Source organism: Pectinatus frisingensis (genome assembly GCF_015732285.1).
Classification (GTDB): domain Bacteria; phylum Bacillota; class Negativicutes; order Selenomonadales; family Selenomonadaceae; genus Pectinatus; species Pectinatus frisingensis.
Genome location: NZ_WIQU01000031.1, coordinates 1 through 43,147, shown reverse-complemented (window position 1 = coordinate 43,147; position 43,147 = coordinate 1). Strand labels below are relative to the sequence as shown.

Genomic DNA, 43,147 nt, shown 5'->3' with positions numbered 1-43,147 from the left:
TTATAACCGTTGCGGGCGTTCTTGCTGTCGGAGCGTTCCGATTTGCTATAGCCCAGGTGTTCATCCATTTCAGACACCATCATCTCCTTGATGGTGCCGCCAAGCAGATCCTTCAGGGCATCTTGGATGTCATTTGGTTTTTCGATGTTATACTCTTGGAAGAGCTGCTGGATAATAGCCCGCTTTCCATCGGTCATTTCAACCTTGTGAATCTCTTTCCGCTGTTTTGCTATAATAAAAAGGTCTCCTATGATTAGATTGTACCATAGAAGACCTTATGACTTCGAGTGAAAGTTTGTTTACAGAGATTTTTTCATAGGCTCAAAAGAATGGCTCGAAGGCGTCACTCTTAATTATATAGATATGCAGTTACTTAATCCGGAATTAGTTCCACTGCTTACGAAAGAAATAAAAAATAGATTAAGCTCAGTGTCTACATCATATAAAACCGAAAAAATGTCCATAGAACAACAGCATAACGAAATAACCGGCAAAATAAACCACTTATTGGATTTCGCAGAAGATGGAGATCTAATAAAAGCAAGACTAATAGAAAATAAAAATCGACTCATAAATTTAGAAAAACGTATGGCAGAATTAAAAAATACTAATAACTTTGTGCCAACAGAAGAGCAGGTAGCCAAGTTAATAGAATCCTATATTCAAAAGGGCAAGAAACCTGAAAACATCAGAAATCTCATAGAAACATTCGTAGAACGAATAACTGTATCAAAAGAGTATCTTATTATTAAGTTGCGTTTTGCTTATGAATGGTGGAGACGAGGAGAATCGAACTCCTGTCCGAAAACATTGCTGCATAAGTTTCTCCGAGTGCATTTTGTGTTCATGTTTTAGATAATAAAACTACACAAACAAACTCTTATCATCCTATCTCGATAAAATTCCCCAATATCCTCCGAGAATTGAATATCAAGTATCCCGCTGTTTGCCTCTTTTTATTTCACGCGGGAAAAGAAATAAAAGAGGTTAGCATTAAGCTGCTAAAGCGTAATCTTCGTTAGCTTTTATATTTAAATAAAAGTTTTCACCTTGCTGACGGGTTGATGACCCCCCGACTCGCTTCTTATGCAACAGCTGCCCCCGTCGAAACCTTTACGTCCCCATGGTGCATCTGTATCTCCATTAGAATAACAGTAATCAGCGGTTATGTCAAATTAATATCTATTTTAGTTATCATATGCATTACTTTTGCACCTATACTTTTATCTTTTAATTATTTTAAAGGATTTACTTTTTCGTTAATTCGTTCTTGTTAGGGCTGTTTTGTTTCAATATCTACTAAACGTTTTGCTAAATTTGCTCATGCGTGGCTTGCTTTGTTGCTATATGATATAATTTTTATGATTTCATCTGACTACTGTCTACGCCTATTTTTTATTATCTGCTGTTGTATTAGTTACAGGTGGAACATAATGTGGACAAATATATAATACCTCGTTCATACAACAATAATATGACTCTATTTGAGGCAAGATAAAAACGTTGAAAGACTCAAGTGTTACAAACATGATTGATCATTAGACCCTAAAGCCGAAAGACACGGGGAAGGTGGTTGCGTCTACTCTAAACAGTACACCGTTTCCGCGTCCTTTGATTAATGTTAAATTGTATAAATTTACTGTTCTAACTGCTCATATACAATCTTCGCAGTTTCGGCAACCAGAGAATCCTCTATTTTGGCATTCTCCCTATAATGTGTGGTAAGTATTGCAAGAATGATGGGTTTACGTCCTGGCGGCGTAATAATTGCAACATCATTTCTTGTTCCATAACCACCACTGCCACTCTTATCTGCAACGCTCCATTCTTTTGGCAGGCCTGCTCGAATCAATGTATCTGTAACTTTATTGCCGGACATCCAGTTAAGAAGAAGCCCTTTCTTCTCCACTGGTAATATATCTCCCAATAGATAGGTTTGATAATCAATTGCCAACTGACGTGGTGTACTGGTATCACGCAAATCTTCCGGGACTGCCTCATTCAACATGGGTTCTATTCTGTATGGTTCTGTCACCGTATCCCCTATTTGACGTAATGATTCTTTTAATGCATTCGGCCCACCAATATGTGCCAATAACAAATTCGCTGCTGTATTATCGCTAACCCGCAGTGCAGCCGAGCAAAGTTCTTCTAAAGACATTCCTGTCTCAACATGCTTCGCTGTTATAGGCGCATAAGATAAAATATCTTTTTTGTTATACGACACTGTCTTTTTAAGTCCATTCAAGGTCTCCTGCCGCAAAAGAGCACCTGCTATCAAAATTTTATTTGTAGAACAATATGCAAATCGATCATCTGCATGATAAAAAATTTCTTTATTACTTTCTGTATCCAGTGCATACACGCCAATCTTCGCTTGATGTTGCTTTTCTAGTGAAGCAAACATTTCAAATGCCATCCCTTTTTCGAATTGCGCTGCCTGTATCGATGCCTGCCAAGAAATCATAAAAAAATTTACTATCACGAAAACTATGCATATTCTCATTCTACTATTTCTCATTATATAATAACTCCCTGCTTTTTTTAACTCTTTCGCAATATAGCATTATTGTCAATTACTAGCCATTCATCACTTCATGAGCGTATTATGAAAAGGCCGTTTCTAATTAATGTCTTATTGATTTTATATATTTATATTCATTTGTATTTCCGCGACTGAGATAATGCCAGAGGGACAAGGGATAGGAAGTGCCAATCCCCTCAGAAACTTTTTTGCTTGCTGTTGCCTATAAAAGATTAAGAATAATTATCCTTATCGTCAAAAATATTAATTAGGCAATTATCATTTATATTATTCCTTGACAAAAGAAAAGCTCCTGCCAGATTGTTGCTAATTTTTACAGGAATTTTTTTTCATTACTGAAGATGAGATTTCCAACCATAACTAATCTCAAACGAAAATGTTACTGTTACAGGCCTGCTACCAGTGGCAAGTTCATCAATGCAAGTCGTCAGCTATACCCAATAGAGAGGAATATCGGCTTATCTTCGGCCTTTGCTTTTTCAAAGGCATCCGAGCCCCACGGGTACCAATCCACAGGATTATAAGCGTGTTGCAACAGATAAGGCGATTTCTCGTTTGCCAATCTATTGGGTATTTTCTTTTCTGATAACATGCGCGACCACCTCCTTACTTGAAATTAATTTTTACGTCGATAGTATTTCCCTCACGCAAGTAAACAATGCTTTCAATTACTGTTCTATACAAATCGTTACGCTGTACATTATCAGTCATTGTTCTGATATTAGCAAGAAAATTTATAAGGTTTTGTTTACGTTCCTCGTCGCTTATGTTTTGATTAGACTGGTAAATTTTTCTCATGTCGTATATTTCATCTTCGGTTTGACCTATGAGCTTTTGCCATTTTCTTTTTCTTGTTTGCCATTCCTCACGGTTATAATCTCCAAGTTCATAAGCATCATTTACTGTTTCCAATGCTTTTTTATACTTTTGAAGCAGGTTTTCAAGCTCACTGATTTCTGTTTTAATATTATCGGATTGTTGGCTGTCTACAGGTTCATTGTTATTTATAATTTTGCTCTGATACTTTGATATTTCTTTCAAAATAATTTCTTCCAAAGTATCGGACAAAATGCCTTTATTACGGCATTTATTGCCTAAAGGGTCTATGTACCAACATGCTCTGACAAATGCTTTACCGTCAACTAAATGGATCGTATGAGTATGTCCACATTTAGCGCACTTGACTAGTCCCGTTAATACATGAGATTGCTTCCGGCTTTTTGTGGGAACCTTTTTTCTACTGCTTAGGATGGCAACAATACGATCATGCTCTTCTTTAGTTTTCACTGCTTCATGGCAATTTTCCACAATAGTCCATTCGCTTTTAGGTATCGCTTCATAATTTTTAGCATTAGGGCGTTTATTTTTATGTCCACTACCTTTTGTCTTGTTGCTAATAATCCGCCCTAGATGTGTCTCATCAAGCAACAACCTCTGTACAGCAACAGCACTCCAATAATTACCCTTTGGAGTAAAAATTCCTCTTTGATTCAGGCTTTCAGCTATTTTCTGTGATGGAATTCCCGATAATGCTTTTTCGATCATTTCACGATATATTGGCAATCTTTCATCATTAACAACAATACCTTTTTCATTATACTTATCACGATACCGCTGATATACATAAGGGAATGCAGGGATACCATTTGTCCATTGTCCACGCCTAGCACCTATGATCTTCCCCTGCCGTAAACGCTTAGTAATCATCTTGTATTCTTGCCTAGCAAAAAAGCCTTTTAGGTCGGCATATGTATCATCTATATCGTTATTAAGATCATAAATCTTATCCGGTGTAATAATAAGCGTTTCCGACTTTTGAAATGCCTTTTTAAGCCGGTCTTGTTCTCCGAGGTCGCCGCGTCCCAGCCTATCGTATTCAACAACACAAACAGCGTCATATACCCCGTCTTCAACCTCTTTTAAAAGCTGTGTAATTTTTGGGCGCATATCAATACTATCGGATGTCCCAACTTCCATATATTCAACGAACTTAAAGCTGTTTTTGATACATAATTCGGTGAGTACCATCCGATGTTTTTCCAGGTCTTCCATGCTTTCAGCACGAGACTTTCTAAGATAGTTTGCAACATAGCGAATATCATATTTTCTGTTTTCTAAGTTCATCGGATTTTCACCACCTATCGCTGCGCATTGGTGTATCAGTGTATCTGTACATCTAATTTTAGTATAGAGCATCAGTGATACACCTGTCAATAGTGTTTCTTTACATCAGTGTATCAACCTTGTTATAATATTGATAAGTTGAGGTGATAGTAATGGCAACAACAAGACCACGATTCATGGTTTCCGTAGATAAAGATATGTTTAAGGAAATAGAAGATTTTCGTTTTGAAGGACGCTATCCAACACGCTCGGAAGCAACTACCGAACTAATTCGTTTAGGCCTGGAAGTCATTAAAAAACAAAAAATGCAACCTGATACCAAAATGAGTAAAGATTAACGCTCATGTTTTCTTAAGGCCACTCCCCCCAGAACGTGTATTTTTCTTACTCTGCATTTCAAATAATTTTGTTCGAAAACTCCGTAGTGCTTGTTCAGACGGAGTATTTGTTATGACTTTTATTCTTAATGCCTTATTATCCATAAAACCCTCCCCTCCTCACTGGAATAAAGGAAAAACTTTGCGGACGGTATCTATATACCCACGGGAATTTCACCCCTGCACCTTTTGTGCAGCCGTACCTTCGCCTGCGACAGTTTCTCTCTGCTCGGACTAGAGCTATACGGGAGTTTCATTATCTTGTATCCGAAAAGTCTATACTGCGCTTTTGCACTTTCTTTTTCAAAGATCCATCATTCATTACACAGTATGGAATTTTAAAATTCCCGCAATCAGCTTATTCTGTAGTTCTGCTTTCAACTCATAGTCCACGCAAATATACGAATTTCCATAGCGGATTAAATCTTTCGACATGATAAATTCCCCCCACTCCTACTCACATACCTATTTCACAACTCCGACTGTTTTCTTTGCCTTGAATCACCTGCAGTTTACGTTTTTGAGCCTTTGGAGCATTCTCTGTTGACTTTTCTCCAAGCAAATTCAAATCAAAGTTCTTATTCGTCTTAACGATATTGGCGATTTTCTTATCGCTCAAACCATCCTGCTTCATTTCTTGTACCATGGCTTCCATGACCTTATCTGGTGTGTCCTTCTTAAAATCCAAAGTAGCCAGTTCAGCATAATACGCAAATTGCTTACTATTAGCCCTTGCATCCGGCTTATTTTCCATTGCCTTAGCTCGTACAACTTCAAGGTCTGGAAGTTTGATTTCATTTTTTCGATTTAGATCATGGATACCATTATCCCTATAAATCCCTTGATATTTCATTTGCGTATAAACGGCCTGCTGCAATTCTTTATTTATTGCATTTTCCCCTTCATTATATAAAGGCAGTCCCGACGGAATACTTTGATTGAGAATCCCACTGCCAATTTCATACTTTAACTTACAAAATTCTTTGCCATCATAAGAAAATGTCATCTGTTGTTGTGGGTGGCGTATTATTTTTTGTTCATAATTCATGCTACGCATCGCACTCACTTCATAATTTTTTTCATAGATAAACCGCTGCACAGCTTGTTTTCCTTTATACACTTGAGTTGCAGGAATTTCAAAAGGTTCCATAACAGTACCGTAGTTCTCTATTTTAATAGAGAATTTCTCTAAATTCCCCATAGCGACTTGATCTTCTCTAGAAAAGGCTGCTTTAACAGGAAGGTTCCCTTTGATTTCATCATTCGCTATTGCGGATTCAAAAACAATATCATTTGGCTTTGGTTTATTAAATTTTCTTTCTGCAGAAAATAAGGTTTGACTAGAATCGCGTTGATCAAAAACAAGCCCATCATATTCAATAGCCCTATGAACCGCCAATACCATATTTTTTGGCACTTTGCAAAAATCTTGCTCTGTACAGTAATACAAAAATACATCCGCCTTCTGTTCATTGATTTTCTTTAACTCCGGATGCTTTGCCAAATATATGTTTTCTTCTTTGGCAAATTGCATCATTACCAGTTCACACTGCGCATTTTCCTGTTCGCATTCTGCAATAACCTGTTCTTTGGTAACTTCCTGGCTATCAGATTTTTGCAAACCGATATGAGCATTCATCGCCTGCTCATCCGTCATTAAGTAATTGCGATATTCATTGAAGCGCATCACCATGGCATCCGCTATTGTGCTTTGATTGCGCAGTTCTAAATCGCCAAGATCTATCCGCATCTCACCGTGGTCATAATTCCCGTACCGAACGGCAATTTTTGTTTTATCGTAGTTGCCGATTCCCTGCAACTTGCTATTAAACTGTTCCTTATCCGCTGCATTGAGTTGTACCAAAAATTGATAAGCAGCTTCACCCTGAAGATGCTGCCCTTCTTGATATTCTTTGCCCTGCAAATCTTTCAGGCGACGTTCGCTCCATAAAAAATCTACGGATAAATCGTTAAACGGTTGATTTTGCTCTGCCTTAAGTTTATCCGCTAGTTTTTTCAGTTCCTTATTTTGTTCCTGCTGCATACCACTGACTAATTCCTGTGCTTTTTTCGTGGCATGAAATATGATTTTCGGATTCTCTGCAATCTCACGGATCTGCGCCTCCGTATAAAGCGGATACACAGAATAGTCGTAACCAAGATGACTTGTCTTGAAAAATATCTGGGAAGTCATCGGCGCGGCAAATTCATCCGCGCCTTTACTTTTCGCATAATCCTGGACGGCTGAAAAAATCTTATCATAGGAATTCATTTTTTCATCGACATCGAATCCATTCACCCGCAAAAGATCCAATGCATATTCCCTATCCGTCTCTTCATTGCCAAGAACAACTTTTTCCGTCCCATCCAGTTCCACAAGATCTGCTGCATTATAGAATTTCCGAAGATTACCCTCATAATTTTGACCATCATCAATCCCTTGCCAGTATTCGATTGCTACTGGTTTTGCAGCCGATTTCAAGGTGAAATTTTTATTCTCAATTTCTTGTTCACTCAGCCAGCGAAGATCCTGCCAGTTATTTTCTCTTTGTGCTGCCGCTATACGTAAATAATTGGCCGCACTAAACTGATATTTCGTTCGTGTACCATCATTATAGGCCCGTCCATAAAGTGCTGGCGGCTCGATGTTACCATAATCCGTCAAATTATCCACAATTATTTTATTGACCCTATTACGACTTTCAAAAACCTCTTCATTTGACATCAATCTCACACTCCTTTCTATCGCCATGCGTCCTATCTAAAAATTCTTCTACTAACAGCTGGTTCTCATCATAATCAATCGCCAAATTTGCTGCTATTTTACGACCAATATAATCTTCCTGCAAATACTCTGTTCTCTTCATTAATTCCATAGTACTTACTCCTCTCCGCCTCACATACCAGCTTGCTTATTTTTAAGATTTCGTCTGTAAAAAATTCCATCGCACAGACTCTTTCTTTTTTTGTCTTTCATATACCTAAAACAATTGAATTTGTCTTTTTGGCAAAACCGACGAAATTTTTTTTGATTTTAAATGAGAAAGGACTACTTTAGTTTCTATTAGATCATGTAAAAAACTAAAGTAGTCCTTTCTATTATTAAATTTTATGTCTTTGAAAACATTTCTCATACGCCCTCAGTATCCACAATTGCATCCTTTCATAAGTTCAAACTTTAATTTTCTAGTGGATAACATGCTATATACAGCGGTGTTCCCCATAAATCAAATAATAACTTCGTCTTTTTTGATGTCGCAAATATTCGTTTAATAAGCGATGCTATCGTCTATTTTACAATAAAAAAGCGTTGCGAACGGCATTTTGGCCCACTGGAATTTCACCCCTGCACGGTCATGCAGCCGTACCTTTGTCTGCGACAGTTTTTTTCTGCTCGGACGATAGCTATACGGGAGTTTCATGATCTTGTATCCGCAAAACGCTATACTGTGCTTTTGCACTTTCTTTTTCAAAGTTCCATCATTCATTACACAGCATGAAATCTTAAAATTCCCGCAATCAGCTTATTCTGTAGTTCTGTTTTTAACTGATAGTCCACGCAAATATAAGAATTTCCATACCGATCATATAATTCTTTGGATGCCAGCCTTGTAATATAGCACTCATAATACTTTAATACCTGTTTTATTGCAGATTCTTCTCCCTGCACAGCTGCTAAAATAACAGTAAGCGGCAGCAAGGAGTACTTTCTTTTTGATCTCGCTTTCTTACCGTTTGCTTTTTTTCTCATCTGCACCGATCCTCCAAATATTTTTTTAACTGCTTTAGTGTGCTGTCTCTGCGATACGATACGGTTCGCCGGATAATATGCAAGCATTCACCAATCTCGCTGTCCGTCATATCCAAAAAGTAGGACAGTAAAACAATTGTCCTGCGTTCCTCGGATAATTCTTGCAAAGCTGCACCGAGAAATCCGTCTTCTACACTCACATCTATACCCAATACATGAAATACATAAGAATCTTGAAAAGCTGCTACAGAAAAAAAGCGTTGAAATCTTTTGTCTCTGCAAACATCTTCCGAAAAGCACTCTTGTTTTCTGCGACGGCGTAACATCCGGTCATAGTTGCGGGCATGGTTTCGTAAGACTTTTTTACAAAAGCTATCAAAACGCTCCTGGCATTCCAACATATCACCTCCCCTCGCAGCAAAGAGAGGTTCATGCGAACGCAGATTTCATTCTATTTATTACTTTATGGTGTCCACAGAGACACTCTCCGCAGTTTCCTTTCATATAACTAAAACAATTGGAAAAATGGTTTTGGCAAATTCTGCGAAAAATTTTTTTGAAAAAAAAGGCCACTTTAGTCCCACACCCTGTAGAAAGCTAAAGCAGTCTTTTTCTTTTTAATGAAATTACCCAATAGATGGCAGATTCTTCACTTATCAAATATATCGTCTAACAACTTGGGATAGCCATGTTCTAATGTGATCATAACTGTCTATATTGTTGAATTTCCTGTACGAGTTCATCTAAAATTCCTACCCGCGTTGCCTCTGTTCCGATACCGGACATTCTTTCATCTGCGCCTTTAATGTCTCTTTCTGAACAAAATGGTGAATATTTTTCATAGCTTCAATAATGCTGGATAAATTGAACCGGTTCGGCGGCTTTGTTATTTTCTCTTGTACCTTCATTTCCCGTAAGCTTACTTCATTCCCATTTTGCAGACCCGGTAAAACGCTTCCTCCCCTGGCTTTTCATTATCTGGTTCTGCCTTATATAATGTCCTCCAACCTTCTTCCAGGACCACTTTCCCGGCCCCTTGAAAAGTATGGTTATCGATACGAAGCATTGTCTTAGAAAAGCAATGCGGCGGATAAAATTGTGCAAGATACGAGTGGGCAATTAAGGCGTAAATATCTTGCTGCTCTTTAATAAATCTTGCCTTATCGCACAGGAGCGTTGTCGTGATAATCGCATGATGCACCGAAACCTTTTCATCGGCCCAGGCCCTGCTTTTCTGTTCACATCGCGCTTGCCACTTCTTCCTGCCAACCGAACCATGCCAGATTTTCCAAAATGACTTTTACATCCTTGAATTGAGCTTCCGGAATATATATAATTTACTCCCTATTTATTGTTTAGATTCAGTTTCCTGCAATACATTCCGGCAGCGAAGACAATGCCGGATGCCAGGCAGTATACAAACAGCAAAGAAGTATGTTTCATCAATACTCCGGTCACCGAAGAGCCCAGCAAAGTTCCCGTAATTACAAACGTTGAAATGGTACCATTGATAATACCAATGTAACGTTCAGCGGTAAGTCTTATCAAAAATGCTTCGATCACGATTTGTAAGAAAGCGGCGACGATTCCAGACATAAAACGTATGCTGCCTGTGAATAAAAACCAAATGGACAATGCTTCGCTAAGAATGAGCAACGCCAGTACACAAAATCCTGTACTTGTCAAGTTGGTTGCTTGAATTTTATGAATCATTCTGGCGGCAAGCACGCCGCCGGCAAACATACCGGTTCCATACAGTCCGTAAAGCCATTGGATGGCTTCTTTTTCTAACCCCAGTCGGTCCATGACAATATACACTTCTAATGGCTGGATTAGTCCCAAACCAAGCTCTAACAGGGTTAACCCAACCACCAAAACCCGAAGATTTTTATTGTTTAGTAGATAGGAGTAGCTTTTTTTGAACTGGTGGATCAGAGTAACTGCAGCGTAGGAGGTTCGGTGGCTGATCTTAGGTAAAGCCGTTTGCATGGCGCCCGAGCAAAGAAATAGGATGACTAATACAGTCATTGAAGCATAAATGCCCAACCATGTAAAAATAAGCGTGCCAATAATCGGACCGATAATCACAAACAAGGAGGCTAAAGCTGCTGATATGCTGATCGCGGTAGTGACTTGCTGTTCGGGGATGTGCCGCTTAAACATAACACTGGAAGAAGGCCAAGAAAATTGGGTAATCATAGCGGAGATAAATACGGCAACAAATATCGTTTTTCCATAACCAGCCTGCATTGATAAAATAATGCAGGCAATGGAGACGGCGCTTAACAAATCGCCCATGATCATTGTCCGTTTTGGTTCCCATCGGTCGGCCAAGGCGCCGCCAACCAAAGAAAATAAGAGTATCGGCAGATATTCTAATACGGTCAATAACGAAACGGCAACAGGATCATTCGCAGTGAGATCCATGACAAAAAATAGCAGAGCCATGTTACGTATCCAAATACCCATTTGCTGAATCAAATCCGCGGTAGTAACAATAAGAAACACTTTATTGTGTAATAATGTTTGCAGCATATCATTACTTCTTTCTACGTTTCTCATGCTCCCGGTTCGGAGGGATTCTTATTTGATGTCGATATGATTGTCTTTACCATTACTTTTTCATTGTTAATATCCAATTCCCCATTAAAAACAAAGCCGAATTTTTGAAATAGATACAAGGCGTGTTGATTATCTTCGTAGACACTCAAAAATATCTTGTTGCAATGATATAAATCGGTAAGATGCCGGATTAAAGCCTCTAACAATACGCTTCCCAAGCTGTGTCCCTGATATTTTTCATCAATAAAGAACCGGTCTAACCATACTCGACCGTCTATTCCCTCTCTGGGGAAATATCCATACATGGCAAAACCAATTAAGATGCCATCCTTATAGAGTCCGGCAGGTTTATAGTAGCTGCACTCCAACGCATCTGTCAGACATTGCCGGGTTGATTCGATATAAGCCGTTTGCTTTGTGCTTACCTGCAATTGCAAAATACTGTTGGCAGTTTCTTTAGTTACTTCTTTAATTTCTATATTCATATTGGGTTCTTTCCTTCGTTTTAACCCGTAGCCGTTCACTTGCGTAAGACGCATGGCGTCTCGCCTCCACTTCCAAGGGGCTATTTTATAAATCATGTTGCATAACACTCCATTGCTTTATATTGACATCATTCAGTGTAAACTATATTGTTAGAATACAGTCAATACATTGCTAATAAAGTAGTGGCAATTGCAGAGTTACTCAAGATGATCTTGACAGCTTATTTGAATCTAAATTTATAGAGCTACAAAGGAAAGAGCATTTTCCCCAATGATGAATCACTGCAGAAAATGCTCTTTCTTATTGGACGGGATTTTGCGTATGAACCCCCTATTGAATAACAATAAAGCCATTCCCTTAGCGTACGCGAGTGTATCAATAAATTATTGGAACACTCCTTTCTCATTAAAACCAAACTTATTATTTGATACTTCTAATGATTGTTGACAATGCTCTCTCATTGACGGCTTGGTCAAGGGATAAGGAAAAGCTGGCTCCGTCTTTTGTCCATGTAGCAAGATTGATACTGTCACTTTTACCTTTTACGGTAATTGGGGTATTTCCAACAGTAACAGTTTTGACTTTATCATAAACATTATAATCCCCACTGATATCAGAATGCCCTTTGGCAGTACGATATATAATCCGGCTGTCACCTTTCAAGTAGAATATTTCAACCAGTTTGTTATTTATCACAATAATATCTTTCATTTGATAACCATCTGGTAGGATTGTAGGTACTGCAAATGTAAATTCTATTGCTTTTCTCGCTTCATCCAAGGTACTGTAATTTACCAAAGGGCTAGGTATCTCATCCCGTTTAGTCAAACCAGTTGATATGCTTATAATACTACCTTTTATACTGACACAATTGGGATCAGTTACTAATATTTTAAAGAAATCAAGCGGCACATAGATAGATCCTTTTATGATAATGGGAGCCATTCCTAGTCTTTGTGGTGCTGTCATTCCGATAGCTCTACTGGTGTATGCGAAATAGTTGTCTTCACCCAGGGTTAAGTCGGTTTGCATGGTACCACTATCCATGTGGACGGCTCGCTTTTCTTCATCCCACGTCACGGTAAATCCAAGTGCTTCCGCTGTCATTCTGAGCGGAACCATGATTTGTTCTTTCATTTCAACAATTTTTAGTGCTCCAAGGTCAACATTCTTGCAATTGATTTTAAGAGTATACTGCATTGTGGGAGATTTCAGCGTCGTAGCAGTGATATTCGGAGAAATAAGCGTCCTGGATGTCTCAGAAGCAAATGCAGGCACTGCTGCAAACATCATAGTTATAGCACATAAGAAACCAACCAGTATCTTTTTCATTGTTAAGCCATTCCTCTCTTTGTATGTACTATTTTGAAATTGAGCTTCTAACCTATATAACGGATATTTATTATATAAGTAATGTTTTTTATTAGCGACTATTTTTTTTAGACAATCTTTTGCAGCTCCTGAGTTTGACAGTTAAAGCCTGGCGTACAGGAAAATGTATCTTGGCACGAAATATTGCAATGCATCCCGCAGGTCACGTAAATCAATTTGAGAGGCTGTTAACTACTAACATGCTGCAACCTGTCATCCGTATGTAAAATAACTTTTTCCAAAAAAATAAGCCTCCTTGCCAACTGATCATACAACCAGAAATAGTACGTTCAATACACTATTAGATATTACTTATCAATAACTTTATTGGATTTAACAGTGTGTAATCTGCGTTAACTGTCCCCCTGAAGGAAAACAATACATTCACCCTTGATAAACCCACACGTCAAAATAAATTAACTGTTCAACTAACGAATAATGTTCTTTAAAAGTATCACCAAAAGATTTCTCGAATAAGGCGTGTGAAGAGTCATAATAACTATGTAATGAAAATGGTTCATTACCTTTTGGAATTAACCATATCTTGGTTTTTCCGTTAGTAAGATCAGAAATAGTAGTTTGGGGCATTGGTAAACCTGCCAACTGCATATCCATTAGTGCCGCACCATCAACAAGATATGGATTGCCGTCAAAAACAAGCAAGGGAATAAACTGCCGGTAAAAACTGTAGGTTTTGTCCTCACCATAGCCAATTTCAATGGTATGCCCATTATAATTAGACTCTACCGCTCTTATTTCTTCAATCACATTAGCCGCATAAGAATATTTATTTATTTTCTCTAGCAACCGTTGCTGACTATTGATTGCATTTCCAGATACAACTAGTAAAACGATTAAAGCTAGCACTGCGCCGGCATACATTTTCTTTTGGGATGTATTTACCAAATTCACTTTTATTATTAACGCAACAAAATATAACAGTATTGGTACTAGCGGAATCAAGTGATAACTGCCGCTTCCTAATTTTGCACCTATTATATTAATAATAAGCGTTGAAATAGCACTCGTAATAATAAGCGCACGATGCTCCTGACAAAAGCTATTCCAATTTACCCCATACAAGAATCCCATCGCTACTATTAAAAATACAAGCAGTAGTGTATAGATTAAATTCCCAACAAAGATTTTGATAGATATTCCATGAGCAGCGGCTTTCAACAACCACTGCAGATAATTTACCAATGATATTTCCGGTAATAAAAACGGAATAATAGCAATTGCAAAAGCCAATAATAACCCACAAACTACCCTTTTCCACCCGTCGTATTTATATGCTAATACTAATATGGGCAAGAAGTAGATAAATCCGTGAATTTTTAGATTCACTAGTATCCCCAGCGAAATACCGATACCAATAAAATTTTTACTGTCACGGGCCATTACGGATAAAAGACCAATTACCATACACAATAACATAAATGAATCATCACGGTTCATAAAAATAAATGGCCATTTTAATAAAATCCATGTTTCCAGGCCAATCAAGTAAATTGCCTTTTTTATACCAACAAGCCGATAAAAACAAATTGCGGAGATTATTATGGACAGCACCAGTGCAACATACCCAGGGACTTTCGCTGTTAATAGACTTGGCCCCATAAGTCTCATAACCCCTGCGGTTACTAAATAAATAACCGGTCCATGCTCCAAACTATAACGCTCGTCGGCATTTAAATCAGTATATACCGGTTTACCTTCAGCCAACAGCCACGAAACGGCACTCATATTTACTTCCCCATGATCAATAAAACCTACCCAGCAGACATAAGTAACACCTATAAAAATGATCGCAGCAAGACCAAGAAAAGAATATAAAGTAACTGCTTTATAAATATTTTCCTTAATCATTGAAATTGAAAATACCTCCAGCATATATAATAAATACAGCATTCAAATGAGTTTAAAATTAACATGACCATACAATAAGATTTGAGCAGTAGCTTTGCTAGCTAAATGATATTTGGAATGATTAAGTAGATGATAGGTACCCTACGTTGAGACAGTTTTAGTTTTTACAATATACAATTCAAGGGACTGTACAATTGTTTTTCTAATTTCATCAATTAAAGTGTATCGCTTTCGATAAAGATTACGTTTATGAGATACCACGTCTTCTATGTTTTTTCGTGGCTCAGTTATTGGAATTTCAAAAAAGCGAGGATCATCGTGAACTTTTCCTCCAGTTTCATTCCAAAATTTATCTAAAGATGTTTTTAGTTTTCGGTTCCGGCACAAATGATTGTTGGCATAAAAGCCGTAGTTAGATACGGCTTTTATGCCGCTTACCGATAAAATTTGAGCTAAGATGCGCAGTGTATACACAATTAGATTTTGGGGACGGTAGCCAAAAAAATATTTGGTTAGTTCTTTGTTAATGGACAAGCCGTTCCGTGAGCCTTGTAAAGCGCCAATGTACAGGGAAAGAGTGTCATTCTCGTCAAAAACAATCCAGAAATTTATATGATATATATATTTATTATCAAGTTTCAGGCCTATACTCATTGCGCCCTCTTTGATTTCACTACCGCGAAATGCTAAATCAATAGTCAGGGCTTGTTCCTTATAATTGTCACTCCAAAGTTGAAGCCCAGGCCCAAGATAAATTTGCTGCAAAGCCTGTTCTGTAAATTGATTCTCCCATACTAAAAAATTTTGTGTAATAATGGTCAATCTTTTGGAAGTACAGGAACCTCTGTAAAAAAACTGCCGTGTTAATTGGGCAAAAAATAAGGGATGCATAGTGACGATTTCGTGACGCAGAGGAGTATTGCAGAAAAAGTTGTGTAAAGTCTGTACTTTTTTATAATGAAGTAACGATCTGATTACAAATACCATCACACAACGATAATTGATCCATCTATCACAATTGTAAAGACGTATCCCTAATTTAAATAAATTTATCATTTTAATCACATTGAGTACACTTCTTTCAATGGGTTATCATTATTAAGTACTATAGCGTATACAATACAAAAGCCGATAAACAATCTATGCCGTTTTTAAAGCGCCGCTGACTTGTCCAGTTAATTTCTGTCAAAATGTTCACCTACTCCCTTTTAGAAAATTCATTTACCGGTTGAGATTAACGTGCTTTCCAGTCATGAATGAGTGAATAAACGACAGGTATGACTATTAGTGTAAGCAGTGTCGAAGTAAGCAGTCCGCCAATGATTGCATGCGCCATGGGTGCACGAGTTTCAGCACCTGAACCTATGGATAATGCAATAGGAAGCATACCGAAAATCATAGCTATACTGGTCATTAAAATGGGGCGCAACCTGGTACGAGCTGCATCCACCAGGGCGTCATTGCAAGGGACAGCTTGCTGCATGCGTTGTTTTGCAAAATCAATCAAGAGAATCGCGTTTTTGGTAACAAGTCCCATAAGCATCATGATGCCGATGAGCGAAATTACACTGAGATCGCTGCCGGCTAAAAACAGCCCAAACAGTGCGCCGATAATGGCTAATGGCAAAGAGAGCATTATGGCAAACGGTTCGGTATAGCTTTCAAACTGTGCTGCCAGTATCATGAAGATGAAGGCAACTGCCAAGCTCAAGGCAACTGCCATACTAGAGAAAGACTCCTCCATATCTTCTGATTCACCGACAGCGCTTACCTGATAGCCTACCGGCATTTGTATAGCTTTAAGGCTGGGGTAAAATTGATCATTAAAATCCCCTAGAGTAGTTTTTTCCAAATTGGCAGTCAGACGAATTTCTTTTTGCCGATCATAGCGGCTAATTTCCGCCGGGCTTGTTGTATATTGCCACTCGGTCACCTGAGACAGCGGGAGCAGCATTTTTTGTCCATCAGTTCTTGTCTTTTCACTGGGTACATAGATAGCATTCAGACTTTCAGGGCGGTTGCGGTCTGTAACTGTCAGGCGCGTACGGATATCGACACGTTCGTCACTGTCGTTGTATTTGCCGATGACTGTTCCATTTAGCAGAGTTTGAAGGGTGTTGCCAATGGTGGCGGTGGAAACGGCCAAATCGTTGGCACGCTCTGTTTTGATTTTAATATCCAGGTTCGGTGCTCCTGGACGATAACTGGAAACAATATCTTGCACACCGGCAATGCTCTCAATTTTTTGCCGCAATTGTTCAGTGATTTCTCCCAATTTTTCTACAGAATCACCTGTTATTGAAACGGCAACAGGTTTACCGTCACCTTGTTCAATATCAATTCGGACGCCAGGAATACGGTTGAGTTTATTGCGTACTTCAATGATTACTTCATTTTGACTGCGCTGTCGTTCTTTTTTGGGCACCAATGTTACAAATAGGGTTTGTTCTTTAGCAGACGAGGTGCTGTAGACATGTTTAACTTCAGGAATTGACTTGAGTTCCTGGATCATTTTTTGGGTAGTATTGTCCAATGCTTCTACCGTCGGACCGGCCTGTGTTGTTACTTTAACGGTGAATTGTGCCTGGTCGGTAATGGGAATAAAGGATGAACCCAGATACGGGAACAGCATCATGCTGAAAGCAAATAGGGTGATTGAGGCCCCCAATACCTTTTTGCGATGCTGTCCAAGCAATTTTCTCAATATAACAGCGTAGGCATCAGCCATCTTGTCAAACCAGCGATTCCACTTGGACCACCACTGTCCTATGCGGCCAGATGCTTCGTGATGCTGTCCAACCGGCAGATACAAGGCTGCCATCATCGGCGTCAAGGTAAAGGCAATGAAGAGTGAGACCAATACGGCAAAAGCGATGGTCAGTCCAAATTCTTTAAAATATTGGCCGACTACACCAGACATAAAGCCGACCGGAATAAAAACGGCGACAACGGTAAAGGTAGTGGCCATAACCGCCAGGGCAATTTCTTTGGTTCCATCCGCAGCGGCTTTAATGGCTGGTTTTCCCATTTGTCGGTGGCGAATAATATTTTCAATAACGACGATGGCATCATCAATGAGGAGGCCGACTGACAACGAAAGGCCCAAGAGCGACATGGTATTGATGGAAAAATTGGCCAATTTCATAAAGAAAAAAGTGGCTATAATAGAGGCAGGAATGGCTATTGCGCTGATGAGAGTGCTACGCCAGTCGCCAAGAAACCATAGCACGATAATTACAGCAAATAAACCGCCGATTATGAGGTCGAACCAAACTTCATGTATGGAGTCTTCAATTCGTTGAGCATCATCGCGAACCATATGCAAAGTCATGCCCCTTGGCAGATCCTGTTGGATATTTTTAAGTTCGGCTTTCACTTGTTTAGCTACATTTACGGCATTGGCACCGGACTGTTTACCGACTTCAATGCCAATGGCCTGCTGATTGTCGTAACGGGCAAGCGTCTCAACATCTTTGATTGTGTCCTTCACGCTGCCGATTTGCCGGTAATAGACCGGTGCGCCATTTTTGGTACCTATGATGATAGAGAGAAAATCCTGCGGGTTTTTAAAATTACCTGCTGTACGTACCGATAATTCCTGACTGGCCTCTGTCAGTTTACCGGCGGGAATATCCATGTTTTCCTGCTGCAGGCGCTGGGTGATTTCCGGTATAGAAAAACCGAAGGCAGCCATTTTGTCCCGGTCCAGCAGCAGTTGGATTTCCCGTTTCTGCAAACCGGATATTTTTAACTGACCAACGCCGCCAATTTTCTGCAGACGAGGTTTAATCACATCTTCCACCAGAACGCTTAGTTCGCGGAGATTCGCTGTTTCACTGGTAAGGGCAACAGCGACAACGGGTGCTGCTTTCATGTCGTAGCGAGCGATGACGGGCTCTTTGATGTTATCCGGCAGTTCACTGCGGATAGCACTGATTTTATCCCGGACATCCTGTGCAGCCACAGACGGATCGATATCTAGATTAAACTGAACGCCGATTTCCGCTTCACCTTCGCGGGATGTAGACTGAATATGTTTAACTCCTTTGGCCTCGCCGACCGCTTCTTCTACTTTTTTTGTGACTTGCGTGTCAATTTGTTCCGGCAGCGCGCCTTCGTAGGTAATGCTGACTGTTACATATGGATAGGATACATCCGGCATTTCGTCCACATTCATGCGCAAGTAACTGACAATCCCCAGTAATATGAGGGCAAGCAGGGTAACGGTGGCAAAAACCGGGCGTTTGATGCTGATTTCCGGCAAACTCATTGGCTTATGCCTCCTTCAATCAGTAAAGCGTCACCGTCTTTGATTTTATCAAGATTATCGATGACCACGGACATACCTGGCCGAAGCCCTGCTTTGACTTCCATCAGGTTATCGATTAAATCACCAGTTTCCACCAAAGTTTTTTTCGCTTGATGGTTAGTTGCGACGTAGACATAGTGCAAACCCTTTTGGGTCAGTATCGCTGACCGCGGTATCGCCAAAGTAGTCACAGGTTCGCCCGCTGTTAAGGTTGTTTGCGCAAACATACCTGGTTTTAACAATTGATTCAAATTATCTACTTTGATTTTTACCCGGAACATACGGCTTTCATTGCCTGCCACTGGATTTATGACCGCTATTGTTCCTGGAAAAGTTTGTTCAGGATAGGCGTCCACGGTAACGGTTACAGCGGCTCCAATTTTGGCTAGGGCAATATCCTTTTGCTCAACATTTACCACAACGTACACCTGATCAATTTGTTCCACAGTAAGGAGCGCATTGCCGGGTGAAACGACCTGTCCAATGGTGGCCGCTTTATTGGCGATTACGCCGGTTACTGGGCTTATGATGCTGCCGTCTTCAATTTGTTTTTGGGCATTGTTCAAATTAGCATAAGCGTTATCAACCTCGGTACGGCTGGTAATTAAACGGGCTTCTGCACTCTCGAGTTGTTGTTTGGTCACGGCGTTTTTGGCATACAGATAATTATAGCGCTGATAATCGGCCTGGGCGGTATTCAAATTGGCCTCAGTTTGCCGAACGTTGTTTTGAGCAATGCGAACAGCATTTGCCATCTCTATGGTATCCAGCGTCAGTAGTGTTGCTCCCTTTTGGACAGCTTGCCCGTCTTCAACAAGTATTTGATCGATTTTACCGGCAAAACGACTGCTAATAACAGCCGAGGTCAGTCCTTCGACCGTACCGGTTAATTTGAGTGTGTTTGGCTTTTGCGTTTGTCTTGCTTCTGCGGTAGTAACGGCCAGAGGCTGGATATTTACAACGGCCTGTTGCTGAGCATTATATATCCGCCAAGCGGCAGTACCGGCAAGCAGCACCAAAATCAGTATAATCATTAAAGTTCTAGTGCGAGGTTTATTCTTTATCATGGGTATCCTCCTCCGTAATAGTTCCCATTGCCTGTGCTAATTGCACGCTGTATTTGTTATAGTCATAGCGGGCATTGGTGTAGTTGAGCTTGGCGGAAGTAAGTGCCCCCTGGGAATCGATGACATCCAGGTTGGTGCCGAGACCAGACTGGTAGCGCACCTGGGCGATTGCATAATCTTCTTCCGCTTTGGCAACCACCTGAGAGGCGATGTCCAGAGCCGTACGGGCATTTTGTAAATTGAAATAGGCTTCTTTGGTTTCTAATGTGATTTGCTCCATCTTTTGCTGCAGCATTTCATGAGTTTTCGTAATTTCCCACTCTGCTTGTTTGATTTTGGATTTGGTTTTGCTACCGTCAAATAGATTGAAGCCGACTGTCAATTGGGTAGACCATGGATTAGGGGCACTATCCTGGTTCTGCCATTCTTTCTTGAGTGACAGGCTCACAGTTGGTAAATAGCCGCTTCTCGCGATCTGCGCGCCGTACTGGGCGGCTTTTTCTTCCTGACAGATTTCTTTGAAATCTGACCGCTATGTTAGTGCGGTTTGAATGGCCTGAGCTATCGAGCCATTATAGGCTACCGTTTCGCTGACGTCGGCTAAAGCAATATCCTGATCAGCGGGAAGTCCGAGCAATGTAGCGAACTGGCTGCTGGCCAATCTGGAGGTGTTTTTAGCTTTGCTGTGGTTTTGCTTTGCCTGAGCCAGTTCGACTTCGGTTCGCAGCACATCGCTTTTAATCACTGTCCCCTCAGAATATTGCGCCTGGACGATAGACAAGTGCTGTGTCAGACGTTGAACAGCTTCGTCAGCAAGAGCCACATTTTTTTCCGCTTGCAGGACGTTGTAATAGGCCAAATAAGTATTGGTGATAACTTGCTGTTTGGTATACGCAAAGCTATGCTGTGCACCAGTGTAAAGTTCCTTAGCTTGGCCCACAAGGCCTTCAGTGAGTCCGCCGCTGTATAATATTGTTTTTGCTTCTAGAGAAGAAGAGCGATAATTAGATGGATAAGTGATTGTGTCCGGATCATTATATGCTTGTAAATGATTTACGCTGAGAGTGGGCAGATAAGCTGAATGATTTTCCTTCACTAACCAGGATGCTTTTTCTGTTTCCGCTTTGGCAGCTTTTAACGCCGGGCTATGCGTGATTGCCAGCCGGACACTGTCGGCTATCGTCAGTTGAGCAGGCTGGGATGCGTACACTGGACCGAGCATGCTGCAAACCATTAGAGCTATGCCACATAAAAGTAAAGTTTTGTTTAGGTTCATGATTTTCTCCCTTTTTAAGATTTCAATTAATTCTTACTGATCTTGGTCTATAATTAAGCAAAAAACTAAAATTAAAAAGTAAATTCTTGATTTGAGTAAGGCAATTGGATTACGACCTTCACATTATATTGACAAAATCCAGCATAAACTATATTCTTAGAATATAGTCAAGCATACTAGTATAACTTTAGGAGAAACAATATGGATTTGCAATTTACTTCAGGACAGGTATGCAAAATATTCGGCATTACCAAACAGACGCTGCTTTTTTACGATAAGACCGGTATTCTGAAGCCCAAATATAAAGACCGTAGCAACGGATACCGTTACTATACGTTAGCTCAATTTGACCTGTTGTATTTAATTCTCTCGCTTCGGGAAACGGGGATACCCTTAAGTAAAATTAAAAGCCTTCTGGCTCAGAGGACGGTAAATGAAACCAGTACTATACTGGAAAATCAAATTTCTGAAATTCAAAACAAAATTGAGAATCTCCAAACAGCCAAAAGTAGGTTATATAAAAATCTCGTTCAAATCAAGCAGATTGAAGAAATGAAAGAATATGAGTTTAGGATAAAGTCTGTAGCCGAACAGCACCTTTTGGCAATGCCTGTACAGTATGTCAACGGATTTCCTGATTATTACTTGACCCTATCGAAAATCACAGAGCGTATGGCCAGCTATTCTATTCCGTTTTATTGGAACGTAGGATGTATCACAACACTTGAACCTTTGGAAGATGTTAAGGAGTCAATGTTTGTTGCATTAGACAACGCTATAGTGGATCAATATGTTAGGTTGAAACCGGCCGGCAACTACCTGTGTACTTATCATTATGGGCCTTATGACACCCTTGACGGTACCTACGATAAACTATTAACATATATAAAATCAAACCAGTTAATGATCTTAGGAGATTTCTATGAAAATTATATTATCAACAACCTCTCCACAGAGGATGAAACTAGCTATATTACAGAAATTTCAGTCGCAATCGATAATGGATTGAAGCAACCGCTTGCCTTACACCCCAATCCATAACAAAAGTCGTATCACTTACTCCACAACAATCAACATCAAAGGAGATAGTTATCGGATCTTTCATCTTTGGGTAAAATCGTCAAAATTTTTCAGCTTTTGATAAAAAACCCCATTGAATTGTATCAATTAATAATTAATTAATAAAATCCAATGAGGTTAAGAAGTACCCACTCATATATCTTTAATGACTTTATATTAGTTACGCTTTAGTGCCATTCCAATTACCTAAATAACGGACATGCTTTGCACTTATTGGTTTCCCACAAAAACTTTGCGGATGGTATTTATATACTCACGGGAATTCCACCCCTGCACCTCCATGCAACCGCGCCTTATAAATTCCCCCCACTCCTACTCACATACCTATTTCACAACTCCGACTGTTTTCTTTGCCTTGAATCACCTGCAGTTTACGTTTTTGAGCCTTTGGAGCATTCTCTGTTGACTTTTCTCCAAGCAAATTCAAATCAAAGTTCTTATTCGGCTTGATAATATTGCTCATTTTTTGCCTACTCAGGCCATCCTGTTTCATTTCCTGTATCATAGCTTTTATGACCGCGACGGACGTATCCGTCTTAAAATCCAAAGTAGCTAATTCAGGTGCCATAACCGCCAAAAGTGTACCTTCGGTAAATCGTTCCGGTGGCGTAATCTTTTATCAAATTGCTCTCTAATAGTAAAAAAAATAACAAAACCTGTTGTTACAACATCCAGCGTTCTAATTTGGCGCAAAAGCGAAGTATTGCCGATAACTGCAACTCATTTTATTAACATATTCCGAGAAAAAGATATTCCTTCTTTTCATATCACTTAAATAGCAAATTCAAGAGCAATAAAATAGGTGTTATAATCGCAGAAGCAGTGAGTATTTTAAAAATCCCCACTTGTTTTTCATCTATAGATTTTTGCCATTTATCAGCCGCTTTTTGCATCTGATTATAATTCTTCACCGCATTAGCAAGGATTTTTTTATATTCCTCCAGACACTGCTCACGAACTATTGCAGGTAACTCATTTGCAATACTCTGTACTGCTTCTGTTGTTTTCTTCAATGCCGCCACTGTTTCCGGAACAGTTTTTGTCACCTCATTCAAGCGTCCTATTTGTTCACTCAAAAGCCGTAAGGTTTCGCTGATATCTATCAACAAAGCAGATATTTCCGTTTCTCGCTTTTTCTCATTTTTCGCTTGTATTTCTACAGGATGAATATGTAGCGCAACCTCCCGCTGCGCCATATATTCATCTTCTAATGTTTCACTTATTTCCACATCCATAATGGTCACCTGTTATTCCTTTTTCAACGACAGATCCGGTTTACCAGCTTTGTCATTAAAAGTTTTATTGCATTTGCTGCAGAGCCAAAATACCCCATTTTTCAAAATACGAACAAGAATTGTTCCACATTCTGGGCATTTAACAACAATAGGCTTTCCATGCTCATCCTCATAAAAAAGTTTTCTGCCGGTTACTGGTGAAACACAATCCGGATTACTGCAGATATGGAAATACTTTTTAACCTTTGGCGAGTAACGACGGATGAGCTCTCCTTTGCTGCAAATCGGACACATCTCACATATTTTGCCCTTTGGCAATGGGAATTTCCTATTCTCAGCAAACTGAATGTTTTGATGCACCATGGTAATCATGTCATCCATATATTCAGACAAATTTTTCTTCCCTGCCGCAATTTCCGACAGAGCATATTCCATTTCTGCCGTTGCATCCGGCAATGTAAGCGAATGATCCACATTTTCTATCAGGCTGATACCGAATTCTGTAGGTAACAGTTCTTTTTTTATTTTCGTCATACAAGGCTCTATCGGTTTACCGTTCAAAATATCTGCCTGCAGTTCCGCAATAATCGTATCCCGTGTTGCCGGAGTACCAATTCCTTTGACCTCTTTCAGCTTTTCCCTATTGGGATTTTTCGCATCGACAAAACGCCAGATATTTGCCATTGCCGCCAAAAGCGTACCTTCGGTAAAGCGCTTTGGCGGAGTTGTTACCTTATCAGCGATAGAATAAGTGGCCTTTTCTATCTTTTCTCCTACAGCAAGCGCCGGAAGTTTTAAATTAGAATCAAGGGATTCTGCCTCCTTCTCTTCCGTTTCATAGGCCTTATAACCTTGTTTTAAAATGACTTTCCCGCTACCCGTAAAGATTTCGTCGGCAACGACCAAAGTAAACGTGATCTTTCTATATTCATGTGCAAGAAAGAACTGCAGCACGTACCGTTGTGCTATAAGTGCATAAATTTTTTGTTCTGTTTCCGTTAATTTTTCCGGTTGAATTCCCGTGGGAATAATGGCATGATGCGCTGTTATTTTCTCATCATTAAAAGCCTTACTCGTAAGCTTCATATCAGCGGTATCTGCACCAGCAATTCCAAATGCCTGCAATACAGGCAAAATTCTTGGAGCATCCTCTTTTTGCGATACCGGAATATAGTTACAATCACTGCGCGGATATGACACATATTTCTTTTCGTACAAATCCTGCACCGTAGCCAATACTTCTTTTGGTGAAAAGCCATATTTTTTATTTGCTTCCACCTGCAAAGTATCCAAAGAATACGGCAAAGGTGGCTGCTGCACCATATCCTTTTCCTGTATGTCCTTGACAATAACCTCTGCTTGTTCGACCTTCAGCTTAACAGCCTGCAGGATGTTTTTATCCTTAATACGGTTTTCTTCATCCAGTGGCAATTTTTCCGTTGGTTTCAAAGTTGCTTTAAACGGAATGCCCTCTTTTTCGAAAATCCCCTTCAGTTCATAATATTTTGCTGGCTTAAAGCCCTTGATCTCTTTTTCCCGGTTAACGACAAGCGCCAATGTGGGCACCTTTACTCGCCCTATACGAAACGTGCTCTCATAACCATATTTTCGTGCATTCACGGTATAGGCGCGTGTAAGATTCATCCCAACTAACCAATCTGCCTGCTCCCGGCCCAGACCTGCATAATATAAGTTCGCATATTTTTTATTGTCTGTAATCTGTGAAAAGGCTCGTTTCAAACTTTCATCATCTTTTGCATTGATAAGAAGACGCTGTACCTTTCCATCAAAATGCAAATATCGCAGAATCTCATCAATCAGCAATTGTCCCTCACGATCTGGGTCCCCCACATGAACAACAACATCCGTTTCCATTAAGAGCTTTTTTATCACGGCTAACTGTGCCACAGCAGCTGCAGCCGGTTTCACTTTCCATACTTTAGGAAGAACCGGGTAATTCGCCCAAACCTTATATTCCTCGCCATATTCCTCCGGTGAAGCAAGCCTTAGAATATGTCCAAACGCCCAGGTCACAGTCGTATCTCCACTTTGGATAAAAACTTTTTCTTTATGACAATTTCCATTCGGCCATAAATAGGCCGCCAAAGCCTTGCCAATATCCGGTTTCTCTGCGATATACGTGATTTTTCTCAAAAGAAACACTTCCTTTTTATTTTTATCGTGGTAAAATATAAAATATAATATTTGTTTTGCGGTAAATATATAAGTGGGTGATTTGGTTGAGTGAATTTGCAAAACGTTTAAAAGAATTAAGAAAAGGCAAGATGACGCAGGGCGAACTGGCTGATCTTTTAAATACGACCCAAGTACAAATTTCTTTATATGAAACCGGTAAGGATGAGCCGGCACCAGAGATTCTCAAAAAAATCGCAGAAATGTTTGATGTCACAACCGATTTTCTTTCGGGAAAAACCCCAGCTAAGGACGCTTCCGTGGATAAAGAAGCAGATACCTTAGCCCAGCGCATCAAAGTCATCCGTGTGTATTACGACAAATCACAGGAAGAATTCGCCAAAGACTTAGCCATCAGTCAATCGGCCCTCTCCTCCATTGAACATGGCACCATTCCCTCTGCCGAAGTCATCCAAAAGCTTGGCAAAATGGGATTTTCCTTGGAATGGCTGCTCTATGGCGAAAACAACCAGCCAATTTCGCCAAAACAGGTTTTAGAGGATACGGCTGCCGATTGGGAACGGACACGCATCAATAAGCTATTGAATTCACTTTCCCATGATAAGCTCAAGCTTTGCCGTCAATGTTTGGAGCTCTTTGTCTCATCCTTTACCAAAGAAAAATAAACCTTTTTATCTGTCTGGGCAAAGAGCAGGGACCCTGCTCTTTTTCGTTTCTTTCTAAATTAGAGCAACATGTCTTGCCCCGAATAAATTAGCCTGCCTGTTGAATGCCCGTACTACCGCTTTGCTTATGGGGGTTGAATATGACCACTGCACTTGGAAATGGGGCTGCATTTTTGCTACAACCAAATTTAAGCCTGCCGCGAATAAACCTTATTTCGCCTTTCATACAATAGTCATGCCACCATTTTGTATCTGTTCTTGATGGCAGCAAGCAAACCACGGTAGAACCGTTCAAGGATGATTCATAAGCTTTTTTTACCCATTTACCGATTTCTCTTCCATAAGGCGGATTCATCCAACAAGCACAGGGCGGCCATTCTTGCTTTAAGCCATCAAGTTTTTTATCAAACCATTCACAACACTTTGTATTTTGAACCGTAGCACAAACGTCTAGTTTGAAATGAAATTCTGCATTAAATTTCTCAAAAAAATCCCACGGTGTTTCCCATTCATCGGTTTTACTTGAGAAATGCACGGCTAAATCACTCATAAATAATCATTGCTCCATATTCGCTTAGTAAGATTCAAGCCAAATTCAATTTTTTCAGTGCAGTAATCCAACGATTTTTTCATTCCCCATACTGCATAAAACCCAAACTTTTCGTTTTCACTACCCGGTTTTGCATATCGTATTCGTTTGGATGGTAGGGATCATAACCGTAAAATTCTCCATCCCTGGCTTTTTCCCGTTCAATGCGATTGGCCGTATACTCTGCTTCCTGCATGGTCACTTGCTTCATAAATTTTGAACCCTTGATCTGTGCCTGATCAATGCCTTCCAATGCTTCTAAAACCACTGTTGCATTTTGTTTTTGCTTCTCACCCAAAAGGCCTGCTGTTCCCGCCTGTAAAATTTCTTCTTGTGCGGTTCCCCTAAGCTGCTGGTTTTGAAACACCTTCTGCGCGGTATTGGCAACATCTTGATTCACACTTTCTAAACTGCTATAAAGAAGCATCTCATACGGTTCATCAGGATCCGCCTTTCCTTGGACCTCCCGAAAAACTGTATCCAGCTCTGCCGCACTTTTTCTTGTTGGCATATCGCCGCTTCCTTGCACAGCTTTAAAAACATTTTTCAGTTCAGAATTTATGCCTGTTATCATCAAGATTCTGTTATTCAAATTTTCTAGGGTATTCTGCACCGCAGCAATAGCCTGTTCTGTTTCTTTTACGTTGTCAGCGAAACGCTTGGCATCAAAGACATATGCTCCCGGATATAACAGCTCTCCCCACCAGGCCTGCGCAATCAGAGAAGATCCGCTAAGCATTGCAATAGTAAAAACAACAACAGCTGCTTTACGGATTCTCATTCAATCACCTTCTTTACAAAACAAGTAAACGGTTCATAGGGTACAAGCAAGTCTACTTTCTTTACAATCAAATCTTTTGAAATTGGCCCTAAATACCGGGAATCAAAAGAAAGTTCCCTATCATTTAAAAGCAGCATTTCATTATCCGGCACCTGCCTTTCGCCAGTTTCTAACTGCGGCAATCCTTCCTGTTGAAAAATTTTATAGGCTTTCCCGCAAAGCTCTAACGCATCATCAGAAACCGTATATTTATCGCCTGGAAATCCCCGAACCTGCTTTAATAGCAAAAAGCCTTTTTCCACATGAAGCTTTGGCACATCCACCGGTAGCGCTACGATGACATAATCTCCATAGTGCAAATTCTGGTTAAGCGAAATTAGATAAATTCCCCTTGGCGCAGAATCTGTAGAATTGATATAAAATAGTTTTCCGACAAAAATATTTACTGCACCTAATACGGCAATGCCAAAAAGTATAGCTATCATGAATATCTTGAGTTTTTTCTGCCCACTCTTAAGACAATTCATAACGACCTCCCAAGGCATTCATAATGGACTTTGGCACACGGAAGGTTAATATCGCTAAGCCAATTAAGGATAAGCAGAACAGCACATATTTTGACATGGCTTCTGCAGTAATTCCATTATTTACGGTATAGGTTCCTGACAAATTCCGATTGACCTGATTTACATAAGCCTGTGCCCATCCTGGCAGCGGCTCATTCCTGGAAATACTATTAGGTCCACCGTTATAAGCGGCCAAAGCATAGTTCCAATCACCAAACTGTTCATACAGCCCCCGCATATACTTTGCCGAGACTTCCAAATTCTGCTCCGGATTAAAGGAATCATAGCAGCCCAGCCCAGCAGCAGTAGACGGCATAAGCTGACCTAAGCCTTCCGCGCCAACCGCACTGACCGCCTGCGAGTTCCAACTGCTCTCCGCCTGAATCTGTGCCAAGAAAAGCGTAACGGGAATGTTATATTTTTGCGCCTTTTCTGTCGCCAAAGCTACCAAGTCTGCCGGTCCGGAAACACTGCCTGATCCCGTCTGGGTTACTGCCGGTGTTTTCATGGTAAAAAGGTCCTGCGGCTTGGCATCCTTGATGCAGAAAACGCACAGCCCGACCATCACGGACAAAATCATGAGCTTTATAGTTGTAGATACCAGATGGCCGAAACTCCCTTCAGCCACAAATTTCGTAAACCCCAAGGCGGCAAACGGTCCGGTACAAAGTGCCACCGAAGCCGAAAAATAAAATTCGATATAGACGAGCATGATGTAACAGGACAGAAAGAAAAATATGCCCATGGTCAAAAAGGTAATGAGATAAATCGGCAGGATCGTTCCGAAATTCCGGACAAAATCCATCGAACCGAACGACGCAATTTTATTGAGTCCCGGCGTAACCAGATACACGCATTTTTGCATCAAAAGCTGCGGCTGTGACACGTTATCGGCAATTATCGTTGGATCTTGAATAAAGGTGCCCGATACCGAACTTACAAAACTCAGAAAAAAATCGTTGATGATTCGCTGCCAATTGGTAAAAATCAAAAACAAGAAACCGTATTTAAAGGTTTTCGTAATGACCTGATTCAAGGAAGTCTCCAGACCGGCGACAATAATCGGCAGCGTCAGATCAAGGATTGCCAGGACAAATAACAAGGCAAGTCCTGCCGTCTGCAGGCCGCTATAGCCTTTTGATAAAGTCGTCACCATTTGTTCCATCAGCTGATTTAGGGAATCTCCCAGCTGATACATCGCTGCCACGCCCCACGGCAGTGAAATATTGTCACTTCCTTTTTGTCCACTTCCCGGATTTACACTGCCATTCCCGCTAAGGTTAACCCCCAGCGCTACCAATCGGGAAGATGGATCTATGACCGAGCCCGTGTAATAACCAGAAGGCCAATATTCCAGATGACAATGCGCCCCGGTCGAGGTGCCAAGCTCGCCTTCATAGACATCGCCGCCGGTATAGCCAATCAATGTACCTTCCGCTACCGTGCCATCCGGACAAATCAAGGTATCCGGATTGCAGTCGCCGAAAAGAAGTGCTTCCCCATTGTCTCCCGTAATAAGCACCCAATAAATAAAACCATTGCCTGCGCCATGCTCGACGGTGCCATTGAATGGAGCAAGAATCGGCGTGCCGGACGAAGTACCGACATCCAATCCTTTATGCGTATGCCCCAGATGGTCTTCTTCACCAAATGGCGCCGTCACTTCGCCTCCGGCAAACGGTGCTGCGGCAAAGACAGCCGGCATGCTTACTAATAGAAAAATGCCTATCGCCACACAAATTTGTTTTATTCTCATAGGCACACCTTACTTGTTGCCATAGTCATTGCGGTTTCTCTGTGCTTCTTCAAATGCTCTGCCCGACCGCAGGTTTTTATAATCCTCATGATGATTAATGGCATTGTTGGCCCCACGCATCAAGGATCTGCCAATGGTGCTATTGGCAAATTTTTGCCGCATCATGGTTTTGGCAAAATTGCCGGAAAGCGAACCCCCGCTCACAGCTTGACTGGCGCGGGCCGCATTCATTGTCACTCTTGCATTGCCGTAGGTGGAAGCTGCCTTTGTTACCGCACCGCCTACGCCACCGCTCACAGCAGCAACGACAGCTGTGCCTGCCATTCTTGCCCCGCCAATCGCAGCTCCGGCATCCATGGCAGGCTGCCCATTCATCATGCTTGCCGCCAGATTCGGCAGCTGCCATGTAAGAAAGGCCATGGCTGCATAGGATAAGGACATGCGAAGCATGTTTGCGAACGATTCGGTTGCCGGAATGGCTTTTACATCCCCTGCCAACGAATTAAATAGGCCAATCAGGAAATACATGACCATCAATTTGATGCCAAAACTGAAAACAGCAGCTACGACGCGCTGAAATAAAAAGGACGTATAGCGAATGGCCCCAAACGGCAGCAAAATGACACCAATCGAAGCAAACACATTGAATTCAATCTTCGTCAAAAGAATCTGTAAGGTAATAAAGAAAAAAGCGCCTAAGGTAATGACTGTAGACAGTAGGTACATAAAACATTTTCCGAGGCCCCCATTGCTCATTATGCCGGTTTCATTAAATGCTTTCAAAAGACCGCCGACAACTTCAAATCCTTGTTCCAATATCTTGCTCGGTGCAATCCAATCACTAGATGGTGTTACCCCGGCAGCTGTTAGTCCGGCATATTGGAATGAAACTAAAATAGCCGAATTGATTTTATCCCACTGCAAAATGAGAAAAAGGAAAAATCCGACCTTCATCACCCGGCTGATCACGGCGGCCATCCGCAGCTCCGCGCTATACAGTGTCCAAGTTGTACAAACATCAATAACCGCCAAAACAGAAACGAGCTGCCACGCATAGGGCTGCAAGGCTAAAAAGCCCGTAATGCTGTGCAGCTCGAAAAATTTCAGTAATTCCGTCAAAAAATCACTGCTTGCAAAATCCACGCGCTCACCACCTCACATGGCCATAGGTTTGCCAGGGATCATCAAGGGCAGGCACGGTTTTCGTTACTTCCTGCTGCATTTTCGTAAGTGCTGCATCTTCGGCCTGTATCGCAGCATTAACAACCGCCTGATGATTCTGCTTTTCCAGCACCTCCGCCTGATTCTTCATCACCTGATTCTGCGCAGTTAAGGCTTGAAGTGCTGTATGAACGCTGTCGATATGCGCCTTTTCCGCCGCAATCTCATTGGCAAGCTGCTGTGCCTGTTTGCTGCCTTCGGGCGATTTGTTTTGCTCCAACAGATCCGTTAGTCGTGTTCTGGAAGCATCAAGCTCCGTCATGAGCTGATGGTATGTCGTTACATCATCCCGATTTCGCATAGATAAGATTTCCTGCAGCGTCGTGTTCACATTTTGCTCGGCCAAAGAAGTTTGCGCATAGGTATCTACGGCGATTTTAGGAAAGGTACTTTGCCAATAGCTATTCCATGCTGTGTCCTCTGTAAAGAACCCGGATTTTTTCATGGCCGTATTGATAGAAGACATACTGTTATTCAAGGCATCTTTATAACTATCCAGAACGGTTTCCGGCAGTGCCGTGAGTTCCTTCATCTGCAACGTAATTTGCTGCGCCGTATTCGTCACAACCTGAAGCGTTTCGGTATAGGTTTTGATCTGCTGCAGAATATTTTCACTGTCAATGACCGGGATGGATGCTTGCGCGGCCATGGGCGCTACCAGCAAAAAAGCTCCTACAATTCCCATCGTAAAGTGGTTTCGAACAGCCGCCATTTGAATTTCTCCTCTCCTTCGCAGGGGGTCCATTATGAACCCCCTATATTTTTCTACAAATAATGTTCCCTGTAATCCTGCCACTCCTCCTCATAGCCTTTGTACTCAAACCATCTTTGGATAAAGTTTTCACGGCCATATTCCGCTAAGATCCGATTCATCGCCTGCTGATCCTGCTTAGCTGTCGCCGTAACGAACGGGATTTCAGCAGGCTGCAGTGCGAGCCGAAAAATACGATTTCCTTTTTCTGAGGAATAATAATAATCGCGTTTTGGTGTCATGCTGGCAATCATATCAATCTGCTTATCATTGCAGTCAAAGGCCTTATAAAGCTCCCGATTTTGCGCGGTCCGCGCATTCTTATTTGCCAGATAAATCCGGTTCGGGCAATTATCCATCACTGTATTTAGAAGTTCCGGTTTATTGGCTAAATCCGAAAGATTCTGCGTAGCAAAAATAATGGAGGTATTCTTTTTGCGCATGTCCTTAAAGTACTCCCGAAGCTTCTGCTTAAAGGCTTCATTGTCAAAAAACAGCCAAGATTCGTCAAGTAAAATCAGAGAAGGCCCCACTGCGTCCTTTAACCGCGATTCAATACGATGGAAAAGATAATCCAGTGTCGATGGCACAATCGCAGGGGTACTCATAAGCGTTTCCATTTCATACACCTGCCAGCGCCCGATACCGGACACATCCTTGGTGTTATCGAAAAGCTTGCCATAGCTGCCTTTTACGGTGAGCGGAATCAACGCCTGCCGAATTTCCTGATCTTGTACCATTTCACAAAACGTGGAGATGGAGCGCTGCTCCTGGGGAAATTCCTTCAGGGAACGAAGTGCTTTCCAGACAAAGTTATCTTTAACTGGGGTAATTTCTATGTTTTTTTGCTTCAAATACGCCAAGATCCATTCTTTCGCCCATTTAATTTCCTGTTCATCATCAATTCTTGCTAAAGGCTGAAAAGATAACTCGCCTTTACCTTCGGCAGCAATGTTATAGAAATTGCCGCCAACCGCGAGCGTCAGCGCCCGACTGGAGGCTGCTTTATCAAAGATAAACACATTGCTGTCCGGATATTTCAAAAAATGCGCTTCCAAAGTATTCAGTAGTACAGACTTTCCGCTGCCGGAAGGACCGCAGATCAACGTGTGCCCCACATCGCCTACATGAAGGGATAACCGAAACGGCGTAAACCCATTCGTATCCGTGTAGAGCAGCACAGGCCCCTTTAAGTATTCATTTCTTCTGTCTCCAGGCCATATCGATGTGACCGGGGCAAGGTGACAAAAATTTAAGCTATTCACGATGGGACGGCGGATATTGGCCCGGTAACAGCCCGGAATCGAGCCCCACCATGCTTCCATGCTGTTGTCTGTTTCAATATAACCGCAATAGCCTAGAGAATTGACGGCCTCAAGTATCCGGTTGGCTTTATCCGTGCAGCGATCCTTATTGTCATCGAAAACCAGCATTGTCATGGTGTAATAGCCGTAGCTTACGGCATCCTGTCCGAGCTCCTGCATGGCAACGCTGACATCGTCTTTATTCAGTACTGCTGTTTCATCAAGAGCATCATTGAGTTGTTCCTTTAAAACAGCCTCACGAACCTGTGTCCAAAAGCTCTTAATTTGCTGGTTCCAGCGCATTAAAAAGTTCTTCAATTCTTCCGTGGCGTCCATTTTGGATAAGCAAATATAGCGCGATACCCAGCGATATTCGATATCCATGTTGTTGAATACGTCAAAAAACCCCGGTGTAGATACTGGCGGAAAATCCAAGATCGTAACCAGTTTGATGTGCTTTTCACCCAGCTTCATTTCCCGGCCACCAAGTACATCCGAGTCACAGATGTAATCCGTAATGTACTTATCGGGATTCACTTTCACAGGAAAACGCCGTGTAGAAATATTGGAATGCAGATAACTTAAAGCGCCTTGGGCATTGAGTGGTTTCATTTCCGGAAACCAATTTTGCAGCATATTCCCAATGAGATTGACGTTATTGATAAATTTTTCAACCGTCTCACAATAGACCCGCATATCGGCCTTATTCTTCCCTTTGTGTTTGGCATCGGCAATAAAGGCATCCGTAATTCGCGATTTCAAAAGCTGCGGCGGTTCACAGTAAACAATAAAATAATAGCTAGTTTCAAAATGCTTCTGACCGGCATAATAACCGGCTCTTTCATCCTCCATCTTCTGCACGATGGGGATGTCGATCTTTGCCGCATTGTACTTACTGGCAAGATGACGTTGCGCCTCAAAATATAGGACATAGCCCGTTGGCAATGTTTTGATGACATTGTTTACGGCAGCGTTATACTGCATGAGCTCCAGGGGCGTAGAGCTGTCCATATCCGGGCCCCGAAATTCATACACAGCCATCATGGAATGATCTTTTCCATGGACGACTCCTGTTTTTTCATCAACAAAGGCCCACGGTAAAAGATAGGGCAACCGCGCTTTTTCATGAAAAACGCCTACCTGCTGTGAAAACCTAGCTGTGAGCGTCCTTTTTAAAAATGACAATAGCTTTCACCACCTTTAGCGATAATAATAAGATTTATGCCCTCTCGCCCGCCAAAACACCAGATGAAACTGCGGGTCCTGCTGACCAAGATAGCGGAACAAATAATGAGCTGCAATTGCCACGAAAATAACGGTCCATGTTTTCATGAAGATACCGCCTAATACGGCAAACAATATTTCTGCAATAAACAAATTACGCGGCACACCCATCCAGTACAAAGGCTTTACCAAAGAACGATGAATCGGAATTTCATAGCCTTCCGGCAATTCTTCTTTTTGACTCATGGCGTAGCTCCGGCAATGGTAAGACCTCCTGCAGATGTCTGAATATAGGTCATGAAATTCGGTGCGAACAAACAAATGGAAACAGCCAAAATGAGCACAATAAACTTCTGTGTACCGCCGCCGGCATGGCCGGAAAAGAGTGCTATCGCAGCCCCGGCAATCCCCATGGCTCCTAGCGTCATGGGTAGTGGTCCTGTCAATTGGTCCGCCAGCGAATTAAAAAATTTCATCCACGGCCAAGTAATGCCTTCGACGCGATCACCACTGACCGTGCTGGCAAAAGCCTGTGTTGAAGCACTATTTAAAAGCAACATAACTGCAATAGACTTTTCCAGCGTCTTTTTCCGGATTTTTTCAAGCAAACCATTTTTCATAGGAAACCGCCTCCTCAAATTTTTTCTATATGATGCAAAATATATTGGTCTTTCAAACTGTCATAGGCCTTAACTTCAATGATGTCATTTACCACTCGGCTTTTTTTGCCGTCTTCGAGCTCCACATGTGCAATGGAAATCACTACATCAACGGCTTCCCCAATGAGTTCCTTTAAATCACCAGCGGCATCAGGATCTTCCTGCGCCAGTGACTTGATACGCGTCAGCCCTTCCTCGGCACCATTAGCATGCACCGTACAAGCACCGCCTTCATGCCCGGTATTCCAAGCTTTGAGCATCGTATAGGCAGCGCCATCCCGGACTTCTCCCACAACAATGCGATCCGGCGACCTGCGCATGCAATCGGCCAAAAGACGCGTCATGTTGTATTTGATCCCGCCTTGCCCGGTGTCTTGTTTGGTAAACATCGGGCTATAGTCATCTGCCGGGCATTGCAGCTCTGGCAAATCTTCCAGACTGATAATCCGGTGATAAGGAGATATTTTGGCAATAGCCGCTAAAATGGCATTGAGAAAGGTAGTTTTTCCGGTGCCTGTCCCACCGACAATCAAGATATTTTTTCGCGCCGCTATGGCTTTTTCGATATAGTTTTTATAGCTGAGGCATAGCACCTTATTGGCAACATAATCTTCCAGATAAAAGATTCTAAGTGCCTTTTTCCGGATATTCATCTGCGGCTTACGCACGATTGGCGGAATCTCACCTTGAAAGCGGGCCCCGTAGCCTGCAATCTCTGCGGAAATCGAAGGAATGTCTTCATTGACAATTTTGCCTACCTGACCGGCTACCAGCTCAATAATGGCTTGAATCTTTTCCGACTCCAAAAAGATCTTGGACTTTACCTTGCCCTCTTCATTTGACTGATACCGAACGAAACCATCGTCGTTGTTGTAAATTTCTGTGATGTCCGGCCTATGCATCAGGTCCACAACAGCAGCACCAAGCATCACATCCAGATTCTTATTCTCTGCCATAGCCGCTCACTTCCACTGAATTGTCTATGCTTTCCTCTTCTGCTGCTTCCTCAAGCGTTTGAATCCCCTGCTTTGCCGCAAAATCGTTATACAGCTCAATATAGCGATTGATTGCAGCTGTACTTTCACTTCCCTCAATTTTCTCCTTGGCATCCAGAACAGCACCGATCAACAACACCGTCTTATCGATAGGAAAGCCTGTTTTTTTGATGGTTTGGGCAATAAAATCCAGCCGCTGGGCCTCAATCTCCCTTTTGGTCCGCTTCATCTCCTGTCGAATCTTCGCCATGGTCTGCTCTTGTTTTTGCTGCAAAAAGCTGAACTTCTTCTCTAAGCGATGAATTGCTTTTGTTCCAGCCATGTTTCACATCCTCTCTTCCCTACTCATGGCTCTTGATATTCATAAGAAAATTCCTTGACTTTTTCTCTTTGGCGCTTCTCTTCGGCTGCCGCCTCCAATAAACGGTCCCGCTCCTGATAAGGATTATTGCGGATAAGATCACTAGCGGCCGGGGCATCCATCAATTTTTTTAGGAAAAAGCCGTTTTCGTAATACTTGACTTTATCGGTTAAAACCGGCGGGCTACCGCTCGCCACGATGATTTCCCGATCCCCAAGCCGCTTGATTTCATCTGCCGTCATGAGAGCTCTGGCGGTTTCCGACTTTGAGTAATTCTTATTGGAAAACCAGCCGCTGCTTGAAACGCTTTCTACCGTAATTGTCTTGTTGCCAAGCAGTGATTCCGTATATTTGCCGGTATCGTTGTCATTGGGCGCATAAAAAATCTGCAAATGGCAGTTCATGAGAATCTGATTGTCTTTCCCGTAGATGCCGTTGATCTGCGGCAGTCCCTGATTGATTAAAAAGGCCTTCATGCCATAGCCGGCGATATAGGAAAGCGTTGCCGCAAAGGACTGCAGATTCCCCAACGCAGAGAACTCATCCATCAAAAACAGGCATTTATGTTTGTACAAGGTTTTGGCTTGCCCATTTTCATACGTACCGATTCTTTTCGCATGATGCTTGACCATCATTTCAAAGAACAAGCGGAAGATCGGTGCCAGCCGTAAAAGGTCGGAAGGCGGCGTTACCAAGTAAAGTGATACCGGTTTTTTATAATTCATAAGATCATCAATGCAGAAATCACTGACAGACGTGTTCTTAGCCAACGTTGGATCAAGATATTCCTTTAGCGCCGTATTGGCTGTGGAAACAATGCTGCCGCACTCGTTATCTGGTTTCGATAAAATCTCGACAAAGTTCTGATAGATGATGGGATGCACATTGGGCATATAATCGAGAGACAGCGCATTCGGATAAATTTCCTTTAAATCCTCTGGGGTAAATCTTCTTTTCACATAGGCCTCACTGACCTTATCCCACTCCACAAGCTCAATGCCTTCGTCAGGCACATGATCAAAGGTCTGCAACGCTTTCAGCGTATCCAAAAAGCCTTTTGCATTTACTTTTTGCACCAGTTCGCCGTCTAGATTTTCCATGACTGGATTGCCGTCTTTATCAAATTCCGGAACGATATTTGCCTTCATAAAGGCGGCCACTGTATAAAGGTTTGGGACATGGGGATAATGCTCCGGATCACTATAGTGCGCATACATCAGATGCAAAATGACCACCGTAATGACCGTCGCGGCATTCGCGCCCCAATGGTCAAGGCTGGCTTTGCCTTCATAATTGGCTAGAATATAGGCCAAGTTCTGTGCTGCCGGAACTTCCGCTGCCGTTCCAATCGAAATTTCCTCCAGCGGATTCCACCGGGCAGAGCTGCCATCCAGTGCCGTTGGTTCAAACTTGATGACCTTATGCCCCATCCTCTTTCGATAGCCTGCCGTAATCCCCCAATTTTCACTTTTAATATCATTGACGATGACGCTTGCCTTCCAGCCGCCAAGGAGCGTTGGAATAATCAGCCCTACGCCCTTGCCGGAACGCGTTGGCGCAATGACCGCCAAGTGCTTATTGGAGTTATCTCGCAGATAAAAATGCGAACAAACAATATATAAATGCAGCATTTTTTTGTAAAACCACACCCAAGGATAGACCGTATAGAAGTCATATCTTTGCGGCTCATATTTTGACGGATGCTCTACTTTGTTTTGCAAGACCTGCAGTCTCTTTTCTAGCTTCTGCCGTGATGCAGGTTCATTTTCCGGAATTTCTTTTAATTGGGTTTGCCCTAGGATTAACTGATCACTTAAGCGGTCCATCTTTTTATCTAAACGCTTATCAAAGGCCATCTCAGCAAAAGACACCTTTTCCTGCTTGATTTTCTCCACCGAACGAAGCAGGGAAGTAAAGGTTCGCGTAAGTGCATTATCATATAACCCAACAACTACACCGCTGGCTGAAATCAGGTCCATCCCTAAGATGTCCTTGTACTCGCCCCAATGTGCACTGCCATGGGAATCCAACCGTCGCGGTGGCTGTAAAAACAGCAAAAGCAACAGCCCAGCAACAAAGCCACCATAAATATAGACATAGGTCTGTTTGAATAAATCCGGAATATAGGAATGAAAGTTCATGTACCAGGTGAAATACTTCCACGGATAATAGTAGGACTGCCCATTCATTTGAAACGGCGCACCCAAAAGGGGATTGTATTGGACCAAAGCGGCCAGCTTTTGTGTTGCCGTCCATAAACCAGCCAATGCTGGCAGGAAAAAGAACAACAACCTAATCATGGTATGCGCCGATGGCTAAATCCTGATTGACGAAAATGCTGAACTGAAAGCCCGGCTCAATCTCAATCGTCGGATTAATATTGGCATCCTTTTCGATGAGTTTCTGCCCGGTCTGCAAGATGGAGGCAACCGCTCCCGAAACAGCTTCTTGTCCCGGACTGCGTTTATCACTACCAGACGTATTGCCGGTCAAACTTTGCGCCGCCGCGCTAAAGAGTGCGCTTAGAAAAGCCGTTTGATATAACTTACCGCGATGCTCATTGTACTTATCCATGAGTCCCGGATAACCGGTTCCATCAATTGCCTGCTGATTCGGCAGTGTAAGTGAGGCACCATTAGGCAAGATAATTCGCTTGAAAACTACGCTGATTCTCTGATTGCCAAGGCCGCCAGTAGCACCCGTAGTACCAATCATCCGGCTACCCTGCGGAATCAATAAATGCGTGCCTGTAAGGCTGTCGTAAATATTCTGCCGGACCTGGGCCACGACATCGCCATTGGGAACATCACTGGTTACGCCCGTGAGCAGCGTTGCCTGAATCACCGCACCGGCATTTAAAACATAACTGCCCATATCCTGCGGTTCATCATCTGAAAAAGCATAAGACCGCGATGAATTTTGTATTTCGATTACGCCTGCTGCTCCTGTAGAAACCGGTGTAAATTCCGGCGTCTGGCCTTGCGAGACAGCTGCTGCAATTTTGAAAGCCAACGCACTGCTATTAATGGCCTGCTGTGCTTTCACTGCTTTTTCTTCTTCTGCCGCTGCAGTATCCCGGTAACTACTATTGGATACTGTAGCCGGTGCTGTTGGAACATACGTTACTGCAGCGGGTCGACTGGTTGTCGTGCTGGATGGCCGATAGGAATTCTGCACCGTATTTGGCGAAGTTGTTGCCTGCCCAGCCTGACTCCCATTGCTATTCAGATCATTCCCTTTATTTTTCTGATACTTGCCGATATCCGAATATTTATCTGGAAGCTGCTCTGCCGGTGTAGCCACAGTTGCAATTCCCCGATTGGAAAGTGGCTTATCTGCTCTCTCTTTCGTCCCAAAAAACGCATTGCTGGCAGCTGCCGTAATCGCAAAAAGCAGAACTGCGCCGCCTGTGACCATAATGGCTTTTTTCTTTAAGATTTTTGCCCGGCTTTCCGGATCATCGTCATCCAAAAAATCGATTTCTCCACTCTCCCCTGCCTGCTCTTCCTCTTTCGCATCAAGTTCCTGAACCGCTTCGCTTTCCCCGTCCCCAAAATCCTCATCCCGCTTTCTATGAAAGAACCCTTTGACTTTGTCGAAAATCACTGTGCATCACCACCTGTTAAACGTTTGGACAAACCAGTTTCTGCTTTTTTCGGATAGATATCTACATATACATTGGCGGAATAATGAAGTCTGGCATGCATAAACACGCGATCCGCAATGAAATAGGCTCCATGTATCCTATAGTTGACGAGCATCAATTTTTCTTTGTCGGTATTTTCTACGTTGTAAAGCACTGGCAAATCATATTTATTAGACTTTGGCATCTGAATGTAGGTCCGCGTTCCATCGTCAAAAACTTTGAGAGGAAATAAAGCAGCGTCCGCCTTTTTGCTGCCCTTGGTTTCATAGGAATAGTTCATCGTTTTGGCTACATAGTGCCCATCGATTTTCTCCGTAAAAATATCGATAAATTCTTTCTCTTCAGGATTTTGATAAACTTCCGTACTTGCCAATTTTCGATACATTTCTTCCGGATAATCCCATGAAATGACTGGATTATATGTATCCGTCGATGATATCGCCAAACGATAGGAACGTTTATCTGTATTGATGATAAAATTTGTGCTGATATCGGCAAACTTTGGTTTTATATAAACATGAACGGTATTATCTACATTGGCTGTGTCAATGTTCCAGCGCTCCGTATCCCCCGCTAATACCCCAACCAGTTTTTCATTCGGATGCAACGTAATATCCGTCACATGCCCAAGCTGTACATACACTTGATACACACTGCCCTCGTTATAGTCATACATCAGTTTGGAGGCAGAAACATAGGCATCATCCGTTGTATAAAAGGCTTTCTGCTCGGCAAGGGCAAGCAAATTCGATGAATACATCGAAACCGCTACAGCTATCGCGATAAAAATTTTGTGATGGTTCAATGCTGTCACCCCTTGCTTTCATTTTCTTTACTAAGAGTCAAATCCTTAATTTTAAGACCTAATGGATTAATGAGTAATTCTTCCTCTTTGCTCTGCGGCTCAATGACAATAGAAAAGAGCGCCACGTAACTGACTTTTTTCCCCGTCGTATTGCCGCTGATGGCATATTCCTCTTCTACCCAGCGAACCTGATAGGTTGCATTTGTTCCCGGCTGCAGTTGAATGGAACGGATCTGCGGCTGCACGGTCATACGCCCAAGGAGCGCAATGGGATTGTCTTTCGACACCATTGTATTGAATTTCTGGGCCGCTTCCTGCGTCATGAAATGCTTGGAGCGATTCCAGTTATTTTTATATTGGACCGGATCGAGCGGAATGGTTCTCGTATCAGCAATAAATTGAGCTAGAAAGGTTTTGATTTCGGCCTCTTGCGGTTTATAGTTTGTTGCCTTTAACTGTCCGCCGGTTTCCACCTGCCCGGTAGCATTATCCACGCGCACGACATAGGTTTTATAATTTGCCGTTGTCGCAATGAAGATGATGGAAAGCACACAGATAATCAAAAGAACGAGATACAGCAAATTTCTTTTTTTCGCTACATCCTTATCTAATGCCAAGTTATATAAATCAGATTGAAATGGCCCGGCAGCCTTTCGGTCAAAAACTTCTGTCGGCTCCCCTTTAGGAAAAAATTTGGTTTGCGGTTCCATATATTCTACCTCCTTTACGGTGAATATTATCATTATTTTAATAAAATGTAAATAATAATATTTGTGCAAAATCAGCTATAATAAAGCTATCTTCTCAATATTTTTACCTAAATTAAAATAATATATATTTTACTTTCAGAGATAAAATTCATATAATATAAGTAGAAAAATGCATCGACGTCGAGAGGCAAAACCCATAATGCGCATTTACACAAAACTCTAACGAGCTTTGTTGCGCCACCCTCCAGCTGGACCGAATTGCTGCCTCCGGCAGACGGCTTTGCCGTGCTTCGTTTTCCTTCGGATAAACGGCCCGAAAAATTTTTACAAATTTTAAAAAGAAAAAGCAGCTCCGAAAGATCTGGGACTGCCAATGGTGAGCAATATGGCCCATTACTATTTCGAAAACACGCCACACGGCACACGAAAAAATGGTTCCAAGCTAAATACCAAAACGCATTATGACTATATTTTCCGTGAAGGCGAGTACGCCCATATGGAAACCCGCGAGGAAGATCTCGCCTTTACGTCTTTTGGAAATATGCCAATCTGGGCCGATAATCCGGGAATGTTTTGGGAAGCAGCCGAAGCACATCGTGACAAGCCGGATGGCCGCGCTTACCGGGAATTTCGCTTTGCCCTGCAGGAAGAATTCACGCTTGCTGAAAATATGGAGCTTATTGAGCAGCTTTTAAAAGAAACCGGCATTAAGGATCATCATGTCTATTCCTATGCCATTCATGATAAAGCGGCCACTTTTGACAAACAGCATCGAAACATCCATTGCCACCTGATGTTCAATGAAAAAATCATCGAACACGACCGGCCACTTTCTTCGGATAAATTTTTTAACCACTATGCGGTAAATCGCGCCGGTGAACCAACGCAGGGCTATCGCTCATCCAGAG

General features: G+C 41.9%; 42 protein-coding genes and 1 other RNA gene. 4 read left to right on the top strand and 39 right to left on the bottom strand.

Annotated features, from left to right (window positions below; all coding sequences use genetic code 11):
- The 5 genes from I6751_RS05530 to I6751_RS05510 form a co-directional block, all read right to left on the bottom strand.
- Positions 1 to 233: transposase (locus I6751_RS05530; protein WP_196591952.1), on the bottom strand; the 233-nt coding region annotated here is incomplete at its 3' end.
- 538 nt (positions 234 to 771) lie between these two features.
- Positions 772 to 1,123: a transfer-messenger RNA gene (ssrA, locus tag I6751_RS05525) on the bottom strand.
- Positions 1,124 to 1,636: 513 nt separating this feature from the next.
- A complete protein-coding gene (bla, locus tag I6751_RS05520; protein WP_196599011.1) occupies positions 1,637 to 2,506 on the bottom strand; it encodes a class A beta-lactamase in 870 nt (289 codons plus the stop codon).
- Between the two features lie 466 nt (positions 2,507 to 2,972).
- Positions 2,973 to 3,137 carry a DUF255 domain-containing protein gene (locus I6751_RS05515; protein WP_196591913.1) on the bottom strand — a complete coding sequence of 55 codons (165 nt, stop codon included), beginning with the start codon at positions 3,135 to 3,137 and terminating at the stop codon, positions 2,973 to 2,975.
- Positions 3,138 to 3,151: 14 nt separating this feature from the next.
- A complete protein-coding gene (locus I6751_RS05510; RefSeq protein ID WP_196599010.1) occupies positions 3,152 to 4,741 on the bottom strand; it encodes a recombinase family protein in 1,590 nt (529 codons plus the stop codon).
- An 80-nt stretch (positions 4,742 to 4,821) separates the two neighbouring features.
- On the opposite strand from I6751_RS05510, the gene I6751_RS05505 reads away from it, so the two are divergent.
- A complete protein-coding gene (locus tag I6751_RS05505; protein ID WP_196591915.1) occupies positions 4,822 to 5,007 on the top strand; it encodes a ribbon-helix-helix domain-containing protein in 186 nt (61 codons plus the stop codon).
- A gap of 3 nt (positions 5,008 to 5,010) precedes the next feature.
- Here I6751_RS05505 and I6751_RS05500 read toward each other — a convergent pair whose 3' ends face one another.
- The 16 genes from I6751_RS05500 to I6751_RS05425 form a co-directional block, all read right to left on the bottom strand.
- Positions 5,011 to 5,151 carry a hypothetical protein gene (locus I6751_RS05500; protein ID WP_196591916.1) on the bottom strand — a complete coding sequence of 47 codons (141 nt, stop codon included), beginning with the start codon at positions 5,149 to 5,151 and terminating at the stop codon, positions 5,011 to 5,013.
- Positions 5,152 to 5,367: 216 nt separating this feature from the next.
- Positions 5,368 to 5,481 (bottom strand): helix-turn-helix domain-containing protein, encoded by a 114-nt coding sequence (locus I6751_RS05495; RefSeq protein WP_196591917.1) that lies wholly within the window; start codon positions 5,479 to 5,481, stop codon positions 5,368 to 5,370.
- A 22-nt stretch (positions 5,482 to 5,503) separates the two neighbouring features.
- Positions 5,504 to 7,771: a hypothetical protein gene (locus I6751_RS05490; RefSeq protein ID WP_196591918.1), complete on the bottom strand. Its 2,268-nt coding sequence runs from the start codon at positions 7,769 to 7,771 to the stop codon at positions 5,504 to 5,506.
- Positions 7,761 to 7,922, bottom strand: a complete 162-nt coding sequence (locus I6751_RS05485; protein WP_196591919.1) for a hypothetical protein — start codon at positions 7,920 to 7,922, stop codon at positions 7,761 to 7,763. The genes I6751_RS05490 and I6751_RS05485 overlap by 11 nt, the downstream gene beginning before the upstream one ends.
- A 611-nt stretch (positions 7,923 to 8,533) precedes the next feature.
- Positions 8,534 to 8,797: a helix-turn-helix domain-containing protein gene (locus I6751_RS05480; RefSeq protein ID WP_196591921.1), complete on the bottom strand. Its 264-nt coding sequence runs from the start codon at positions 8,795 to 8,797 to the stop codon at positions 8,534 to 8,536.
- Positions 8,794 to 9,198, bottom strand: coding sequence for a sigma-70 family RNA polymerase sigma factor (locus tag I6751_RS05475; RefSeq protein ID WP_196591922.1), 405 nt, complete (start codon positions 9,196 to 9,198; stop codon positions 8,794 to 8,796). Before I6751_RS05475 ends, I6751_RS05480 begins: the two co-directional genes overlap by 4 nt.
- A 518-nt stretch (positions 9,199 to 9,716) precedes the next feature.
- Positions 9,717 to 10,082 carry a DNA topoisomerase gene (locus tag I6751_RS14085; protein ID WP_196591953.1) on the bottom strand — a complete coding sequence of 122 codons (366 nt, stop codon included), beginning with the start codon at positions 10,080 to 10,082 and terminating at the stop codon, positions 9,717 to 9,719.
- 59 nt (positions 10,083 to 10,141) lie between these two features.
- A complete protein-coding gene (locus I6751_RS05465) occupies positions 10,142 to 11,359 on the bottom strand; it encodes an MFS transporter (protein WP_196591924.1) in 1,218 nt (405 codons plus the stop codon).
- A complete protein-coding gene (locus I6751_RS05460) occupies positions 11,356 to 11,898 on the bottom strand; it encodes a GNAT family N-acetyltransferase (protein ID WP_330998635.1) in 543 nt (180 codons plus the stop codon). The genes I6751_RS05465 and I6751_RS05460 overlap by 4 nt, the downstream gene beginning before the upstream one ends.
- A gap of 367 nt (positions 11,899 to 12,265) precedes the next feature.
- Positions 12,266 to 13,177, bottom strand: coding sequence for a stalk domain-containing protein (locus tag I6751_RS05455; RefSeq protein WP_196591925.1), 912 nt, complete (start codon positions 13,175 to 13,177; stop codon positions 12,266 to 12,268).
- Positions 13,178 to 13,600: 423 nt separating this feature from the next.
- Complete coding sequence (locus I6751_RS05450; RefSeq protein ID WP_196591926.1) at positions 13,601 to 15,085, bottom strand: hypothetical protein; 1,485 nt, start codon at positions 15,083 to 15,085, stop codon at positions 13,601 to 13,603.
- A 141-nt stretch (positions 15,086 to 15,226) separates the two neighbouring features.
- Entirely contained in the window at positions 15,227 to 16,141 is a 915-nt protein-coding gene (locus I6751_RS05445; RefSeq protein ID WP_231037977.1) for a VirK/YbjX family protein, read from the bottom strand.
- 178 nt (positions 16,142 to 16,319) lie between these two features.
- Entirely contained in the window at positions 16,320 to 19,355 is a 3,036-nt protein-coding gene (locus I6751_RS05440) for an efflux RND transporter permease subunit (RefSeq protein WP_196591928.1), read from the bottom strand.
- A complete protein-coding gene (locus tag I6751_RS05435; RefSeq protein WP_196591929.1) occupies positions 19,352 to 20,461 on the bottom strand; it encodes an efflux RND transporter periplasmic adaptor subunit in 1,110 nt (369 codons plus the stop codon). The genes I6751_RS05440 and I6751_RS05435 overlap by 4 nt, the downstream gene beginning before the upstream one ends.
- Entirely contained in the window at positions 20,448 to 20,975 is a 528-nt protein-coding gene (locus I6751_RS05430) for a TolC family protein (protein ID WP_196591955.1), read from the bottom strand. Before I6751_RS05430 ends, I6751_RS05435 begins: the two co-directional genes overlap by 14 nt.
- Positions 20,976 to 20,993: 18 nt before the next feature.
- Positions 20,994 to 21,683 carry a TolC family protein gene (locus tag I6751_RS05425; protein WP_196599008.1) on the bottom strand — a complete coding sequence of 230 codons (690 nt, stop codon included), beginning with the start codon at positions 21,681 to 21,683 and terminating at the stop codon, positions 20,994 to 20,996.
- 255 nt (positions 21,684 to 21,938) lie between these two features.
- Here I6751_RS05425 and I6751_RS05420 point away from each other — a divergent pair, with 255 nt between their 5' ends.
- Positions 21,939 to 22,778 carry a MerR family transcriptional regulator gene (locus I6751_RS05420; RefSeq protein WP_196591931.1) on the top strand — a complete coding sequence of 280 codons (840 nt, stop codon included), beginning with the start codon at positions 21,939 to 21,941 and terminating at the stop codon, positions 22,776 to 22,778.
- A gap of 355 nt (positions 22,779 to 23,133) precedes the next feature.
- On the opposite strand, the gene I6751_RS05415 is transcribed toward I6751_RS05420, so the two are convergent.
- The 3 genes from I6751_RS05415 to I6751_RS05405 form a co-directional block, all read right to left on the bottom strand.
- On the bottom strand, positions 23,134 to 23,394 hold the full coding sequence (locus I6751_RS05415) for a hypothetical protein (RefSeq protein ID WP_196591932.1): 261 nt from the start codon (positions 23,392 to 23,394) through the stop codon (positions 23,134 to 23,136).
- 190 nt (positions 23,395 to 23,584) lie between these two features.
- Complete coding sequence (locus I6751_RS05410) at positions 23,585 to 24,052, bottom strand: hypothetical protein (RefSeq protein ID WP_196591933.1); 468 nt, start codon at positions 24,050 to 24,052, stop codon at positions 23,585 to 23,587.
- A 12-nt stretch (positions 24,053 to 24,064) separates the two neighbouring features.
- A complete protein-coding gene (locus tag I6751_RS05405) occupies positions 24,065 to 26,215 on the bottom strand; it encodes a DNA topoisomerase 3 (protein WP_330998636.1) in 2,151 nt (716 codons plus the stop codon).
- A 77-nt stretch (positions 26,216 to 26,292) separates the two neighbouring features.
- Here I6751_RS05405 and I6751_RS05400 point away from each other — a divergent pair, with 77 nt between their 5' ends.
- On the top strand, positions 26,293 to 26,871 hold the full coding sequence (locus I6751_RS05400) for a helix-turn-helix domain-containing protein (RefSeq protein ID WP_196591935.1): 579 nt from the start codon (positions 26,293 to 26,295) through the stop codon (positions 26,869 to 26,871).
- Positions 26,872 to 26,959: 88 nt separating this feature from the next.
- Here the strand turns inward: I6751_RS05400 and I6751_RS05395 are convergent, their stop codons facing one another.
- The 15 genes from I6751_RS05395 to I6751_RS05325 form a co-directional block, all read right to left on the bottom strand.
- Positions 26,960 to 27,421 carry a DNA N-6-adenine-methyltransferase gene (locus I6751_RS05395; protein WP_196591936.1) on the bottom strand — a complete coding sequence of 154 codons (462 nt, stop codon included), beginning with the start codon at positions 27,419 to 27,421 and terminating at the stop codon, positions 26,960 to 26,962.
- A gap of 79 nt (positions 27,422 to 27,500) precedes the next feature.
- Positions 27,501 to 28,241: a hypothetical protein gene (locus I6751_RS05390; protein WP_196591937.1), complete on the bottom strand. Its 741-nt coding sequence runs from the start codon at positions 28,239 to 28,241 to the stop codon at positions 27,501 to 27,503.
- Positions 28,238 to 28,768, bottom strand: coding sequence for a S26 family signal peptidase (locus tag I6751_RS05385; protein WP_196591938.1), 531 nt, complete (start codon positions 28,766 to 28,768; stop codon positions 28,238 to 28,240). The genes I6751_RS05390 and I6751_RS05385 overlap by 4 nt, the downstream gene beginning before the upstream one ends.
- The gene (locus tag I6751_RS05380; RefSeq protein WP_196591939.1) at positions 28,755 to 30,563 is read right to left on the bottom strand and encodes a transglycosylase SLT domain-containing protein; all 1,809 of its coding nucleotides are present in this window, start codon (positions 30,561 to 30,563) and stop codon (positions 28,755 to 28,757) included. Before I6751_RS05380 ends, I6751_RS05385 begins: the two co-directional genes overlap by 14 nt.
- Before the next feature lie 9 nt (positions 30,564 to 30,572).
- Positions 30,573 to 31,706, bottom strand: a complete 1,134-nt coding sequence (gene trbL, locus I6751_RS05375; protein WP_196591940.1) for a P-type conjugative transfer protein TrbL — start codon at positions 31,704 to 31,706, stop codon at positions 30,573 to 30,575.
- A gap of 4 nt (positions 31,707 to 31,710) precedes the next feature.
- Positions 31,711 to 32,496, bottom strand: coding sequence for a type IV secretion system protein (locus tag I6751_RS05370; protein ID WP_196591941.1), 786 nt, complete (start codon positions 32,494 to 32,496; stop codon positions 31,711 to 31,713).
- A 53-nt stretch (positions 32,497 to 32,549) separates the two neighbouring features.
- Positions 32,550 to 35,024 carry a VirB4 family type IV secretion/conjugal transfer ATPase gene (locus tag I6751_RS05365; protein WP_196591942.1) on the bottom strand — a complete coding sequence of 825 codons (2,475 nt, stop codon included), beginning with the start codon at positions 35,022 to 35,024 and terminating at the stop codon, positions 32,550 to 32,552.
- A gap of 15 nt (positions 35,025 to 35,039) precedes the next feature.
- The gene (locus I6751_RS05360; RefSeq protein WP_196591943.1) at positions 35,040 to 35,309 is read right to left on the bottom strand and encodes a VirB3 family type IV secretion system protein; all 270 of its coding nucleotides are present in this window, start codon (positions 35,307 to 35,309) and stop codon (positions 35,040 to 35,042) included.
- A complete protein-coding gene (locus I6751_RS05355; protein ID WP_196591944.1) occupies positions 35,306 to 35,683 on the bottom strand; it encodes a TrbC/VirB2 family protein in 378 nt (125 codons plus the stop codon). Before I6751_RS05355 ends, I6751_RS05360 begins: the two co-directional genes overlap by 4 nt.
- A gap of 14 nt (positions 35,684 to 35,697) precedes the next feature.
- A complete protein-coding gene (locus tag I6751_RS05350) occupies positions 35,698 to 36,678 on the bottom strand; it encodes an ATPase, T2SS/T4P/T4SS family (protein WP_196591945.1) in 981 nt (326 codons plus the stop codon).
- Complete coding sequence (locus I6751_RS05345; protein WP_196591946.1) at positions 36,665 to 37,039, bottom strand: hypothetical protein; 375 nt, start codon at positions 37,037 to 37,039, stop codon at positions 36,665 to 36,667. The genes I6751_RS05350 and I6751_RS05345 overlap by 14 nt, the downstream gene beginning before the upstream one ends.
- 23 nt (positions 37,040 to 37,062) lie before the next feature.
- Positions 37,063 to 39,378 carry a type IV secretory system conjugative DNA transfer family protein gene (locus I6751_RS05340; RefSeq protein ID WP_196591947.1) on the bottom strand — a complete coding sequence of 772 codons (2,316 nt, stop codon included), beginning with the start codon at positions 39,376 to 39,378 and terminating at the stop codon, positions 37,063 to 37,065.
- Entirely contained in the window at positions 39,371 to 40,495 is a 1,125-nt protein-coding gene (locus I6751_RS05335; protein WP_196599007.1) for a TraB/TrbI/VirB10 family type IV secretion system protein, read from the bottom strand. The genes I6751_RS05340 and I6751_RS05335 overlap by 8 nt, the downstream gene beginning before the upstream one ends.
- 185 nt (positions 40,496 to 40,680) lie before the next feature.
- Complete coding sequence (locus tag I6751_RS05330; RefSeq protein ID WP_196591949.1) at positions 40,681 to 41,529, bottom strand: TrbG/VirB9 family P-type conjugative transfer protein; 849 nt, start codon at positions 41,527 to 41,529, stop codon at positions 40,681 to 40,683.
- Positions 41,530 to 41,534: 5 nt separating this feature from the next.
- Complete coding sequence (locus I6751_RS05325; protein ID WP_196591950.1) at positions 41,535 to 42,239, bottom strand: VirB8 family type IV secretion system protein; 705 nt, start codon at positions 42,237 to 42,239, stop codon at positions 41,535 to 41,537.
- A 373-nt stretch (positions 42,240 to 42,612) separates the two neighbouring features.
- Between I6751_RS05325 and I6751_RS05320 the strand changes: the two genes are divergently transcribed.
- Positions 42,613 to 43,147, top strand: a 535-nt coding sequence (locus I6751_RS05320; protein WP_231038030.1) for a MobA/MobL family protein, incomplete at its 3' end; no start/stop codon positions are given.

Excerpts from the sequence above, each read along its gene's own strand:
- I6751_RS05410 (WP_196591933.1), bottom strand. The coding sequence starts at position 24,052 with ATGGATGTGGAAATAAGTGAAACATTAGAAGATGAATATATGGCGCAG.
- I6751_RS05435 (WP_196591929.1), bottom strand. The coding sequence starts at position 20,461 with ATGATAAAGAATAAACCTCGCACTAGAACTTTAATGATTATACTGATT.
- I6751_RS05490 (WP_196591918.1), bottom strand. The coding sequence starts at position 7,771 with ATGTCAAATGAAGAGGTTTTTGAAAGTCGTAATAGGGTCAATAAAATA.
- I6751_RS05345 (WP_196591946.1), bottom strand. The coding sequence starts at position 37,039 with ATGGCTGGAACAAAAGCAATTCATCGCTTAGAGAAGAAGTTCAGCTTT.
- I6751_RS05450 (WP_196591926.1), bottom strand. The coding sequence starts at position 15,085 with ATGATTAAGGAAAATATTTATAAAGCAGTTACTTTATATTCTTTTCTT.
- I6751_RS05475 (WP_196591922.1), bottom strand. The coding sequence starts at position 9,198 with ATGTTGGAATGCCAGGAGCGTTTTGATAGCTTTTGTAAAAAAGTCTTA.
- I6751_RS05425 (WP_196599008.1), bottom strand. The coding sequence starts at position 21,683 with ATGCTCGGTCCAGTGTACGCATCCCAGCCTGCTCAACTGACGATAGCC.
- I6751_RS05370 (WP_196591941.1), bottom strand. The coding sequence starts at position 32,496 with ATGGCGGCTGTTCGAAACCACTTTACGATGGGAATTGTAGGAGCTTTT.
- I6751_RS05420 (WP_196591931.1), top strand. The coding sequence starts at position 21,939 with ATGGATTTGCAATTTACTTCAGGACAGGTATGCAAAATATTCGGCATT.
- I6751_RS05500 (WP_196591916.1), bottom strand. The coding sequence starts at position 5,151 with ATGGATAATAAGGCATTAAGAATAAAAGTCATAACAAATACTCCGTCT.
- I6751_RS05440 (WP_196591928.1), bottom strand. The coding sequence starts at position 19,355 with ATGAGTTTGCCGGAAATCAGCATCAAACGCCCGGTTTTTGCCACCGTT.
- bla (WP_196599011.1), bottom strand. The coding sequence starts at position 2,506 with ATGAGAATATGCATAGTTTTCGTGATAGTAAATTTTTTTATGATTTCT.
- I6751_RS05325 (WP_196591950.1), bottom strand. The coding sequence starts at position 42,239 with ATGGAACCGCAAACCAAATTTTTTCCTAAAGGGGAGCCGACAGAAGTT.
- I6751_RS05510 (WP_196599010.1), bottom strand. The coding sequence starts at position 4,741 with ATGCTCTATACTAAAATTAGATGTACAGATACACTGATACACCAATGC.
- I6751_RS05385 (WP_196591938.1), bottom strand. The coding sequence starts at position 28,768 with ATGAATTGTCTTAAGAGTGGGCAGAAAAAACTCAAGATATTCATGATA.
- I6751_RS05455 (WP_196591925.1), bottom strand. The coding sequence starts at position 13,177 with ATGAAAAAGATACTGGTTGGTTTCTTATGTGCTATAACTATGATGTTT.
- I6751_RS05395 (WP_196591936.1), bottom strand. The coding sequence starts at position 27,421 with ATGAGTGATTTAGCCGTGCATTTCTCAAGTAAAACCGATGAATGGGAA.
- I6751_RS05485 (WP_196591919.1), bottom strand. The coding sequence starts at position 7,922 with ATGGAATTAATGAAGAGAACAGAGTATTTGCAGGAAGATTATATTGGT.
- I6751_RS05505 (WP_196591915.1), top strand. The coding sequence starts at position 4,822 with ATGGCAACAACAAGACCACGATTCATGGTTTCCGTAGATAAAGATATG.
- I6751_RS05460 (WP_330998635.1), bottom strand. The coding sequence starts at position 11,898 with ATGCGTCTTACGCAAGTGAACGGCTACGGGTTAAAACGAAGGAAAGAA.
- I6751_RS05350 (WP_196591945.1), bottom strand. The coding sequence starts at position 36,678 with ATGGCAGAGAATAAGAATCTGGATGTGATGCTTGGTGCTGCTGTTGTG.
- I6751_RS05380 (WP_196591939.1), bottom strand. The coding sequence starts at position 30,563 with ATGAGAATAAAACAAATTTGTGTGGCGATAGGCATTTTTCTATTAGTA.
- I6751_RS05465 (WP_196591924.1), bottom strand. The coding sequence starts at position 11,359 with ATGAGAAACGTAGAAAGAAGTAATGATATGCTGCAAACATTATTACAC.
- I6751_RS05445 (WP_231037977.1), bottom strand. The coding sequence starts at position 16,141 with ATGATAAATTTATTTAAATTAGGGATACGTCTTTACAATTGTGATAGA.
- I6751_RS05495 (WP_196591917.1), bottom strand. The coding sequence starts at position 5,481 with ATGTCGAAAGATTTAATCCGCTATGGAAATTCGTATATTTGCGTGGAC.
- I6751_RS05340 (WP_196591947.1), bottom strand. The coding sequence starts at position 39,378 with ATGATTAGGTTGTTGTTCTTTTTCCTGCCAGCATTGGCTGGTTTATGG.
- I6751_RS05515 (WP_196591913.1), bottom strand. The coding sequence starts at position 3,137 with ATGTTATCAGAAAAGAAAATACCCAATAGATTGGCAAACGAGAAATCG.
- I6751_RS05390 (WP_196591937.1), bottom strand. The coding sequence starts at position 28,241 with ATGAGAATCCGTAAAGCAGCTGTTGTTGTTTTTACTATTGCAATGCTT.
- I6751_RS05355 (WP_196591944.1), bottom strand. The coding sequence starts at position 35,683 with ATGAAAAATGGTTTGCTTGAAAAAATCCGGAAAAAGACGCTGGAAAAG.
- I6751_RS05335 (WP_196599007.1), bottom strand. The coding sequence starts at position 40,495 with ATGGTCACAGGCGGCGCAGTTCTGCTTTTTGCGATTACGGCAGCTGCC.
- I6751_RS05360 (WP_196591943.1), bottom strand. The coding sequence starts at position 35,309 with ATGAGTCAAAAAGAAGAATTGCCGGAAGGCTATGAAATTCCGATTCAT.
- I6751_RS05480 (WP_196591921.1), bottom strand. The coding sequence starts at position 8,797 with ATGAGAAAAAAAGCAAACGGTAAGAAAGCGAGATCAAAAAGAAAGTAC.